Here is a 53,154-nt window from a genome sequence, read left to right on the forward strand (position 1 = left end):
TCCGACTGACCCTCGGACTGACCCTCGCTCTGGCCCTCCGACTGACCCTCGGACTGGCCTTCCGTCTGGCCTTCCGTCTGGCCCTCCGTGACACCGAGCGTGGCGCCCTCGGTCTGGCCTTCCGTCTGGCCCTCCGTGACACCGAGCGTGGCGCCCTCGGTGTCCTCGGCATCGAGGTTGACGCCGACACTGACCTCGGCCTCGCCGGCACTCAGGCCGATGTCCAGGCCGACGGCCTGGGCGGCGCCCGCGGCGGTCAGCGAGGCACCGCTCGCGATCACCGCGGCGGCGGCTATACGGGCCACTCGCAGCCGTGTGTTCTTCTTGCTCATCTGGCAACTACCCCCAGTAGCTTCTCGTCAATGGAGCAGCGTCACAGGGGGAGCGTCCTGCGGGGCGGTGCACGTTCAAGGCCGGGGCCTGAGCCACCGGCCGCGCTCGCCCCCGTTCGCTCGCGCCCCAGTCATACGCATGCCGCGCATCACGATTCCCAGATTTCACAGCGTCGTCAAGGGCGTTCCAAGCGCAATGCCGGGATTGGCCGACTATGCCACCCGGTTGCTTATGGGGCTGTGACCCAGAACGCACAACTGCCACCCATCGGGCGGCAGTTGTGAGGATCCGAAGGAGATGAGGAAGCGTCAGACGCCGGCGCCCTGCTCCTGCTGCTTGCGCCAGCGGATGCCCGCCTCGAGGAAGCCGTCGATGTCGCCGTCGAGGACGCCCTGGGGGTTGCCGACCTCGAATTCCGTCCGCAGGTCCTTGACCATCTGGTACGGGTGGAGCACGTAGGAACGCATCTGGTTGCCCCAGGAGTTGCCGCCGTCGCCCTTGAGGGCGTCCATCTTGGCCTGCTCCTCCTGGCGGCGCCGCTCCAGCAGCTTGGCCTGCAGGACGTTCATCGCGCTCGCCTTGTTCTGGATCTGGGAGCGCTCGTTCTGGCAGGAGACCACGATGCCGGTCGGGATGTGCGTGATCCGGACCGCGGAGTCGGTGGTGTTGACACCCTGGCCGCCGGGGCCCGAGGCGCGGTAGACGTCGATGCGCAGCTCGGTCTCGTCGATCTCGACGTGGTCGCTCTGCTCGACGACCGGCAGCACCTCGACGCCCGCGAAGGACGTCTGGCGCCGGCCCTGGTTGTCGAAGGGCGAGATGCGCACCAGGCGGTGGGTGCCCTGCTCGACGGAGAGGGTGCCGTAGGCGTAGGGCGCCTTCACCACGAAGGTCGTGGACTTGATGCCGGCCTCTTCCGCGAACGAGGTCTCGTAGATCTCGGTCGGGTAGCCGTGCCGCTCGGACCAGCGCAGGTACATCCGCTGCAGCTGCTCCGCGAAGTCGGCGGCGTCGACGCCGCCCGCCTCGGCGCGGATGTTGACCAGCGCCTCACGGGCGTCGTACTCGCCGGACAGGAGGGTGCGGACCTCCATCTCGTCCAGCGCCTTGCGCACCGACTCCAGCTCGGCCTCGGCCTCGGCGCGGGTGTCCGCGTCGTCCTCGGCCTCGGCGAGCTCGAAGAGCACCCCGAGGTCGTCGATGCGGCCGCGCAGCGCCTCGGCCTTGCGGACCTCGGCCTGCAGGTGCGACAGCTTGCTGGTGATCTTCTGCGCCGCCTCCGGGTCGTCCCACAGCGACGGCGCCGCCGCCTGCTCCTCGAGCACGGCGATGTCGGCCCTCAGCTTGTCGAGGTCCAGAACGGCCTCGATCGAGGCCATGGTCGACGAGAGGGACTTGAGCTCTTCGGATACATCCAGGACTGCCACGTCCCCCAGCGTACCGGCACGCCGCGCGTTGCCGCTCCGGTGAGCCGGGGCGGGCCGGCCGGCGGGCGTGAGCCCTCGGCGTTCAGGCGGGAACGGGGGCCGAGGCGTGGGCGAGCGTGCCGTCGGCACGCCGGAGGTAGAGGGTCAGGGTGTCGTCCGCCGTGGTCAGCCCGGGGTGGGAGGGGGTGCTGGCGGACAGCGGCACCGCCGCCCACGTGCCGCCGTCGGAGACGGCGGCGGCCAGGGCCCCGTCGTCGGCGGGGGCGAGGACGAAGAGCCGGCCGCCGGAGACGGCGGGTTCGGGGCGGCCCGTGGCGTCGAGCCCGGTGACGATCTCCGAGGGGCGCCAGGCGCCGTTCACGTACGGCAGGCGCAGCACGGCGCCGTCGGCCTTGCGGACGGCGAAGGCGTCGAGGGTGCCGGGCGCCGCCGAGACCAGGCCCGGGGCGGCGGTGACCCGGCCCGCCGTGGGGACCAGCGCCCAGGCGTTCCAGCGGCCGTCGGCCCAGGAGGAGGTGACGAGGTCGCCGCCGGAGCAGCCGACCAGGTCGATCCGGCCGGGCGCGGAGGACGCGGCGGCGGGGGTCGTGGTGAACCGGGCGGGCTGGTCGACCTGGTACCAGTCGCCCCAGGCGCCGCCGCTCAGGGTCCGCCGGTACACCCGGTGGTCGGTGCCGAGGGCGAAGACGTCCAGCTGCCCGGCGCGCGAGGAGACGACCGAGGGGTCGTCGGCGACGCTTATCCCGGTGAGCCGGTGCCAGGTGCCGGAGGCCAGGTACCAGACGTTCTTGTCGCTGCCCCGGGTGAAGACGTGCGTCGTCCCGGACACGGAGATCGCGCGGGGGCCGCCGACCGGGTGGACGCCGCGGTCCGGGAAGCGGGGCAGCGCCGTGTAGCCGGACCAGCTCAGCGCGGCCTCCTCGGCGGCGGTGCCCGCCGGGGTGCTGACGGCGCCCTGCGGGGAGGCGGCGGCGCCGGTGGGCGCGGTCGGGGTGGTCGAGGCCTGTCCGGACGGCTTGTCCTCGCGGCTGTTGGAGCCGCCGTCGTCATCGGAGCCGGAGGCCGCGATCGCCCAGCCGCCGAGCCCGACGACCAGTGCGGCGGCCGCCGCGGCGCCGATCTTGACGCGGCGGCGCTGCAGCGCGTCGGGGACGGCGCGGTGGCGGTGCCGGGCGTGCTGGCCGGGCACCGCGGCGGGCCGGCCGCCGGCCAGTTCCTCCGCGGTGGGCAGCTTGATGCTGGTGTGGGTGTCGCGCGTCGAGTCGGGTGCGGAGCCGCGGACCAGGGGCACGGCACCGCGTGGCTGGTCGGCCGGCGGGTCGTAGGGCTCGGCGAGGGAGCCGGACTCCCGGTCGTACACCTCCTCGCCGTGGTGGTCCCCGGGCGCGTCCACCTCCAGCGGGGGCAGCCCGGCGAGGGCGGGCAGCAGCTCGCGCAGCCGCGTGCCGACCTCGGCCGCCCTCAGCCGCGAGGCGGGGGCCTTGGCGAGGCACTGGGAGAGCAGCTGCCACAGCTCGTCGGGCAGGTCGGGCAGCGGCGCGACCGACTCGGTGACGTGCCGGCGCAGCACCGCGCCCGGGTGGCCGCCGCCGAACGGTGTGAAGCCGGCGAGCAGCTCGTACAGGACGGTGGCGAGGGCGTAGATGTCGACGGACGCGCGCGGCGGCAGGCCCTCGATGATCTCCGGGGCCAGATAGTCGGGGGTTCCGATGATGCGGGTGGCCCGGGTGCGGCGCGGGGAGTCGACCAGCCGCGCGATGCCGAAGTCGGTGAGGAGCGCCGGGGGCGCGCCGCCCGGTCCGGGCGGGGCGGCGGAGTCCAGCAGGACGTTCTCCGGCTTGACGTCGCGGTGGACGACGCCCGCGGCGTGGGCCGCGGCCAGGCCGTCGGCGACGTCCGCGGTGATGGAGACGGCCGCCTCGGGGGTGAGCCTGCGTTCGCGCTCCAGCCGGGAGCGCAGGTCGGTGCCGCGGACGAGGTCCATGACGAGCGCGAGGTCGGAGCCGTCGACCACCAGGTCGCGGATGCCGACGATGTGCGGGTGATGGAGCGCCAGCAGCGCCGTGCGCTCCTGCACGAAGCGGCCGACGAGGTCCTGGTCGGAGGCGAGGTCCTCGCGCAGCAGCTTGATGGCGACCGGGCCCTCGGGGCCCTCGCCCAGCCACACGGTGCCGGCGGAGCCCCGCCCCAGCACCTGGTGCGCGGTGTACCGGCTGCCGATCTTCCGTCCCAAGGCTGCTCCGACTCCTCCGACGTGCCGTCGTGTTGGCGACAAAGCTACGCGGATGCGAGCCGGTTGGGGGAACCTGTCGGGGGTGAGTGCGGCTTCTCCGGGAGAAATCACCCTCCAGAAGTCGACAAATCACCAACACCGGCCCCACGGGGAGGTGACGGTGGGCCAGTTGACGTTGACGGAACCGGCGCGGCGGGGCGGTACGGCGCGGGCGGTGCCCGGCGCCGTACCCGGCCCCGAAGGGGTGCGCGGCGGTGCTACGGAGTGCCGCCGGAGGTCCCCGAGCCGCCCGAGGAGCCGCCGAGGCCCGAGACCCAGTCCCAGAAGTCGCCGACGCCGTCGCTCACGGTGCCCCACAGGCTCTTGCCGGTGTCCAGCCACTCCGGGACGGGGGTGAGGTACCAGACGAGCAGGACGATCACGATCAGCACGATGATCATCGTGAAACAGCCCTTGAGACACCCGAGGCCCGGGATCTTCATCGGGTTCGCGCTGCGCTGCCGCGGCTCGCGATACGGGGCGGGCTCCGGCGCGGACGGGCGCTGGGGCTCGTACCGCTGGTGCTGCGGCTGCTCGTAGCGCGGCGCGGGCTGCTGCTGCGGCCGCGGCGCGTACTGCTGGGGCTGGGGCTGCGGGGGCCGCTGGGCGTACTGCTGCGGATGCGGCTGCGGCGCGTAGCCGGGCTGCGCCGGCTGCCGGTACTGGGGCTGCTGCGGCCGCTGCTGTTGGTACCCCTGCGGGGACTGCGGCGGCTGCTGCGACTGCGGCTGCTGGGAGGCCTGCCGGCGCGGCCTGCGGCGCAGCGGGTCCTGCTCCGGGTCCAGGTACTGGATCTCGGTCTGCTCGGCGCGCGCACGGGCGCGGTTGAGCTGCGACTCCCACGGGTGCGGGCCCTGCGGGGCACCGGAGTCCGGCGGCCCGCCCGGCACGGGCGGCATCACGCGGGTGCCGTCGCCGGCCCCGGCCGATGCCGAGCCGCCCGGGATCACCCGGGTCGCGTCGGCCGCGCCCGCCGCGGAGGCGGGCAGGACGCTGGTGGCGGCGTTGGGGTCGTAGGGGTCGTACCCGCCGACGGGCGACCGGTTGGGCAGCACCTGCGTGGGGTCGGCGGCGTCCGGCGGGACGAGCGGGGTGTCCGGGACGGTGGCCGGGGACGGGTCCGGCGCGAGCAGCGCGGCGACGCCGAGCGCCGCCTCGGACTGCGCCGGGGAGGAGTGCACGCCGACGCCCGCCGCGACGACGCGCAGGGCGCGCGCCAGGTTCTCCGCGCTGGGCCGCTCCCCGGGCTCCTTGCGCAGGCAGCGCTCGATGACCGTCCACAGCGGCTCGGGCACGGTGGAGGGCCGGCGCGGCTCCTCGCTCAGGTGCTGGTGCAGCACCTCGAGCGCGCTCTCGCCCCTGAACGGCGGGCGCCCGGTGACCAGTTCGTACAGGAGGATGCCGGCGCCGTAGATGTCCACGGCCGAGGTCTGCGGACGGCCCTGGGCCGACTCCGGCGCTATGTAGGCGGGCGTGCCGACGAACTCGTGGGTGCGGGTGACGCCGGGTGAGTCCGCAAGCCGCGCGATGCCGAAGTCGGTCAGCATCGGGTGCATCTGCTGGGTGCCGTCCGGGCCCGCGACGGTGGCCAGCAGGACGTTGGCGGGCTTCAGGTCGCGGTGCACCACGCCGTCGGCGTGGCTGGCGGCCAGCGCGTCGGCCACGGCGGCGGTCAGCAGGGCGGCGCCGACCGGCGTGAACGGGCCGTTCTCGCGCAGATGGCGGTAGAGGTCGGGGCCCTCGATCAGGTCCATCACCAGGGCGAGCAGTTCACCCTCCACGACCAGGTCGCGGACCCGGACGATGTGCGGATGGCGCAGCCGCAGCAGGACCGAGCGCTCCCGCAGGAAGCGCATGACGATGTCGGGGTCGCTCGCCAGCTCTTCCTTGAGCACCTTGATCGCGACGGTCTCGCCGGTGTCCCGTACCTGGGACCGCCACACGGTGCCCGTGGCTCCGCGCCCGAGCGGCTCCACCAGTTCGTATCTGCTGCCTACCGGCCGCACGTTCGCGCTCCCTGGGATCTTGGCCTGGTCCGTGGCCTGTTTCGCCCACTGTAGTGCCGCCACGTGGGAGCGGGGCTGCGTTCCGGTACGGGGCGTGTGTGGGGTTAGGACGCGGGGTACGGTCGTTTGGTTGCTTTTTCTGCCCAATGCTGACCATTCAAGATCGCAAAGGTGGGCACCGGCGGCGAGCTGTCGGCGGCGAGTGGGAGGATGCGTGTCGCGGATCGCGTATCGCCGAGCAAGCTGGTCCAGCTGAGCAAGGGGAGCCCACCGGTCCGCTCTTGTACGTGTCGACGTCCCGGGCAGGGCGGGGTGGGGTCGGGGGCCCGCGCCGCGGTGTATCCGGGCAGAAGGGACCGTGGACGGAGATGCAGATCCGGCTGACCGTTCTCGGGCCGCGCGGCGGCCGCGCGGCGCGCTCCTGCGACGTGCTGGTCACCGCACCCGCGGGCACACCCCTCGGTGCGGTGGCGGGCGCCCTGGCGTCCGGCTCGGGTGGCTCCGGCCAGCCCGCGCGGGCCGGGAAGTCCACGCCCCCGCTCTACGCGGGCGCCGAGCGACTGGACCCGGCGACCGCCGTCCTCGGGGTGCCGCCGCTGCTCGACGGCGCGGTCCTGTCGCTGCACGCGCCCGCCGACGGGCACGACGGCGGCCGCCCGACGGCCGCCGCCCGGCTGCACGTCGTCGGCGGGCCCGACGCGGGCGGCGTCCACCTGCTGCAGGGCGGCCGGATCCGGGTCGGCCGGTCCGTGGACGCGGACGTGCCGCTGGACGACCCCGACGTCTCCCGGCTGCACTGCGCCATCACGGTCGACGGCGAGGGCCGGGTCACCGTCGCCGACCTCGGCTCCACCAACGGCACCGCCCTGGACGGCGCTCCCGTGGGCGAGCGCGCGGTCCCCTTCCCCGCCGGCGCGCTGCTGCGTATCGGCGAGTCGACCCTCCGGCTGGAGCCGGCGCCCCCGGGCTCGACCGTCCCTCCGCCGCCCGCCTCCATCCCGGCCATCCCCGACGCCGAGGGGCACCTCCAGGTGACCCTCCCCCCGACCTCCTGGCCGGACACCGGCCGCGTGGCGACCTGGCAGCCCGCCCGCCCCTCCGACGGCCCGACGACCACCGGCACCGGGTCCGGGAACGTCGGCGCGGACGCCCCCGCCGCGACCGCGCCCGGGGAGGACCGGCCGGGGGCCGCGCCCGGCGGCCCGGTCCGGCGGGACACCCCGCAGCGCGGGCTGTCCGAGCAGACCCGCGCCGTCGAGCTGCCCCAGAACCGCCGCGGCGGCGGGCGGGCCGCGGAGGCCGGCAGCCGGATGGCCGGGGCGATAGGGAGCTGGGCCAGGCGCCTGGCCGCCGGCCGCGGCGCCCCGGGCGCCGACGGCCACGAGGGCGGCGGGACGACGTACGACCTGGCCGACGCCGCGGCGCTGCGCGAGCGCTGGCCCGATCCGGCGGCCGTGCTGCTCACCGCGCTCGGGCCGGGACCGCGGCTGTGGGAGCGCGCCCTCGGCCATCCCGACCTGCTCACGGTCCGGCTCGGCACCGCGGACCTGACCGCCGAGGACGGCTTCCGGACGCTGCCCGCCGTGCCGTTCACCGTCGACCTGCGCGACCCGCACACCCATGTGCTGGGCCTCGCCGGACCGCGCCCCCGGCTGTCCGGGCTGGCCCGCTCCGTGATCGCCCAGTTGTGCGCCCTGCATCCGCCCGGCGCGCTGGAGGTCGTCCTGATCAGCGCCGACCGCTCCCGTCCCGCAGAACAGCGGGCCGAGGAGTGGGGCTGGCTGTACTGGCTGCCGCATCTGCGCCCGGCGCACGGCCAGGACTGCCGGCTGCTCACGGCGTCGGACCGGGAGCAGGCCGAGGCCCGCGTCGCCGAGGTCGTCCGGCGCATCGAGGAGGGCCCGCTCGGCTCGGGCTGGGCGACGGCCACTCCCGAGGAGGTCGCCGAGGCCGCGGCGCGCCGCGAAGGCCCGTACACACTGCTGGTGATCGACGGCGACCCGGGCTCGGCCTATCTGCGCGAGGCCGCCGGCCGTATCGCGGCCGGCGGCCCGTCGGTCGGGGTGCACCTGCTGTGCCTGGCCGAGAGCCCGGAGCGGCTGGCCGCCCGCTGCGGCGCCGTCGCCGTGCTGGAGGGCGACGTCGCGACGACGCTGCGGATGGAGCCGCACGGCCCCGGGCACATGACGATGGAGGCGGTGTCGGCGGCCTGGGCCGAGCGTTTCGCCCGGGCCCTCGCCCCGCTGCGCGAGGGCGACGCCGCACCGCGGCGGACACGTTCCGCGCTGCCGCCCACGGCCCGGCTCCTGGACGAGCTGGACCTGGCGCTCGCCACCCCCGCGAAGATCACCACCCGCTGGGCCGGGCCCGCCCCCTCCGGCGGCTCCGCCGCGGCCGTCCTGGGCGCCGGGCCGGAGGGCCGGGTCCTGGTCGACCTGGTCGCCGAGGGACCGCATCTGCTGGTCGGCGGCGCGGCGGGCTCCGGCAAGACCGAGCTGCTGCGTTCGGTGGCCGCCGCCCTGTCCGCCGGCGAGCGGCCGGACCGGCTGGCCCTCGTCCTCGTCGACGGCGCCGGGACGGAGCGCGGCGAGGGGCTGCGCAGCTGCACCGACCTGCCGCACGTCTCCACCTACCTGTCCGCCTGCGACCCGGTGCGGATGCGCGAGTTCGCACAGGCGCTCACGGCGGAGCTGAAGCGCCGTGACGAGCTGCTGGACGGCGCCGACTTCGGGCAGTGGCACGAGCGCCGCCGGCTGCCCGTGGTGCCGCGCCAGGCGGAGCCGGGCCACGCCCCGGCCGCCGCGGCGGACCCCCAGGTGCGCGGCGCGGTGCGGGTGCGGACCCGCACCACCGAGCCGCTGCCCCGGCTGGTCGTCGTGGTGGACGACTTCGACGTGCTGGTCGCCCCGGCCCTCGGCAGTCCCGGACGGCCCGCCGCGGGCTCGGTGGTCCGTGCCCTGGAGAGCGTGGCACGCGACGGCGAGCGGCTCGGCGTCCACCTGGTCGCCGCGACCGGCCGCCCCGAGCGCACCGCGGGCACCCACACCGACGACGCGGCGCGGCTGCGGATCGCGCTGCGCACCGAGGAGCCGGAGTCGGCCGCGCTGCTGGTCGCCGTCGAGGAGCCGGCGACCGTCGACGACGCCCTGCCGGGCCGCGGTTACCTGCGCCGGCCGGACGGTGCCGTCACCGCCTTCCAGGCAGGCCGGGTCAGTGGCCGGATCCCGCGGACGGCGACCCTGCGGCCCACGGTGGTCCCGCTGGAGTGGGACCGCATGGGCGATCCGCCGACCCGGCGCCCGGTCCGCGAGCTGGGCAACGGCCCCACCGACCTCGCCCTGCTGGCCAGTGCCCTGCAGCGGGCCGCGGAGTCCGCGGCGGCCGATCCGGCGCCGCCGCTGCTCTGACCCGCCCCGGCCCCGCCCCGGTCCGGTACCCCGTTCGCACGCCCGGTCACATGACGGTCACGATCCAACCGCCGTGCGCTGAGGCGCTATTGCGGCGGTTATCAGACAGGGCGTAGGACTGAAAGCGGAACAGCCGATGACGCGGGGACGGGACGCCCGGCGCAGCTGCCACGGCCATGCGGCGGGCTGCCACCGCGGCGCGGGTCCGCGCTGAGGGGATGGGCAGGCAGATGCGGACATCCAGCAGGCGCACGCGAGGTACACGCCGGACGGTCATCGCCGTCGTGGCGACGGCCGCCCTGGCGCTGACGGCCGCCGGGTGCGGCGGAGGCGACGACGACAAGGGCACCCCCGACGGCGGCGGGAGCAGTTCCGGCGGGAGCGGGAGCGTCTCGCTGCCGGACCTCAAGGGCCAGAAGCTCGAGGTCGCGGCGGTGTGGACCGGGCCGGAGCAGAAGAACTTCCAGAAGGTGCTGGACGAGTTCACCCAGCGCACCGGGGCCGAGGTCGGCTTCGTGCCCACCGGCGACAACGTCTCCACCTTCCTCGGCACGAAGATCGAGGGCGGTCAGCCGCCGGACGTGGCGTTCCTGCCGCAGGTCGGCGTGTTGCGGCAGTTCGCGCAGAAGGGCTGGCTGAAGCCGCTCTCCTCCGACGTCCAGGCGCAGCTCGACAAGAACTTCAGCACGGGCTGGAAGGACCTCGGCGCGTACGAGGGCAAGCAGTACGGCGTCTACGCCAAGGCCGCCAACAAGTCGCTGGTCTGGTACAACACCGCGGCCTTCGAGAACGCCGGGATCTCCGAACCGCCGGGGACCTGGGAGGACTTCCTCCAGACCGCCGAGACGCTCTTCGAGTCGGGCACTCCCCCGGTATCGGTCGGCGGCGCGGACGGCTGGACCCTCACCGACTGGTTCGAGAACGTCTACCTCTCCCAGGCCGGTCCGGAGAAGTACGACCAGCTGGCCGCGCACAAGATCAAGTGGACCGACCCCTCGGTGAAGGACGCGCTCACCACCCTCGCCCAGCTCTTCGGCAAGAAGGACCTGATCGCGGGCGGGCAGAGCGGCGCGCTCAAGACCGACTTCCCGAAGTCCGTGACGCAGACCTTCACCGGCAACCCGCCGAAGGCCGCCATGGTCTACGAGGGGGACTTCGTCGGCGCGTTCATCGGCGACAACACCAAGGCGAAGGTCGGCGAGGACGCCAAGGTCTTCCCCTTCCCCGCGGTGGGCTCCGGCAAGGCGCCGGTGGTCAGCGGCGGTGACGTCGGCGTGGCGCTGAAGGACACCAAGGGCGCGCAGGCGCTGCTGACCTTCCTCGCCTCCACCGACGCGGCGAAGGTGTGGGCCTCCTCGGGCGGCTTCGTCTCGCCGAACAAGTCGCTGGACCTGTCGGCCTACCCGAACGAGGTCTCCCGCTCGATCGCGGAGGGCCTGGTCGCGGCGGGCGACGACTTCCGCTTCGACATGTCCGACCAGGCCCCGGCGGCCTTCGGCGGCACCGCGGGCAAGGGCGAGTGGAAGGACCTGCAGGACTTCCTGCGGAACCCCTCCGACGTCGCCGGCGCGCAGGCCAAGCTGGAAGCGGACGCCGCCAAGGCGTACGCCGGCTAGGCGGCGGCCGCGATGGCGACGGCGGCCACGGCGAAGGGGCCGGCCGCTTCCGGCGGCGCGCCCTCCGCCCGGCGCAGGAGCGTCATGGGCACCCGGCGCTGGGTGGCGGGACTGTTCCTGCTGCCCGCGCTGGTGCTGCTGGGCGCGCTGGTGGTGTACCCGATCGGGTACACCACCTGGCGCAGCCTGTTCGACAAGGCGGGCTCGGGTTTCGTGGGCCTGCACAACTACGCCTCGGTCTTCAGCGACGACAGCACCCTGACGGCGCTGCGGAACACCGCGGTCTGGGTGGTCGTGGCGCCGGTGCTGGCCACGGCCCTCGGGCTGGTCTTCGCGGTGCTGACCGAGCGGGTGAGCTGGGGCACCGCCTTCAAGCTGGTCGTCTTCATGCCGATGGCGATCTCGATGCTGGCGGCCGGGATCATCTTCCGGCTGGTGTACGAGCAGGACCCGGCGCGCGGCGCGGCCAACGCCGTCGTGGTCGGCGTGCACGACACCTTCGCCGAGTCCTCGGCGTACCCGGGGGCCCGGCCGCGGCCGAACGGCTCGCTGGCGGCCTCGGGCGGCGGCTCGTACACCACCCGGGACGCCGCCGGGGAGGGGACGGCGGTCGGGCTGCCGCTGATCGGCGTCCCCGCCGCGAAGCTGCCCGCGGGCACCGCGGACGCCCGGCAGGCCACTGCGGGGCCCGGGGTGACCGGCACCGTGTGGCTGGACTTCAAGCCGGGCGGGGGCGGCGAGCCCGGGGTGATCGACGCCGGTGAGAAGGCGCTGGAGGGGGTGAAGGTCGAGGCCGTGCGGGACGGCCGGGTGGTGGCCTCCGCCACCTCCGGCACGGACGGCACCTTCTCGCTGCCCGCCTCGGCTGCCGGCGCCCAACTGCGCTTGCCGGCCTCGAATTTCGCGGAGCCGTACAACGGTGTCGACTGGCTCGGCCCCACCCTGGTGACGCCCGCCATCATCGGGGCCTATCTGTGGATGTGGGCGGGCTTCGCCATGGTGCTCATCGCGGCGGGCCTGGCCGGGGTGCCGCGGGAGCTGATGGAGGCGGCACGCATCGACGGCGCCAACGAGTGGCAGGTCTTCCGCAGGATCACCGTGCCGCTGCTGGCTCCCGTGCTGGTCGTGGTCGTCGTGACACTGATGATCAACGTGATGAAGATCTTCGACCTGGTCTACATCGTCGCTCCCGACACCTCGAAGGACGAGGCCAACGTACTGGCCCTGCAGCTGTACCTGTCCTCCTTCGGGGCCGGCAACGACCAGGGCGTGGGCAGCGCGATCGGTGTGATCCTGCTGCTGCTGGTCGTCCCGGTCATGGTCTTCAACATCCGCCGACTGCGCAGGGAGGCCCGACGATGACGACCGTCGCAGGCACAGCGGAACCGGCGGAACCGGCGGGCCCGGCCGAGGCGCGGGCCGTCCCGGCCGCCGCCGCCCGGCAGTCCCTCGCCTCGCGGGTCGTGGCCCGTACCGGCGGCGGGGTGCTGAGGGTCCTCCTCGTGCTGGTGGCCCTGTTCTGGCTGATGCCGACCGTGGGGCTGCTGATCTCCTCCTTCCGGGGACCGGTGGACATCGCCGACTCCGGCTGGTGGAAGGTGTTCACCGCGCCCTCGCAGCTGACCGTCACCAACTACCGGGAGCTGCTGGGCAACGACGCCGTCACCTCCTCGCTGGTCAACACCGCGCTGATCACGGTGCCGGCCACGTTGCTGGTGGTGGTGATCGGGGCGCTGGCGGGCTACGCCTTCGCCTGGATGGAGTTCCCGGGCCGGGACTGGCTGTTCCTCCTGGTGGTGGGGCTGCTGGTGGTGCCGGTGCAGATCGCGCTCATCCCGGTGGCCAAGCTGTTCGGGGAGATCGGGATCTTCGGCGACATCATCGGCGTGGTGCTCTTCCACGTCGGCTTCGGCCTGCCGTTCGCCGTCTTCCTGCTGCGCAACTTCTTCGCGGAGATCCCGCGGGAGCTGCTGGAGGCGGCCCGGCTGGACGGCGCGGGCGAGCTGCGGCTGTTCGCCCGCGTGATCATGCCCCTGGGCGGCCCGGCGATCGCCTCGCTGGGCATCTTCCAGTTCCTGTGGGTGTGGAACGACATGCTGGTGGCGCTGATCTTCTCCAACACCGGCTCGCAGCCGGTCACGGTCGCGCTGCAGCAGCAGGTCCGGCAGTTCGGCAACAACATCGACGTCCTGGCGCCGGGGGCCTTCGTGTCGATGGTGGTCCCGCTGGTCGTCTTCTTCGCCTTCCAGCGCCAGTTCGTCTCCGGCGTCATGGCGGGCGCCGTGAAGTAGCCCCGCACAGCACCGCAGGTCAGGGGGCAACACTCCGTCGCCGGACGGGTCGCCGTACGCGGCGCATGCCCGGGATATAACGGGCATACGCCGCGTAAGCCGACATTACGGATGTGCTGCCTTGCCCCGGTTCAGCGTCATCGTGCCCGCCCACAAGGTGCAGGCCTACCTGCACGAGTGCCTGGAGTCCGTGCTCGGGCAGAGCTTCTCGGACTTCGAGGTCATCGCCGTCGACGACCGCTCCCCCGACGCCAGCGGCGCCATCCTCGACGCCTTCGCTGCCCGGGACCGCCGGGTGACCGTCCTGCACCTGAAGGAGAACGTGGGCCTCGGCCCGGCCCGCAACGCCGGAACGGCCCGGGCCACCGGGGACTACCTGCTCTTCCTCGACAGCGACGACACCCTCGCCCCCGGCTCCCTGCAGGCCCTCGCCGACCGCCTGAAGGAGACCGCCGAGCCGGACGTGCTGGTCTACGACTACGCCCGCACCTACTGGGACGGCCGCGTCGTACGCAACCAGCGCGCCGCGCTGCTCGCCCAGGACGGCCGCCCCGCCGGGCCCCTCGACGACCGCCCCGAGCTGCTGCGGCTGCTGCCGGTCGCCTGGAACAAGGCCTACCGGCGGGAGTTCGTCCAGCGCTGTGACGCCGCCTTCCCGCCCGGCTGGTACGAGGACGTCGCCTGGACCTACCCCCTGCTGCTCGCCGCCCGCAGCATCGCGGTGCTCGACCGGGTCTGCGTGCACTACCGGCAGCGCCGCCGGGGCAGCATCCTGCGCACCACCAGCAGCCGGCACTTCGACGTCTTCGACCAGTACGACCGGGTCTTCGCCTTCCTCGACCGCAACCCCTCCCTCGACGGCTGGCGCCCCGCCCTCTTCGGCCGGATGACCGACCACCTGCTGGCGGTCTACAACACACCGGGCCGGCTGCCCCGCTCGTCCCGCGGCCTGTACTTCCAGCGCTGCAGCCTCCACTTCCGCCGCTACCAGCCCCAGGAGCCCGGCCCCCGCCCGCAAGGCGTCCCCGGCGTCACCCGGCGGCTGCTCGTGCGGCTCGGCGCGCGGCAGGTCTTCGACGCCGTGCGCGCCGCCAACGCGCTGCGCAGGAGACTGCGGCGACTGGTGAAGGACACCTCCCGGGCGGCGAGGGAGGCGGGTCTGCGGCTGCACTACCGGATCCAGCGGCACCGCCCCCTCGACCCGGACCTCGCGGTCTTCGCGGCCTGCCGCTACGGAGGCTACGGAGGCGACCCCGCCGCCCTGGAGGCCGCCGTCCGCGACCTGGCACCGCACCTGCGCACCGCGTGGATCACGACCCCGGCGTACGCGCACACCCTGCCGCGCGGCGTACGCCGGCTCCAGCCCGGCTCGCCCGCCTACTGGACGGCCCTGGCACGCGCCGCCTACCTGGTCAACGACGTCAACTTCCCGCACGCGTACCGCAAGCGGCGCGGCCAGGTGAACCTCCACACCCACCAGGGCACCCCGCTCGGCCGCACGGGTCTGGACCTCCAGGGGCACCCGGCCGCCTCGGCGGGCCGGGACTTCGCCCGGATGCTCGCCCACACCGACCGCTGGGACTTCTGCCTGTCCGCCAACCGGCACTCGACGGTGGTCTGGGAACGGGCCTACCCGGCCGGCTACACCACCCTGGAGCACGGCCGGCCCGGCAACGACGTCCTGCTGCGCGCCGACGCCGACGACGTACGGCGGATCCGCGCCGGCCTCGGCATCCCGGCGGAGTCCACCGCGATCCTGTACGCCCCGGCCCACCGCGACTACCGGCGCGGCTTCCACCCGCCCGTCGACCTGGTCCGCCTCGCCCGCGAACTCGGCCCCGGCCACGTCGTGCTGTACCGCGCGCCGGACAGCCACGCCGGCACGGCCACGCTGCCCGAGGGGCTGCCGGACACCGTGCTGGACGTCTCCGCCCACCCCTCGGTGCAGGAGCTGTGCCTGGCCGCGGACGCCCTGGTGACCGACTACTCCCCCCTGATGTTCGACTACGCCGGCCTCGACCGCCCCATCGTGGTCCACGCGGGGGACTGGACGGCCTACCGGGCCGCCCGCGGCACCTACTTCGACATCACCACCGAAGCCCCCGGTCCGGTCGCCCGCAGCGAGGACGAGCTCCTGTCCATCCTCACCACCGACACCTGGCGCGGCCCCCGCTCCGCCCAGTTGCGGGCGGCGTTCCGGGCCCACTTCTGCCCGTACGACGACGGCCACGCCGCCGAGCGGGTCGTACGCCGCGTCTTCCTCGGCGAGGACGGAGGGGAACCCGCCGTCCTCCCCCCGGAGCGCCGCACCCCGGCCCCGCCGGCCCGCCCCTGAGGCCTCACCCCGGCGGCGGGGCGGGGGTGCGCTCGTCCGCCTTGAGGACGGGCAGCAGCTCGGGTTCGCCCAGCAGCACCCGCCGCACGACGCGTTCGGCCGCGCGGCCGTCGTCCCAGGGGCAGAAGCGGGCCCGGAAGGCCGCCCGCAGCTCGGCGGCCCCGGGCGAGGACCACGCGCCGGAGCGGAAGGCGGTGGCGATGGCGGCCTCGTCGCGGGCGACGACGCCCGGGGTGTCGCCGGGGCGGCCGGAGACCAGGTCGAAGTAGACCCCGCGGGCGGCCCGGTAGACCTCCCAGTCGGCGGAGTGCACCACGATCGGGCGGTCCAGGCCCGCGTAGTCGAACATCAGTGACGAGTAGTCGGTGAGCAGGGCGTCGGAGGCCAGGCACAGCTCCTCCAGCGGGGTGTGCGCGGAGACGTCCAGCGCCCCCTCCGGCAGCGCCGCCGGGCCGGCCCCGGAGTGGAAGTAGTGCGCGCGGACCAGCACCAGGTACTCCCGCCCCAGCGCCCGGCACAGCCGGGCGAGGTCCAGCTGCGGGACGAACTCCCGCTGGTAGTCGCGGTGCGTGGGGGCGTACAGGATCGCCCTGACCCCGTCCGGGATGCCCAGCCGGGCCCGGATCCGCCGCACGTCCTCGGCGCCGGCCGTGAAGTAGGCGTCGTTGCGGGGGTATCCGGTGGGCAGCGTCAGATAGCCGCCGGGGTAGACCCGCTCCCAGACCTCGCTGGAGTGGGGGTTGGCGGACAGCGAGTAGTCCCACTGGTCGGCGTGGTCCAGCAGGCGGCGAAAACTCATGCCCTTGGCCACCGCCGGGTGGGCGCGCAGGTCCATGCCCATGTGCTTGAGCGGGGTGCCGTGGTGGGTCTGCAGGTAGACCTGGCCGGGCCGCTTGACGACCTCCCCGGTGAAGTTGGCGTTGTTCACCAGGAAGCGGGCGCGGGCCAGCAGCTCCCAGTAGCGGCGGGAGTTCACCTCCACCCGGTCGACGCCCTCGGGGACCGCGTCCCGCTCCCCCCGGCGGACCACCCACACGCCGTGCAGATGCGGGGCCAGCTCGCGGGCCTTGCGGTAGATCGCGGCGGGGCTGCACAGCACCCCCCGGTTCCAGTACGCCGCGTACACCACCAGGTCGTCGTCGAGCGGGCGGCGGCGCTCCAGGGCGTACCAGCGGCGGTACACCTCGCGGGCGGCGGCGTTGCGGCGGGCGCGCAGCCGCCGCGCGGCGTGGGCGCGCATTTCCGCGGCGCGGTGGGCGGCGAAGGTGCCGGGCAGCCCGGCGCGGCGGAAGAAGGCGGCGCGGTCCTGCGGGCGCAGCCGCCCGGGGTCGTCCAGGACGGCCGTGAGCCGCCGGTCCCGCTCGGCGCGCAGCACCGGCAGGTCGTGGCGGGCCAGCAGGGTGTCGTACCGGTCGGCCAGGGCGAGGTGCTGCGGGCCCGGCGTACTGGAGAAGCTGCCGTGGCGGCGTCTGCGCCAGGTGACGCAGACCCGGTCCAGGCAGGCGATGCGCGGGGCCGCGAGCAGCATCTCGTACGCCACCGGGACGTCCTCGTACGGCCCGGCGCCGAACCCGAAGCCGGCCCAGTAGTCGCGCCGCACCACCCGGTTCCAGGCGGCGGGCAGGACCGTCAGGCACTCGGGGCGCTCGGTGGCCCGGAAGACGGCGTGCCCGGCGAGGGCGGCGGCGTGCAGGAAGGGGCCGTCCCCGCTCTCCGTACGGTGCTCCCACACGTCGAGCCGGTCGTGGTCGAAGAGCAGGACCTCCGGGTCGCCGGTGGACCGCAGCCGTGCGTCAAGGGCGGCCAGGGCGCCGGGTGCGAGGAGGTCGTCCGCGTCGAGGAAGAGCAGGTAGTCGCCGCTGGCGCGGGCCGCGCCAGCGTTCCGGGCCGGGCCCGCGCCGGCGTTGCGGGGCTGCCGCAGCGGGAGCACCCTGGGGTCGGCGGCGGCGACCTCCTCGACGACGGCGGCCGATCCGTCGGGCGAGCAGTCGTCGACCGCGATGAGTTCCAGGTCCGCGTACCGCTGCCCGAGCACCGACTCCAGACACGCACGGACGTAGCCCTGCGCCTTCCATACCGGGACGATCACGCTGAACCGAGGCATAGGGCCGAGGGTAAGCAGGAGCGGCCCCCCGCGCCCGGTGGATCACCCGAAAGGCGCAGGCGAGGTGACCGAGGAGGCGGTCGCGAGTTGAACCCCTCGTCCCCTGTCGCCCTCGTCCGGAAAGGGCCACGTCACCATGGTGTCGCGCACGCCCCGCCTCACGGTCGTCGTTCCGGTCCACAACGTCGAGAACTGGCTGGAGGAGTGCCTGCGCTCGGTGGCCGCCCAGACCTTCGACGCGCTCGACGTGGTCATGGTCGACGACGGCTCCACCGACTCCGGTCCGCAGATCGCCCAGGGCTTCGCCGACCGGGACCCCCGCTTCCGCCTCGTCCGGCAGGACAACGGCGGACTGGGCCACGCCCGCAACACCGGCACCCGGCACGCCGATCCGCGCACCGAGTACCTGTGCTTCCTGGACAGCGACGACATCGTGCCGCCGCGCGCCTACGAGAACCTGGTGGGGCTGCTGGACGGCTCGGGTTCGGACTTCGCGACGGGCAACGTGTGGCGGCTGACCGCCGACGGCCGCAGCCAGGCCTGGCAGCACCGGGACATGACCCGCACCGTCACCGGCACCCACATCACCCGGGACCTGAGCCTGCTGTCGGACCGGGTCGCCTGGAACAAGGTCTTCCGCCGCTCCTTCTGGGAGCGCCACCGCCTCGCCTTCCCCGAGGGCGTGCTCTACGAGGACACCCCGCTCACCATCCCCGCGCACTTCCTGGCCGACGCCGTCGACGTCGCCCACGAGCACGTCTACTACTGGCGGATCCGCGAGGGCTCCATCACCCGGCGCCGCACCGACGTCAAGGGCGTACGCGACCGGATCGCCGCCGTCGACCACGTCAGCCGCTTCCTCGGCGACCCGGCCCGCACCCGCTGGACCTCCTTCAAGCGGGCCTACGACCGCTCGGTCCTCACCGACGACCTGCTCTACTTCATCGACGCCCTGCCGATGGCCGGCCCCGAGTACCGGCGGGTCTTCATGGACCGCTGCCGGGACTGGCTCACCCGGGTCGACCCCGCCCTCTTCCCGGAACTGCCCGCCGGGCTGCGCATCAAGTGGCACCTGATCCTCAAGGACCGCCTCGACGACCTGCTGGCGGTGCTCGACCACGAGCAGCGCAACTCCGCCGGCTTCGGCGTCGCCGGCCCGCCGCTGCGCAAGCGGGCGGTGCTGCGCGGCGCGGACGGCGGCCGGATCGCCCTGCCGGCCGCGGCGGCCCGGCTGCGGCGCGCGGACTTCCCGGTGCGGGCGCGGGTGCGCGAGGTCGTGCGGGAGAACGGCCGGCTCGTCCTGCGCGGCTACGCCTACCTGCGCAACATCGACGCCGACCGCAAGGGTGCCGCGCACATCACCGCCGTCGCCGTCCACGGCCACGGCCGCCGGGCCAAGGTGGTGCTGCTGCCGGTCAGGATCCGGCAGGAGCCCGCCGCGACCCTCAACTCGCGCCAGGAGGAACACTGCTACGACTGGTCGGGCTTCGAGATCACCATCGACCCGGCGCGGCTGACCACCGGCCGCCGCCAGGGCGAACCCCGGGCCGGCCGCTGGCGGCTCGGGGTGGTCGTCGCGGCGAAAGGGGTCATCCGCAGGGCGGGACTGCGGGCCGTGGACGCGGGCTCGGGGGCGTCCCCGCCCTCGTACGCGGCCGGCGGCGGCATGCGGCTCGTGCCGTACTACCGGCAGGGCCGGCTGCACCTGTCGGTGGAGCCGGAGGTGCGGCGGCTGACCGCGCACCGGCCGTCCGCCAACGGCACCTCGGTGGAGCTGGACTTCACGGGCGCGCCGCAGGCGACGGCGGTACGGCTGACGCACTCCGCGACACCCGCCGTGCTGGAGTACCCGCTGGAGTCACCGGCCTCCGGGGAGGCGGACGACGGCGTCCGCCGGGCCCGCGTGCCCCTCGCCGACCTGGCGGCCGCCCGGCCCGCGCTGGACGCCGGGCCCAAGGAGATCCGCCCCGAGGACACCGACAGCTGGGACGTCGCACTGCTGCGGCCCGGCCACGCCGACCCCGTCCACCTCGACGGGGCGCTGCCTGCAGGCCACTACGACCTGGGCACCGACCCCCGCCTCGGGGGGACGCCGCGGCGGCTGCTCGTCGAGGCGAAGGCGTCGGGGAGGCTGGTGCTGCGCGACCGCACCCCGCAGCCGGTGGCCGACGCCATCGGCTGGACCGCCGAGGGCGCCCTGGTCGTGGCGGGCCGCCTCGCCCCCGGCTCGGCCCCCGGCCCGGCCGAACTGGTGCTGCGGCACGGCACCCACCGCGTGGAGCACGCCGTCCCCGTCCAGGCCGACGGCGTACCGGGACGGCGGCCCGGCCTCCCGCCGCCGTCCAGCGCCATCCCGCCGCTGCCGCATGCGCCCGGGGAGGGGCCGGTCCCGAACGAGGGACGCCGGTTCACCGCCACCCTGCGCCCCGGCGCGCTGGAGTCCCTCGCCGGCACCGTCCCGCTGCCCGCCGGCCGCTGGTACCTGCTCCTGCGCGACGGGGCCGGCACGGAAGCGGCGGTACGGGTCGCGCCCGGGGTGTTCGAGGCGCTGCCGATGGCGGCGGAGGCGGGCGGCAAGTCCTTCTCCGTCGACCGCCGCTTCCACGACCGGCTGTTCCTCGACGCCCGCCCCACCGTGCCGGAGCCACAGCGCGGCCCGTACCGGCAGCGGGTGCTGCGCGAGAGCCACCACCCCCGCACCCGCGGCCTGCCGCGCCGCGAGGCGGTGCTGTACAGCGCCTTCGACGGGCGGGCGTACGGGGACTCGCCGCGCGCCGTCCACGAGGAACTCCTGCGCCGCCGCGCGGCGGACGGCCTGGAGCACCTGTGGGTGGTCAGGGACGGGCAGGCTCCCCCGCCGGCGACCGCGCGGCCCGTCGTGCTGCACAGCGCCGCCTGGTACGAGGCGCTCGCCCGCAGCCGCTACGTCGTCACCAACACGCACCTGCCGCCGTGGTTCGTGCGCCGCCCGGACCAGACCGTGCTGCAGACCTGGCACGGCACCCCCCTCAAGCGGACCGGCCGGGACCTCGCCGGGACCCTGTGCGCGGACCTGGTGCACCTGCCCCGACCGCCCCGCGACCCGGGCGCCCAGTGGAGCCTGCTGCTCTCGCCGAACGCCCAGAGCACCCCGCTGCTGCGCGCCGCGCTCGGCTACGACGGCCCGGTGGCCGAGACGGGACTGCCCCGCACGGACGTGCTCTTCGCCGACGACCGCGACAAGGTCGCCGCCGCGCTGCGCGACCGGCTGCGGATCCCCGGTGACCGCACCGTCGTGCTGTACGCGCCGACGCGCCGCGACGACCTGGCGTACGACGCCGAGCACTACCGCATGTCGCCGCACCTGGACCTGGCGGAGGCCGAACGCGCCCTGGGCGCCGACCATGTGCTGCTCTTCCGCTCCCACCCCCTGGTCGCCGACCGCGTCAGCACCCCGCGCTCCGGGTTCGTGCGCGACGTGTCCTCCCACCCGGACGTGGCGGAGCTGCTGCTGGCCGCCGACGTCCTGGTCACCGACTACGCGTCACCGGCGGCCGACTTCGCCAACACCGGCCGCCCGATGCTCTTCCTCGTCCCCGACCTGGAGCACTTCCGCGACACCCTGCGCGGCTTCTACCCCGACTTCGAGGCCCAGGCCCCCGGCCCGCTGCTGCAGTCGACCGCCGAACTGGCGGGCGCACTGCGCGACCTCGGCACGGTGGCACGGCACAGCGCCGACGCGTACGCCCACTTCCGCGCGACCTTCTGCCACCTCGACGACGGCAATGCGGCGGCCCGCGCCGTCGACCGGCTGCTCGAACCCGACCGTCACCGACCCTGAGGGAACCCAGGATCCACATGCCCCGCTTCTCCGTCATCGTCCCGGTCCACCAGGTGCAGGGCTATCTGCGTGCCTGCCTCGACTCGGTGCTGTCGCAGTCACTGCCCGACCTCGAGGTGATCGCGGTCGACGACCGCTCGCCGGACCACTGCGGCCGCATCCTCGACGAGTACGCGGCCCGCGACTCACGGGTGATCGCGCTGCACCACGAGGAGAACCGGGGCGTGGGGCGGGCCCGCAACACCGGCGCGGAGCGCGCCACCGGCGACTATCTGCTCTTCCTCGACGGCGACGACACCCTGGCCCCCGGCTCCCTGGAGGCGGTCGCCGAGCGGCTGAAGCAGGACGGCGACCCGGACATCCTCTACTTCGACCATGTGCGCACCTACTGGTGGGAGGCGGCCGAGAAGAGCGTCTTCGGGGGACTGCTCGCCTCCGCCGGCACCGACGTCTTCCGGATCACCGAACGCCCCGAGTTCCTGAGGCTGTTCGCGATGACCTCCAACCGCGTCTACCGCCGCGCCTTCTACGGGGAGCACGGCTTCTCCTTCAGCGACGGCATCTACGAGGACGCCCTCGTCTCCTACAAGACGATGCTCAGCGCCGAGCGGATCTCCTGCCTGGCCCGGGTCGTCCTGGAGTACCGGCAGCGGCGCAGCGGTGCCAGCACGCGCAGCCCGGGCCGCAACCACTTCGTCGTCCTCGACCAGTACACCCGGCTCTTCGACTTCCTCGACGCGCCCGGCCGCGAGCACCTCGCGCCGCTGCGGCCGATGCTGTTCGAACGGGCCGTCAGCCACTTCCTGTTCTGCCTCGGCAACCCCGACCGGATCCCGCGGCGGCTGCGCGGCGAGTTCTTCCGGCTCGCTGCCCGCTGGTACGCCCGCCACCTCCCGGAGGGCTTCGCACCGCCCGCCGACAAGGCCCTCGGCTACGCGCGGCTGGCCCGCGGCAGCTGGCTGCTGGCCCGGCTGGGAGACGTACCGCGCTGGGCCCGCAAGGAACTGACCCGGCGCAGGCGGCGGCTGCGCCGGCAGGTCGCGCAGCGGGCCAAGGCCGCCCTGTACGCCTACCACCTGCGGCGGCCGCTCGACCCCAACCTCGCGGTGTACTCGGCGTACTGGGACCGCGGGGTGTTCTGCAACCCGGCCGCGATCTACCACAAGGCGCGGGAGATCGCCCCGGGCGTCCACGGGGTGTGGCTGGTGCGCAAGTCCGACGTACCGCGGGTGCCCAAGGGCGTGGACTACGTCGTGCCGCGCACCCGCCGCTACTGGCGGCTGATGGCCCGGGCCACGTACCTGATCAGCAACGTCAACTTCCCCAACGACGTCCGCAAGCGGCCCGGCAGCGTCCACCTGCAGACCCACCACGGCACCCCGCTGAAGAAGATGGGCATCGACCAGCAGCGCTACCCCGCCTCGGCCAAGGGCATGAGCTTCCGCCGGCTGCTGGAACGGGTGGACCGCTGGGACTACAGCCTGTCCTCCAACCCGCACTCCAGCGAGATCTGGGAACGCGTCTACCCCTCCTCCTGGCAGCACCTGGAGACCGGCTACCCGCGCAACGACGTCTTCCTGACGGCCGGCGCCGCCGAGGTCGCCCACGCCCGCGCGGCCCTGGGCATCGCCCCCGGCCGCACCGCGGTCCTGTACGCGCCGACGACCCGCGACTACCAGCGGAACTTCGTGCCGCGGCTGGACGTGGAGCGGGTGTGCCGGGCGCTCGGCGAGGACTTCGTCCTGCTGACCCGCATCCACTACTTCCACGGCGAGGACGCCCGGCTGAAGGCGCTGCACGAGGAGGGGCTGCTGGTCGACGTGTCCCGGCACCCGTCGGTCGAGCAGCTGTGCCTGGCCGCCGACGCCCTCGTCACCGACTACTCGTCGATCATGTTCGACTACGCGCTCCTCGACCGTCCCATCGTCGTCCACGCCGACGACTGGCCGGTCTACCGGGCCAGCCGCGGCGTCTACTTCGACCTGCTCTCCGGCGCCCCCGGCGAGACCCCCGGCGCGGTCTCCACCAGCGACGACGAACTGATCGCGGCCTTCCGCGACGGCGCCTGGAACGGCCCGGAGGCGGCCCGGCTGCGGGCCGCGTTCCGCCGCCGCTTCTGCGCCTTCGACGACGGCCGGGCCGCCGAGCGGGTCGTACGGCGGGTCTTCCTCGGCGAGACCGAGCCGCTGCCCCTCGCTCCCCTGGAGGCCCGCACCCCCGCACCCGCGCCGGCGCTCCTGGCCGCCGCCGTGCCGGAGGAGCCGCGCTCCGGGCCGCAGGAGGCCGCCGCCAAGCCGTAGCGACGCCCCGTACGGGCCCCGCCGGGATGCAGCGGCGCCCCTCACGATCAAGCATCGAGGGGACGAGTGACGAGCGGACGACGGCCGGGAGGGCTGCGGTGACCGGCGTGCTGACCCAGCGGGACTGGCGGACCCAAGCGTACGAGCTGCGGGACGCGCGCCGGCCCACGCCGTACCTGATCCTCGGCACCCTCTTCTGGGCGGTGGTGGCCTACCGCACCTGGCAGTCCCCCCTCGCCTCCGACTTCGGGCAGCACGCCGCCGCGATCGAGCGGATCGCCGCCGACTGGCTGCACCCGGCCAACCCGCTGCTCGACGTGCCGGGCACCGGCAGCCCCTACTTCACCCCGTACACCGTGGTGCTGGGGCTGCTGTCGAAGGTGACCGGCGTACCGGGCTGGCAGCTGCTCAAGGGGTGCGGCCCGGTCAACCTGGCGCTGATCGTCACCGGCATCGGCGCCTTCACCCGGGTGCTGAGCCGCCGGCGCTGGGCGCCGGTGCTGGCGCTGGCCGCGTTCGTCCTGCTGTGGGGGCCGCAGCACAAGGAGTGGAGCGGCTTCCTCGGCCTGCAGTCGATGATCAGGGGGCTGACCTACCCCAGCGCCTTCGCCGTCGGCGTGACGTTCTGGGTGTGGGCGCTCACCGCGCGGGCGGCCCGGCGCGGCGTCGCCGGGGCCTGGCTGCACGCCTGGCTCGGGCTGCTCATCGGGACCGTGCTGCTGGTGCACCCCTTCACGGCGATGGGCACCGTCATCGGCGTGCTCGCCATCGTCATCGGCATGCAGCGCATGCCGGTCGCCGCCGGAGTCCTCGGCCGCTGGGCGCTGACCGGCGCGGTCGCCTTCGCCGTCGCCGCCTGGTGGCCCTACTTCAGCCTCTCCGCACTGCTCGGCGACCCCACCGTCGACGACGTCCACCGGCGGCTGTACGCCAACCTGTGGCAGTGGTACGGCCTGGCCCTGGCCGGGCTGCCGGCACTGCTGTGCCGGCTGCGGGCGAACCGCTTCGACCCGCTGGTGCTGATGTTCGCCGCGGACTGCGCCGTCGCCGCGTACGGCTGGCTCAGCGGCTCCTACTCCTTCGGGCGGATCTTCGGGCTGCTGCTGGTGCCGCTGCAGTTCGCGCTGGCGATCGAGCTGGCCGAGGCCCCGCCGTGGACCGGGCTGCGCCGCGTACTGGCGCCGCTGGCGGCGGTCGCGGCCTGCGCGGGACTGCTGGCGCAGGCGGGCGCGGTCGTCCCGGCGCGCTACGTGCCGCCCGCGCTGCACCTGCAGCGGCTGAGCAACTGGCCCGGCTACCTGTGGGCGCGGGAGCACATCGCCGTCGGCGACGTGCTCCTGACCGACGGGTACAACCCCAAGCACGTCATGCCCGCCTACGGCGCGTTCCTCGTCTCACCGACCTGGCCCGACCCGTCGACCACGGCCGCCGACCGCGAGCGCCGCGAGGCCGACGTACGCGCCTACCTGGCCCCCGCGACGCCCGTGGAGCAGCGCCTGGACATCGCCCGCCGCTACCACGTGAAGTGGGTGATGACCGAGCCCGGCGAGCCGTCCCCGCCGGGGGGCGTCCAGGTCGCCCAGGGACCGCGCACCGGTGAGCGGCTGTACCGGGTCGGCTGAGCCCTTCCACGCGGCAGGGGCCGGGGAGCGGTGCTCCCCGGCCCCTGCCGTCGTCCTGCCGCGGTCGTACGCGTCAGCGGCGGGCGCGCAGCAGCGAGCGGATCGTCCGCATCGCCACCGACAGGTTCGCCAGGTCGAAGCTCTCCGAGCCCTGGATCTCGTCCAGGGTCGTCCTGGCACGCCCGATCAGCGCGCTGTTGGACTCCTCCCACGCCTGGTAGCGCTGCTCCGGGGTGGAGGAGCCGTTGCCGACGGACAGCACGTCCTGGGTGAGCGCCGCGTGCGCCGCGAACAGGTCCTCGCGGATCGACGCACGGGCCATGGAGTGCCAGCGGTCGGCGCGCGGCAGCTCGATGATCCGGTCGAGCAGCTGCGTGATCTGCAGCCGGTCGGCGAGGTCGTAGTAGACCTCGGCGACCGACAGCGGGTCCTTGCCGGTCCGGTCGGCGACGTCGACGATGTCGAGCGTCGGGAAGGCCGAGGAGAGCCCGGCGACCCTCGTCGCCAGCTCCTCCGGCACGCCCGCGCCGGTCAGCTCGTCGTGGATCGACTCGTACCACTCCAGATCCGCGCCGCGCAGCAGCTTCGGCAGCACCGCCCACACCGTGGCGACGCCCTCGCGGAAGAAGTCGATCGTCTCGGCGATCGCCAGCGGCTGCGGCCGGTTGTTCAGCAGCCAGCGGGTGCCCCGCTCGACCAGCCGCCGCGAGTGCAGCCGGATCCGGGTCTGGACGTCGGCCGGGACGACCGTGTCCAGCGCCTCCACCTCGTCCCAGATGCCGCCCAGGGCGAAGATGGCGCGCGCCGCGGTGTGCGCCCGCACGATCTCCTCGGTGGTGGCCCCGATCTCCTCCTTGAAGCGGTGCAGGAAGGTGGTGCCGCCGGTGTTGACGGTGTCGTTGACCAGCACCGTCGTCACGATCTCGCGCCGCAGCGCGTGCCCGTCGATCTGCCCCTGGAACCGCTCGTGCAGCGCCTTGGGGAAGTACGCGTCGAGCAGCTGCCGCAGGTACGGGTCGTCGGGCAGGCCGGTGCCGAGCAGCTCCTCCGCCACGGTGATCTTCGTGTAGGCGAGGAGGACCGCCATCTCCGGCAGGGTCAGGCCGTGACCGGCGTTCAGCCGCTCGCGGATCTGCCGGTCGGAGGGCAGGAACTCCAGGGCCCGGTCCAGCTTGCCCTCGCGGACCAGCTTGCGCAGGTAGCGCTGGTGGGCGTGGAGCAGGCTGGCGGACTGGGCCATGCCGTTGGCCAGGGCCACGTTCTGCGCGTAGTTGTTGCGCAGCACCAGGGAGCCGACCTCGTCGGTCATCTCGGCCAGCAGCGAGTTGCGCTGCTTGACCGTCAGGTCGCCCTCGGCGACGACGGCGTTGACCAGGATCTTGATGTTGACCTCGTGGTCGGAGGCGTCCACACCGGCGCTGTTGTCGATCGCGTCGGTGTTGACCCGGCCGCCGGACTGGGCGAACTCGATCCGGCCGAGCTGGGTCAGGCCCAGGTTGCCGCCCTCGCCGACGACCTTGGCGCGCAGTTCGCCGCCGTCCACGCGGATCGCGTCGTTGGCCTTGTCGCCGACGTCCGGGTGGGTCTCGGTGGCGGCCTTCACATAGGTGCCGATGCCGCCGTTCCACAGCAGGTCCACCGGGGCCTTGAGGATCGCCTTCATCAGGTCGGCCGGGGTCATCTTCGCCACCGGCTGATCGATGCCGAGCGCCTTGCGGATCTGCGGGGTGAGCGCGATCGCCTTGGCGCTGCGCGGGAAGACCCCGCCGCCGTGCGAGATCAGCTTGGTGTCGTAGTCCGCCCACGAGGAGCGCGGCAGCTCGAACATCCGGCGGCGCTCGGCGTACGAGGTCGCCGCGTCCGGCACGGGGTCGATGAAGATGTGCCGGTGGTCGAAGGCGGCCACCAGCCGGATGTGCTCGCTGAGCAGCATGCCGTTGCCGAAGACGTCACCGGACATGTCGCCGACGCCGACGACGGTGAAGTCCTCGCTCTGGGTGTCGTGGCCCATCTCGCGGAAGTGCCGCTTGACCGACTCCCACGCGCCGCGGGCGGTGATCCCCATCTTCTTGTGGTCGTAGCCGACCGAGCCGCCGGAGGCGAAGGCGTCGCCGAGCCAGAAGCCGTAGGAGGTGGCGACCTCGTTGGCGATGTCCGAGAAGGACGCGGTGCCCTTGTCCGCGGCGACCACCAGGTAGGTGTCGTCGCCGTCGTGGCGGACCACGTCGGCCGGCGGCACGACCTGCCCGCCGACCAGGTTGTCGGTGACGTCGAGCAGCCCGGAGATGAACGTCTTGTAGGACGCGATGCCCTCCGCCAGCCACGCCTCGCGGTCGGCCGACGGGTCCGGCAGCTGCTTGGCGACGAAGCCGCCCTTGGCGCCGACCGGCACGATGACGGTGTTCTTCACCATCTGCGCCTTGACCAGGCCGAGGATCTCGGTGCGGAAGTCCTCGCGCCGGTCGGACCAGCGCAGCCCGCCGCGGGCGACCTTGCCGAAGCGCAGGTGCACGCCCTCCACGCGCGGCGAGTACACCCAGATCTCGTACGCCGGGCGCGGCGCGGGCAGGTCCGGGATCGCCTGCGGGTCGAACTTCATCGACACGTAGGAGTGCGGCTTGCCGCCGCCGGCGCGCTGGAAGTAGTTGGTGCGCAGCGTCGCCTTGATCAGGGTCAGGAAGGAGCGCAGGATGCGGTCCTCGTCCAGGCTGGCCACCTGCTCCAGGGCGGCGTCCACCTCCTCCAGCAGGGCGTCGGTCAGCTCGCTGCCGGCCCGCTGGTGGTCCGGGGAGAGCCGGGCCTGGAAGAGGTTGACCAGCAGCCGGGTGGTGTGGACGTTGTTGCGGAGGGTGTCCTCCATGTAGTCCTGGGAGAAGGCCGTGCCGGCCTGCCGCAGGTACTTGGCGTACGCCCGCAGCACCATCGCCTGGCGCCAGGTCAGCCCGGCGCGCAGCACCAGGGAGTTGAAGCCGTCGTTCTCGGCCTGCCCGGTCCAGGTCGCGGTGAAGGCGTCCTGGAAGCGCTCACGGGCGTCGTCGCCGAGGTCGCCCAGCGAGGGGTCGATGCGCAGCCCGAAGTCGTAGATCCAGGCGCGGGTGCCGTCGGCGCGGCGCATCTCGTACGGGCGCTCGTCGATGACCTCGACACCCAGGCGCTGCAGCACGGGCAGCACCGCGGACAGCGAGACGGGGGCGCCGGTGCGGTAGATCTTGAAGCGGCGCTCGTCGGGGGCGGCGCCGACCGGCTCGTACAGGCTGAGGCAGAAGTCCTCGCCGTTGAGCCGCTCCAGGTGCTGCAGGTCCGCGACGGCCGCGCGGGGCGTGAAGTCGGCGCGGTAGCCGTCGGGGAAGGCGTGCGTGTAGCGGCGGGTCAGCTCGGCCGCGCGCTCCTCGCCGCACTCGGAGGTCAGCGCCTCGGCGAAGCCGTCCGCCCAGGAGCGGGCGGCGTCGGCGAGCCGGTTCTCGACCCGCTCGATGTCGCGCTCGGTCAGGTGCGGCAGCGCGGTGCCGGACGCGACGCGGACCACGAAGTGCAGCCGGGAGAGCACCGACTCGGTGTTCCAGGCGGTGAAGTCGGCGGTGACGCCGTTCAGCTCCTCCTTGAGGATGTCCGTCAGCCGCAGCCGCACGCCCGTGGTGTAGCGGTCGCGGGGCAGGTAGACCAGCGCCGAGAAGTAGCGGCCGTACTCGTCCTGGCGCAGGAACAGCCGCAGCCGGCGGCGCTCCTGCAGGTAGAGCACGCTGGTGACGATCTCGCGCAGCTCGTCCGGCCCGGTCTGGAACAGCTCGTCGCGCGGGTAGGTCTCCAGGATCTGCAGCAGGTCGCGGCCGTCGTGGCTGTCCGGCGAGAAGCCCGCGCCGTCCAGCACCTCCTGCACCTTGCGGCGGATCACCGGCACGCGGCGCACGGACTCGGTGTAGGCGGCCGAGGAGAACAGGCCCAGGAAGCGGCGCTCGCCGACGACGTTGCCGTCGGCGTCGAACTTCTTCACCCCGATGTAGTCGAGGTAGGACGGGCGGTGCACGGTGGCACGGCTGTTGGCCTTGGTGAGGATCAGCAGTTTGTGCTCGCGGGCCTTCTTGCGGGCGTCCGCGGGCAGCCGGTTGAAGGACGGCGAGACCGCGTGGCCGCTCTCGGACTCCTCCACATTGTGCTGCGGGTCGGAGCGCAGGATGCCGAGCCCGGTGCCGGGGACGGCGGTGAGCACGTCCTCCTCGCCCTCGGGGGTGGTCTCCGTGGTCAGCGCGTACTCACGGTAGCCGAGGAAGGTGAAGTGGTCCTCGGAGAGCCAGCGCAGCAGCTCCCAGGCCTCGCCGACCTCCTGCTCGGGCAGCGCGGGCGGGGTCGCGGCGAGCTCGTCGGCGATGCGCAGCGCGGCGTCGCGCATCTTCTGCCAGTCCTCGACGGTCTCCCGGACGTCCGACAGGACCCGGCGCAGGTCCGTGGTGATCTGCTTCAGGTCCTCGCGGTCGGTCTCGCGGTCGATCTCCACGTGGATCCAGGACTCGACGAGCACGTCGTGCGGCACACCGGAGGTGTCGCCGGGCGCGGCGTCCAGCACCTCCAGCAGCTTCCCGGTCACGTCACGGCGCACCAGCATCTGCGGGTGGACGACGACGTGGATCGCGCGGTCCTGCCGGGACAGCTCGTTGGTGACGGAGTCGACCAGGAACGGCATGTCGTCGGTGACCACCTCGACGACAGTGTGGCTGCACGTCCAGCCGTTCTCCTCCACCGAGGGGGTGTGCACGCGGACGTTGGCCGTCCCCTGCGGGCGCACCTCGGCGAGACGGTGGTGGGACACGGCGGCGCCGAAGACGTCCACCGGGTCGCGGTCGAGCAGGTCCTCCGGGGCGCTGTGCAGGTAGTAGCGCTGAAGGAAGGCTCCCAGCGCCTCCTTCTCGAGGCCCTGGCCAGGTTGTCCCCCCGCCGGGCTGTTCTCAGCTACCCGGGCCGCCCGTGCGAGCAGCTCGGCCTTTGCTTCGTCCAGCTTGGTCTGCATGTCCTCATGCTCCTGTCGCGCGCCATTGCGTGACGTAGGTGATGGTGATCGATGGATCAGCGCTGATCACGCTGTAAGGCTATCGCTACGGCCGGGGGGGCTGTCAGGGGCTCTTTGTGTACAAAACCACGAACCAATCTTTGACGAACTGGACAGTCCGGCCGGGCGGGTGCAGGTTGAGGAGGGGAACGTCACGGAGATGTACCGGGACGTTCACACGACATCGGCGCGGGACGGCAGGGCAGCAGACCACAGGGCAGCGGGAGAGCACAGCACGCAGCGGACGGACAGCAGACGGCGAGAGGCGGGACACCCAGCCATGGCCACCAAGATCCTGATCGTGACCGGCGACGCGGCGGAATCGCTGGAAGTCATGTACCCGTACCAACGGCTCCTCGAAGAGGGGTACGAGGTGCACATCGCGGCCCCCAGCCGCAAGAAGCTCAGGTTCGTCGTCCACGACTTCGAGGAGGGCTTCGACACCTACACCGAGAAGCCCGGCTACACCTGGCAGGCCGACCTGTCCTTCGCGGACGTCGAACCGGGCGAGTACGCGGCCGTGGTCATCCCCGGCGGGCGCGCCCCGGAGTACCTGCGCAACGACCCGGAGCTGCGCAAGGTCCTCAAGGCGTTCTTCGACGCCGACAAGCCGGTCGCGCAGATCTGCCACGGCCCCCTGCTGACGGCCGCCGTAGGCGCCCTCAGCGGGCGCCGCGTCACCGCCTATCCGGCGCTGGAGATGGACATGGAGGCGGCAGGCGCGAGCTTCCAGGACTCCGAGGCCGTCGTCGACGGCGTCGTGGTCTCCGCGCGGGCCTGGCCGGACCACCCGGCGTGGATGCGCGAGTTCCTCACCGTGCTGCGCTCCAAGGCGCCGGTGACGTAACGGCCCTCCGCCCGGGTCCCCCGCCGGGGCCCGGGCAGCCGCGCGCCGGGGATCGGGGCGGGGATCGGGGCGGGGAGCCGGGGCCGTGGGCCGTGGGGCCGGGCTCAGGCGGCGACGAGGGCCTCGGCGGTCTCCACGGCCTGCTCCAGGGTGTCCACCACGGGCACTCCCGCGGTCTCCAGACTGGCCCGGCTGTGCGAGCCGCCGGTGTAGAGCACCGCCATGGCCCCGACGTGGCGGGCGGCCACGGCGTCGTCGACGGCGTCACCGATGACCACCATGCGGTCCGCCGCTATGCCCTCCATCGCCGCGACGTGCCGCGCCATCTGCTCGGACTTGCCGCTGTGGCTGCCCTGGGTGCGGCCGTCCACCCGAAGGAAGTGGTTCTCGATGCCGTGCGTGCGCAGGATCGGTATCAGCTGATCGTGGGGCGCAAGGGAGCACAGCGACTGCGTCAGCCCCTCGTAGCGGCGCCGCGCCAGGATCTCCGCCGCCCCCTCGGCGAGACCGCACGTACCGGCGAGGGTCCAGTAGTGGCGATGGAAGATGTCGTCCATCACCTCCCACTCCTCCTCGGTGGGCAGCCGGCCCATGAGCCGTTCGTAGAACAGGGGGACCGGCACGCAGTACAGCTCGCGGTAGCGCTCCAGCGTGATCCGCGGCAGCCCGATCTCGGCGAAGGAGGCGTTGGTCGCCTCGATCACCGCGTCGATGTCATGGAGCAGCGTGCCGTTCCAGTCCCACACGAGATGCGCGTTCACACCCGAAACCGTACCCAGACCCCATGTCCCCAAGGCAAGTGCCCAGGTCAAATCCGCTCGGGGCGTGTTCGCGCGGTCACCTCACGCGATGAGCGAGGTGATCTCCTGAGTGGCGTACCAGAGCAGCTCGTGGTCCTCGGCTCCGTCGACGGTGAAGCGGGCGTCGTCGTCGCCCGCGTCGGCCGCGCCAAGGGCGTCGGCGGCCGCCGTGACGTCCTGCTCGGCATCGTCGGCGTCGGCGTGGACGGCCGCCGCCCTCGTCATCGGCACGGGTGCGGCCAGCCGCACCGCGCCCAGCGCCGAGGGGTCCAGGCCGCGGTCGGGGTCGAAGGCGACGGCGCCGTCGGCGACGTCCACCGCGACCACCACGCGGCGCCTGGGCGCGTCCGGGGTGGCGGCCAGCTGGCGCAGGGAGGCCTGGGCGGCGCGCGTCAGCGCGGCGTACTCCAGTTCCTCGATGTCGTCGGAGACGTACCACTCGCGCAGGCTCGGGGTGACGGCGAAGGCGTCCAGCGGGGCGGGGCCCAGCTCACCCGCCTTGTGCGCCTCGGCCAGGCCTGGGAGGGTCGTGGGGATGTAGACGCGCATGGCGTCAGCATAAGGGCGGACCACCCCTGATAGGTGAATCCCGCACCGCCTCCCGGACATCGCGGGCCCGGCTTCCCCCGGCCGCACCCGTCCCCGTAGAACCCGGTTACCAGTCGGTAGACCACGGGGGTCCACACCATGCCTGTCCTCACAACCATGCCCGCGTCCGCTCCGGCGCCCTCATCGGCGCGGCACGTCACCGCCCTGCCACCGCACGTCTGGTTCGCCGGGCGGCTGCTGGAGGTCCTCACCGGACGGCGGCCCATCACCAGCCTCGCCGGACGGATGCGGCCCGAGGCCTACGACCGGCTCTGGGACCTGGCGGGAGCCCGCGCCGACTGGCGCTACGTCTCCCGCGGCCACCTGCCGCGGCTGCTGGGGCCGCCGCGTGTCTCCCCGGTCCTCGACGGCACGGCCGTCGAGGTCAGCGCCGTCGTCCTGCTCACCCCGCACGTCGCACGGGCCCTCGCCTTCCGGCTGGAGCGCGCGAGCCGCGGAGCCCCGGCAACGGCCCCGGCACCGGCACCGGCACCGGGACGTGAGGGGCTGGTACGCGCCGGCACCGGCACCGGCTGGCGCTGCACCGCCGTCGAGGCACACTGACCCCGTCGCAACCCGAGCCGGGAAGCGCGCGGAATACGCGCCGGGACACGCGTCGGGGCCGGACCCCATCAGGAATCCGGCCCCGGAACGCGTGAACGCTACTTCTTGCGGCGCCGGCCGCCCTTGGCCGCGCGGCGGCGCTCCGCCCGCGTCAAGCCGTCCGACTCCGCGCCCGCGTCGCTCTCGAAGTCGCCCTCGACGACACCGCCCTCGCCGTCCACCGTGGGGGCGGAGAAGTGCAGCCGGTCGGCCCGCTTCGGGGCCTCCAGGCCCTTGGCCCGGATCTCCGGACGGGCGTCCTGCTTGACCAGCGTCGGAGCCGCGTCCTGCGGGCCGCCGGCGTCCACCGGCACCTCCTCGACCTGCTGCTCGACCTGGACCTCCAGGTTGAACAGGTAGCCGACGGACTCCTCCTTGATGCCGTCCATCATGGCCTTGAACATGTCGTAGCCCTCGCGCTGGTACTCCACCAGCGGGTCGCGCTGCGCCATCGCCCGCAGGCCGATGCCCTCCTGCAGGTAGTCCATCTCGTACAGGTGCTCACGCCACTTGCGGTCCAGCACCGACAGCACCACGCGCCGCTCCAGCTCGCGCATGATCTCCGAGCCGAGCTGCTGCTCACGCCCGTCGTACTGCTCGTGGATGTCGTCCTTGGCCATCTCCGCGATGAAGTCCGCGGTGATGCCCGCCCGGTCGCCCGCGGCGTCCTCCAGGTCCTCCACGGTCACCGTGACCGGGTAGAGCTGCTTGAAGGCACCCCACAGCCGGTCCAGGTCCCAGTCCTCGGCGAAGCCCTCGGCCGTCTCGATCGCGATGTAGTCGTCGATCGTGTCGTCCATGAAGTGCTGCACCTGCTCGTGCAGGTCCTCGCCCTCCAGGACGCGGCGGCGCTCGCCGTAGATGACCTCGCGCTGCCGGTTGAGCACCTCGTCGTACTTCAGGACGTTCTTGCGGATCTCGAAGTTCTGCTGCTCGACCTGCGACTGGGCGGAGGCGATGGCGCGGGTCACCATCTTGTTCTCGATCGGCACGTCGTCGGGCACGTTGGCCATCGCCATCACGCGCTCCACCATCTGCGCCTTGAACAGGCGCATCAGGTCGTCCCCGAGGGAGAGGTAGAAGCGGGACTCGCCCGGGTCGCCCTGACGGCCGCTGCGGCCGCGCAGCTGGTTGTCGATGCGCCGCGACTCGTGACGCTCGGTGCCCAGCACGTAGAGGCCGCCGAGCTCCTTGACCTCCTCGAACTCGGCCTTGACCGCCGCCTCGGCGCGCTCCAGCGCCGCCGGCAGGGCCGCCGCCCACTCCTCGACGTGCTCCACCGGGTCCAGGCCGCGCTGCCGCAGCTCCGCCTCGGCCAGGTCGTCCGGGTTGCCGCCCAGCTTGATGTCCGTACCGCGGCCGGCCATGTTGGTGGCCACCGTGACGGCGCCCTTGCGGCCGGCCTGCGCGACGATCGAGGCCTCGCGCTCGTGCTGCTTGGCGTTCAGCACCTCGTGCGGGACGCCGCGCTTGTTCAGCTGCTGCGACAGGTACTCGGACTTCTCGACCGAGGTGGTGCCGACCAGGACCGGCTGGCCCTTCTCGTGCTTCTCGACGATGTCGTCGACGACCGCGGCGAACTTCGCCTCCTCGGTGCGGTAGATCAGGTCCGCCCGGTCCTTGCGCTGCACGGACCGGTTGGTCGGGATCGGGACCACGCCGAGCTTGTAGATCTGGTGGAACTCCGCGGCCTCGGTCATCGCCGTACCGGTCATGCCCGAGAGCTTGGAGTACAGGCGGAAGAAGTTCTGGAGGGTGATCGTGGCGAGCGTCTGGTTCTCGTCCTTGATGTCCACCCCCTCCTTCGCCTCGATCGCCTGGTGCATGCCCTCGTTGTAGCGGCGGCCGGCCAGGATACGGCCGGTGTGCTCGTCGACGATCATGACTTCGCCGTCCATGACGACGTAGTCCTTGTCCTTCTTGTAGAGCTCCTTGGCCTTGATGGCGTTGTTCAGGTAGCCCACCAGCGGGGTGTTCACCGACTCGTAGAGGTTGTCGATGCCCAGCCAGTCCTCGACCTTGGACACGCCGGCCTCGTGGATGGCGACGGTGCGCTTCTTCTCGTCGAAGTCGTAGTCACCGGTCTCGGCCTTGCCCATGCTGCCGGCCTCGCCCGCCTTCAGGCGAGTCACCAGGCGGGCGAAGTCCGAGTACCACTTCGTGGCCTGGTCCGCCGGTCCCGAGATGATCAGCGGGGTGCGGGCCTCGTCGATGAGGATCGAGTCCACCTCGTCCACAACCGCGAAGTTGTGGCCGCGCTGCACCAGTTCTTCCTTCGACCACGCCATGTTGTCGCGCAGGTAGTCGAAGCCGAACTCGTTGTTGGTGCCGTAGGTGATGTCGCAGGCGTACTGCTCGCGGCGCTGCGCCGGGGTCATGTTCGCCAGGATGCAACCGACGTCCAGGCCCAGGAAGCGGTGCACCCGGCCCATCCACTCCGAGTCGCGCTCGGCGAGGTAGTCGTTGGTGGTGATCAGGTGCACGCCCTTGCCGGACAGCGCGTTCAGATAGGTCGGCAGCGTACCGACCAGGGTCTTGCCCTCGCCGGTGCGCATCTCGGCGACATAACCGAGGTGCAGTGCCGCACCACCCATGATCTGGACGTCGTAGTGCCGCTGACCCAGGACGCGCTTGGCTGCCTCGCGGACGGTGGCGAACGCCTCGGGGAGCAGGTCGTCCAGGCTCTCGCCGTCGGCGTAGCGCTCCTTGTACTCGTCCGTGAGGGCCCTCAGCTCGGCGTCCGTCAGATTGACGAAGTCCTCTTCAATGGAATTGACCTGGTCCGCGATGCGGTGCAGCTTGCGCAGGATCTTGCCTTCGCCTGCACGCAGGATCTTGTTGAGGACGGACACGTAGGCTGGCTCCTTGCCGGTCGGGCCTGGCACGGTTTCTCGCGCTGGCACAGCAGGTCACACCCCGCTGCAACGGCCATCGTAAGCGAGGACCCCAGCGGGCCGGGAGGTCCGTCGCCAAGCCGGGCGGTTCTCCCTGTCGATCGCGGCCCCGATCCGGTCTTTTCCGGTCGAGACCGCACCCCCCGCTCGGGGATACTCCGACCCATGGAGCCGATAACCCTCACCACCGACCGCCTCGTCCTGCGCCCCTTCGGGCCGGACGACGCCGAGGCCGTCCGCGTCGCCTGCCAGGACCCGGAGATCCCCCGCTGGACCCCCGTGCCCTCCCCGTACACCCACGAACACGCGCAGGAGTTTGTCGCCCGGACCTGCCCCGACGGCTGGCGCGACGACACCGTCTACAACTTCGCCGTCACCACACGTGACGAGGGACGCCTGGTGGGCGCCATGGGGCTGGTGCGGCTCGCCCAGCTGAACACCGCCGAACGGCAGGCCGAACTCGGCTACTGGACCGCCAAGGAACAGCGCGGCCGCGGCCTCACCGCCGAGGCCGCCCGCGCCGTCGCCCACTGGGCCTTCGAGGAACTCGGCGTGGAGCGCCTGGAGTGGTACGCCGAGGCCGGCAACGCCGGCTCCCGCGCCGTCGCCCTCAAGACCGGATTCCGGATGGAGGGCACCATGCGCGGCAAGATCGTCCACCAGGGCACCCGCCGCGACGCGTGGATCGGCTCCCTGCTCCCCTCCGACCTCGGCCTGACCGGCGGGGCCGCCTACCTCCCGTACCAGGGCGAGTGACCGTGCCGGGTCCGCGGGCCCCCGGGACGGGGCCCGCAAACCCGGCCCGGACCGGATTGTCGGTGGCGCCTTCTAGGGTGGGCCCATGACGAAGCCCGTGGCCCTCTCCGCCGACGACGCCCGCCGGACCGCCCTGCGCGCCCAGGGCTTCCTCGGCGCCCCCGACCGCCGCGGCGGCGTCCGCGGCGTCCTGCGGCGGCTGGGCGCGGTGCAACTGGACACCATCTCCGTGCTCGCCCGCTCCCACGAGCTCATCCCGTACGCCCGCCTCGGCGCCGTCGGCCGCGCCGCCGTCGAGGACGCGTACTGGACGGAGAACCACGCCTTCGAGTACTGGTCGCACGCCGCCTGCATCCTCCCCATCGAGGAATGGCCGCACTTCTCCTTCCGCCGCCGCGCCCGGCGGGCCCGCGGCCACCGCTGGCACGTACTGCAGGACGCCGACCGCTCCACCGCCGCCGTCCTGGACCGGCTCAAGACCGACGGCCCCCTGACCTCGACCGAACTCGGCGGCGCCAAGAACGGCGGCCCCTGGTGGGACTGGTCCGAGACGAAGATCGCGGTGGAGTGGCTGCTCGACACCGGCGAGGTCGTCTGCACCCGGCGGCGCGGCTGGAAGCGCGTCTACGACCTCGCCGAGCGGGCCGTACCCGACACCCTCTTCCACGACGACATCGACGACACCGAATGCCTGCGCCGCCTGGTCGCCCAGGCCGGCGCCGCACTCGGCGTCGCCACCCGGGCCGACCTCGCCGACTACCACCGGCTCAAGGGCGAGCAGGTCGACTCGGTCATCGCCGACACCGGCCTCGTCCCCGTCCAGGTCGAGGGCTGGGGCGGCAAGCCCGCCTGGGCCGACCCCACCGCCCTGGCCGACGCCTCCCGCGGCGGCCGGCACCGCACGACCCTGCTCTCCCCCTTCGACTCCCTGATCTGGGACCGGCCCCGCACCGAGCGCGTCTTCGGCTTCACCCACCGCCTGGAGGCGTACGTCCCCAAGCCCCAGCGCATACACGGCTACTTCGCGATGCCGCTGCTGGCCGGCGGCCGGCTGGTCGGCCGCGCCGACCCGGCCCGCGAGGGAACCACTCTGATCGCCCGTCAGGTCTCACTGGAGTCCGCGCGCGCCGTCGAGCCCATGGCGCAGGCGCTGCGCGAGGCCGCCGCATGGGTCGGCTGCGAGGAGGTCCGCGTCGAACGGCTCGACGACGGCAAGCTCGCCGTAGCCCTGACCGAAGCCCTCGCAGCCTCCTGAGCGGCCGGCCCCGGCTCACGCCCCGGCTCAGCGGATCTCGAGGATCTTCTCCCGCATCGCGTACACCACGGCTTCCATCCGCGAGTGCAGCTGCAGCTTCTCCAGGATGTTCCGCACGTGGTTCTTCACCGTGTTCTCGCTGATGAAGAGTTCCTTGGCGATGTCCCGGTTGTTCATGCCCGTGGCGACCAGCTTCAGCACCTCCAGCTCACGGTCCGTCAGCCGGGGGGCGGGCACGAGCCGGCGCTCGTCCGTGCGCTGGATCATCGACTTGAACTCGGTGAGCAGCTTCGACGCCATCGACGGGCTGATCTGCGACTGGCCGTCCGCCACCGCGCGGATCGCCGTGGCCACCTCGTCCGTGGAGATCTCCTTGAGGAGGTAGCCGGTCGCCCCGGCCTTGATGGCCTCGTAGAGGTCCGCCTCCTCGTCGCTCATCGTCAGCATGATGATCTTCGCGCTGGGAGCCACCTCCTTGATGGAGGTGCACGCCTCGATACCGCCCCGCCGCGGCATCCGCACGTCCATCAGCACGATGTCCGGCAGCAGGTCCGCGGCCTTCTCCGTCGCCTCCGCGCCGTCCCCCGCCTCGCCGACGACCTGGATGTCCTCCTCCTGCGCGAGCACGATCTCCAGACCCCGGCGGAACAGGGCGTGATCGTCCACCACGAGCACCCTGATCGGCTCCTTGCGCGGCGCGCCGGCGACGCCCGTGTCCCCCGCGGCGCCCGTACCGGGCTCCGCGCCACCGGCCGGCGCGGGCTCGAAGCTGTCCGCCATCGGTTCCTCCCCCTCGGGCCGGCGCCCGTGGTAGTCACACTTTCCGTGCCAGTCCAACCGGGCGGTACCGCCCGCACATTGGCTGCCCGCCCATGATTTCATGCCCGAGCACGGCGACGCTCCCAGGCGATGGTCGTTTCCCGCCCGGGAGCGCCGCAACTGACCCCTAGTTCACCGGCTGGTTCACCGGCGGAGCGCTCCACCCGCGCCGGCCGGCGCATCCTCGACGGAGGGGTCCTCCTTGAGGTGGATGACGCCGTAGTCGTAGCCGTGCCGCCGGTAGACGACACTCGGTTGTTCCGTGTCGGAGTCGATGAACAGATAGAAGTCGTGCCCGATCAGTTCCATCTCGTAGAGGGCCTGGTCGAGCGTCATCGGTGCTGCCGCGTGCGTCTTCTCGCGAACCACCAGCGGTCCTTCACCCTGGACCTCGAGACGACCGCCGATCTTGGTGGTGGGCACGCCCGTGGAGGTCTCCCCGCCGGTCGGGGTGCCGTTGAACTCGGTCGTGGCCAGTCCGGCCGTCGCCTCCGCCACGCTCATGGGTGTCCGGCTGCCGCCGCGATGCACCCGGCGCTTGTCGGCCGCCTTGCGCAGCCGCGCCTCGAGCTTGTTCGCCGCGACGTCGAGCGCCGCGTACGGGTCGGTCGCGGCGGCCTCGGCCCGGATCACCGGGCCACGGGTGCGCAGCGTGATCTCCACCCGGTCGGAACGGTCTGCCTGCCGGGGGTTCGGTTCCTTGGACACCTCGACCTCGAGGCTCATCACCTTGCCGTCGAGCTTCTGGATCTTCTCCAGCTTCTCGTTCGCGTGCTTCCGGAACCGCTCGGGCACCTCGGTCTTGCGGCCCTTGACGACGATGTCCACGCAGAACTCCGTTCCCGGATCGCCGCGGTCTCACGGGGCGATCCCTTGCGCTGAGGCCGGCGGGCACCAGGTCCCGCCCGGCGTCGACGTTCGTTGCCGCTCCGCACGCTCGGAGGCTCCCGGGCGGCGAAGCCGCGACTCTCACCTCCTCCTCCCCCGCAAGACGGAACTTCACCCACTGAACCATGGGTGAACCACGTCTCGCGGTCCGTGAAACGGCGGCCCACAACGGGCACCGCCGCCCCTCACCACCGAACATAGACCCGCGGACCCGGGGTCGGCACCCCCAGAAGCGCTATACCTCCCTTCGGGTGAAATGCCCGTTGCGCCACCTGCGAGATCGCTCCTGACCTTCGGATTCCGTTTCCCGTTCGAGCGTCCGTTCGGGTCCGGGGTGCGGGCCTCCCCTTCCCCGGCTCACCCGGGGCGGGGCCGCCGCCCCGGGTGCCCGGCCTCGTCGGCCGTCCGGCGTGTTCCGGCCGCCCCGGACGCCCAGGCCGCCCAGGCCGCCCCGGTCCGCCGTGGGGTGGCGCAGCGGCGCCGGGCCGCCGACGACCGCCGCGGCCAGGACCCGGCCTCCGGCTTCCTCGACGGCGCGGGCCGCGGCGGCGAGCGAGGCGCCGGTGGTCATCAGGTCGTCCACCAGCACCACTGGGGCGGTGCTCAGGAGGCGATCGGCGCCGCGGACGGCGGTGAGTGCGCCGGAGAGGTTCGCGGGCCTGTCGCGGGCGCCGAGGCCCGACTGGTCGGACACCACGCGGCGCTGCCGCAGCACCGCGGCCGCCCGGACGGTCAGCCCGTCGCGCCGCAGGTCCGTGGCGGCGGCGAGGGCGAGGCGGCGGGTCGCGTCGTGGCCGCGGGCGGCGACCGCCCGCCGGGAGGAGGGGACGGGGACGAGGAGGAACGGGGGGAGGGTGGGCGGGGTGAGGGTGAGGCCGGCTTCCCGGGGCCGCGTCTCGGGGGCCCCACCCCCTCCCCCTCCCCGCACCGCGGCGTAGACCGCGCCCGCCAGGGCCTCGCCCAGCGGCCGGGCCAGGCCCAGCGCGCCGCGCTCCTTGTGCGCCAAGAGCACCGCGCGCGGCTGGTCCGCGTAGACGGTCGCCGCCCACACGGCGGGCAGCCCTTCGGGCGGCGCGTCCGGCCGGACTTCGCGCGCCCCCGGCTCGTGCAGCGCCGCGCCGCACTCCTCGCACAGCACGGTCCGCGGCGCTCCGCACCCCGCGCACTCGGCCGGCAGCAGCAGCCCCGACACCTCCCGCCACCATGACCGCACTGCGCGGCCGCCCCGTAGGCCCCGCTGTCCCCGTGCTCCCCGCATGACTCAACGATGCCGGGAGCGGGCGATCGCCACCAGCCCCGTCCCCAGCCTGTGGATAACTTTCCCCGCCCCACGATCGCAGCCACGCTCGCCCCCGCGATCGTCCTCGGGTTCGGCGCGCGATCGCCCCACGCCACGAGAAAGCGCGTGAAGGACCGAAGGGGGGCCGTCAGCCCGGGTAGACGGGCGAGCCGGCCTTCGGCGCGACTTCCTTCCAGTTGGAGTCGGACGGCAGCCGGAAGACGCCGCCGTCGAGCTCCGCGAGCAGCGGTTTGTCCTGCCGCTCCGAGGCCGCCACCGACACCACGCCGCTGATGCCCGGCAGGCTCGACGAGGACGTGCCGGAGCCGTCCGCGTCCACGTACTGGATCTGCGGCACTCCCCCGGCCTCGCGTCCCACCACGGCCAGCCGGCTGAACCCGGCCCAGGACGCCGCTATGACGTCCTCGAGTTGCGGTGCGACGCTCCGCAGCTCCGCCACCGTGATCTTCTGGTCGGCGGCCGTCCCGGTGCGCTCGATCCGCCCGAGCCGCAGGGTGGTGTGGTCGCCGTCGCGGACCAGCAGGGCGATGCGCACGCCGTCGGCCGCGACCCGCAGCGATTCGATGCGCCCGTCACCGAGATCCGGCACGTCGACGGACACCGGGCTGCCGGCGCCGTCGGGGAGCATCAGCAGCCGCGGCCGGTTGGGGTCGCGGTCGGCGATCCAGAGGTCGCCGTAGCCGTCCCAGCTGGGGGTCGTGAGGCGGTTCTTCGGGTCGGCGGCCTGGCTGCGCAGGATGACGGGGCCGAGTTGGGCGCCGGCGCTCAGGCCGGTCACGTAGAGGCTCGCGTCGTCCTCGGTGAGGGCGGCGGCGTACTGCTCGTCGCGCCGTACGGCGGCCGAGCCCACCTTGAACGTTCCCGTCCCGAGCGGGCCCGCGACCGCGGCGGGCTGGGCGGTGTTGTCCGTACCCCGGAGGCTGACGAGGTGGTGCTCCGCGTCGATGAAGTACTGCCCGTTGCTCTCCCCGACGAGCTTGTCCGGCGCGTAGTCACGGGCGTCGTCCCGCTGCAGCGTGCACAGGGTACGGCCGGAGGAGCCCTGGAGTTCGACGGAGGGCACGGGCGTGGACGACATGCCCTGGATGGTCTGGATCAGCTGGGCGGCCATCCGCTTGCATTGCGCGCCGGCGCTCCCGGGCATCCCCTTGAGCTTCACCGTCACGCGCTGGGAGTCGTCGAGTTCGACGGCCTCGGCCCGGATGCCCGGCGGGAACTCCGATCTGACGACGGGCTTCAGCCAGTCGGTGGGCCCGGCGAGCAGGGCGTTGACGGCGTTGCTCAGCGCGTTGATGCGCTTGCGCAGGTAGATCGGGTCGGCGACGAGGGCGTCACGGCTGGCGGCCGCGTCCTTGGCGCCCGGCCCGGGGGCGGCGAAGTAGAAGGTGTCCACGGAGCGGTAGAAGCGCTGGAAGTCGGCCTCGCTCAGCACCAGGCCGTCGGCGACGCCGGCGATGCGCCATTCGCCGTCCTCTTTGGTGAGGCGTATGCCGCTGCTGAAGGTGCCGTTCTCGGCGTGGTAGGCGTGCCGGTCGTCGACGGTGGCGACCTTGGCGCCGGTGAGGGTTATCTGGGTGCTGTCGCCGTCCTTGCCGTCGGCCGTCGTGCCCGGCTCCTGCAACTGGGAGAGTGCACCGGACAGGACGGTGATCCCCGATCCGGGTTTCCAGCGCTTGCCCTGGTCCTCGGTCAGGTAGAGCTTGGCGGTGGCGTAGTCGGCCTCGTCGCTGGTGGTGGCCTCGAGGAAGCCGCTGACGATCTCGCTGGGGGTCTCGCCGCCCTGCGGTTTGACGCCGAAGACCCGGACCTGGGGGTCGGTGTCGGCGTGCTTCTCACCGCCGACCTTGTGCACCTCGCCGCCGCTGGGCATGGAGGCGCAGCCCGTGAGCAGCACGAGTCCGCTCAGGAGCACGCCCGTAACGGCCGGCCTCCGGAGGCCGCCCCCCTTCGCGCGCATCAGTCGTCGTCCTCCCGCGCTTCGTCCTCTGTCGTGGGGTGGGTGACCGTGCCGCCGCCCGCGCGGTGCCCGACGACCCGTGCGCCGTTGCCGGGCAGGGCGGCGGGGTCGGCGGCAGGCGGCCGCGGCGGCGTGAACGGCATGGAGGGGATGGCGGGCGCGGCGAAGCGCGGCGCCGGGAACCCGTGGTGCGCGGGTGCCGGGGGCGTGACGGCGTCGAGCGCGGTGGCGCCCGCGGGCATGCCGCGGTGGGAGAGCGCGGTGGCGAGGTCGCGGTTGCGGCGGGAGTCCTCGGGTTCGAGGGCGATCGGTGATCCGCGCAGGCTGTCGGCGCCGGTACGGGGCAGGGTCAGCCGGAACTGGGAGCCGCCGCCGGGTTCGCCCCAGGCCTGGAGCCAGCCGCCGTGTAGGCGGGCGTCCTCCAGGGCGATGGACAGTCCGAGGCCGGTGCCGCCGGTGGTGCGGGCGCGGGCGGGGTCGGCGCGCCAGAAGCGGTTGAAGACGCGGGTGGCCTCGCCGGGCTTGAGGCCGACGCCGTAGTCGCGTACGGCGACGGCGACGGCGCCTCCGGCGGATGCCATGCGGACGTGGACGTCGTGGCCCTCGCCGTGTTCGACGGCGTTGACCACGAGGTTGCGCAGGACGCGTTCGACGCGGCGGGCGTCGGCCTCGACGGTGACGGGCTGCTCGTCGCCGTGGACGACGATGCGGCTGCCCTTGCGTTCCGCTATCGGCTCGGCGCCGTCGACGACGCGTCGTACGACGTCGCGCAGGTCGATGGGCTCGGCTTCGAGGGCGGCGGCGCCCGCGTCGAAGCGGCTGATCTCCAGGAGGTCGGAGAGCATCGACTCGAAGCGGTCGAGCTGGTTCTGCAGCAGTTCGGCGGAGCGGGACGTCGCGGGGTCGAAGTCCTCGCGGGCCTCGTGGATGACGTCGGCGGCCATGCGGACGGTGGTCAGCGGGGTGCGCAGCTCGTGCGAGACGTCCGAGACGAATCGGCGCTGCATCCGCGACAGGTCCTCCAGCTGCTGGATCTTGACCTGGAGGGTGTGGGCCATCTTGTTGAAGGACTCGCCGAGGCGGGCGATGTCGTCCTCGCCGGTGACCTTCATGCGTTCCTGGAGGTGTCCGGCGGCGAGGCGCTCGGAGATCCGGGCGGCCATGCGGACGGGTGTGACGACCTGGCGGACGACGAGCCAGGCGATGGCGCCGAGCAGGACGACGACGAAGATCCCGGCGGTGGCCAGGGTGCCCTTGACCAGGCCGAGGGTCTTCTCCTCCTGGTCGAAGGGGAAGAGGTAGTACAGCTGGAAGGGCTTGCCGTTGGGGTCGCTGAGGCGCTGGCCGACGATGAGGGCGGGCTCTCCGTCGGGGACGCTGTCGCTCTTCATCGAGGTGTAGCGCTCGAAGACGTCGGATTCCTCGTCGAGTGCCTTGCGCAGGTCCGCGGGGACGCTCTCCTCGGGCCGGACGCCGCCGGAGCCGCGGGGCGCGTGGGTGCCGGGGCTGTCGACGCCGACGCTGGTGGGCTGCTCCTGCGCGGAGCTGAGGGCGACGACGGAGTAGACGCCCTGGCCGCTGCTGGCGAGGTTCTCGACGAGGTTGTTGAGCCAGGTGGCGGTGTCGGTCTGGCTGTGCCCGTCGGCACCGGCGTCGGTGTCGCTGTTGCCGGTGACGTTGCGGGCGTTCTCCTTGGCGACGGCGAAGCCGCCGACGGCCTGGCTCTGGGCGGTCTGCCGCTTGGCGTCGAGCAGTCCGTTCTTGACCTGCCCGATGACGACGACACCGAGGAGCAGGACGACACCGAGGGACATCAGCAGGGTGGTGGCGACCACGCGCAGCTGGATGTTGCGGCGCCAGAGCCGTACGGCGGGCTGCAGGGGCCGCCGGGCCCAGCGCACGAACGAGCGGAGCACCGGCAGCAGACCCGTCAGGGGGTCCGCGTGCCGGCTCTCCATCCGCTCACGCTCGTACGCGGTGGCCACGTCAGCCTGGCCCGGCCTTGTAGCCGACGCCGCGGACGGTCACCACGATCTCGGGGCGCTCGGGGTCCCGCTCGACCTTGGAGCGCAGGCGCTGGACGTGCACGTTGACCAGGCGGGTGTCGGCCGCGTGCCGGTAACCCCAGACCTGCTCGAGCAGCACCTCGCGGGTGAAGACCTGCCAGGGCTTGCGGGCGAGGGCGACCAGCAGGTCGAACTCGAGGGGGGTCAGCGCGATGGGCTGACCGTCCCGCTTGACGGAGTGGCCGGCCACGTCGATGACCAGGTCACCGATGGTGAGCTGCTCGGGGGTGGGCTCTTCGGCCCGGCGCAGCCGGGCCCGCACGCGGGCGACGAGCTCCTTGGGCTTGAACGGCTTGATGACGTAGTCGTCGGCGCCGGATTCCAGGCCCACGACGACGTCGACCGTGTCGCTCTTCGCCGTGAGCATGACGATAGGGACCCCGGACTCGGCCCGGATCTGGCGGCATACGTCGATGCCGTCCCGTCCGGGGAGCATGAGGTCAAGGAGAACCAGATCAGGCTTGGTCTCTCGGAAGGCGGCGAGGGCCTTGTCACCGTCGGCCACGAACGACGGCTCAAAACCTTCTCCGCGCAGCACGATGCCGAGCATCTCTGCCAGTGCGGTGTCGTCGTCGACGACCAGGACGCGTCCCTTCATAGCGACCATCATCCCATTACCTGATCGTGACCTGGAGCACGAGACGGGCACAAAGCTGCCAGGGCATCGGGGGTGACCGGCGAAACCACGCCGTTTTCGGTGACTATTGCCGTTATCAGAGCCGCGGGTGTGATGTCGAACGCAGGGTTGTACGCCTGGGTACCGAGCGGCGCCACAGGGTTTCCGGTCGATTCGGTCACTTCGTGCCCGGGACGCTGCTCGATCTCGATGGACGAGCCGTCGGCGGTGCCCTGGTCGACGGTGGTGGTGGGGGCGACGACGATGAAGGGCACGTTGTGGTAGCGGGCGAGCACGGCGAGCGGATAGCTGCCGACCTTGTTGGCGACGGAGCCGTCCGCGGCGATGCGGTCGGCGCCGATGATCACGGCGTGGACGTTGCCGGCGGCGAAGAGTGAGCCGGCGGCGTTGTCGGTGAGCAGGGTGTACGCCATGCCGGAACGGGCGGCCTCGTAGGCGGTGAGGCGGGCGCCCTGGAGCAGGGGGCGCGTCTCGTCGACCCACAGGCGGCGCAGCTGGCCCTGGCGGTGGGCGGCGAGGGCGACGGCGAACGCGGTGCCTTCGCCGCCGGACACGAGCGCACCGGTGTTGCAGTGGGTGAGGATCTGGTAGCCGCCGCCGGGGAGGAGCTCGGCGAGCAGCTGGAGGCCGTGCCGGGCCATGGCGGCACTGGCCTCCTTGTCCTCGGCGTGGAGGCTGCGGGCCTCGGCCAGTGCCGCCGACGCGGCGCGTTCGGGGTCGCCGCCGGCGCTGCCGGCGAGGGCGGCCCGGTAGGCGGCGAGGGCCCGCCGTACGCCGTAGGCGAGGTTGACGGCGGTGGGCCGGGCGTGGGCGAGGGATTCGGCGGCCTCGTCCACGTCGTAGCCGCGGACGGCGGCGAGCGCGACGCCGTAGGCGCCCGCTATGCCGAGCAGCGGAGCGCCGCGCACGGCGAGGCCGCGGATGGCCTCGACGAGGGCGGGGACGTCGGTGCAGACCAGCTCCACTTCCTCGCCGGGAAGCCTGGTCTGGTCGAGGAGGACGAGGACGGGGCCCTCCGGCGGCTCCTCCCAGCGCAGCGCCGGCAGGGGCTCGTCGGGATTGCCCTTGGAATCGTTGGCCAGAGTTACCACGTGCTGATCACCCATCTGCTCAGTCTGCCGTGAACGGCAGCACGTTTTGAACGGTTGCGGTACTCCGCATCCGCAGGTACAAGCCCACTGCGCCCATGGCACGATGGCCACCGTCCCGCCGTTGGACGAGTAGGTATGCGCAGTAGCGAAGGAGCGACGATGAACGACTCTCCGGGCTGGGCCTCGCCCGGATCCTCACCCTCCGGCGAACCGGGCCGCACCGACGGTCCCGGCGCGCCGCAGGACGCTGCGCCGCAGAACTGGTCCGAGCAGCAGCCGCCCGCCGGGCAGTGGCAGGCCACCGGCGGCTGGGGCGCCCCGCCCCCGCCCACCGGCCCGGTCTGGGGCGGCCCGGCGCCCTCCGGCTGGCAGCAGCCGCACTGGGGTGCCCCGCCGTCGCCCAAGCCCGGGGTCATCCCGCTGCGGCCGCTGGGCGTGGGTGAGATCCTCGACGGCGCGGTCTCCACGATGCGCGCGCACTGGCGCACCGTGCTCACCATCTCCTTCGCGGTCTCGCTGCTGACCCAGGGCGCCATGCTGCTGGTCCAGGGGTTCATGCTCGACGACAGCGCGACGCTCAACTCCCTCGACGAAGGTGCCGCCCCCTCGTTCGACGACGTCATGAACGCCGTCGGCGGCACGCTGGCCGCCGGGGGGCTCGCCCTCGTCATCACCCTGCTCGGGTCGGTGATCGCCACGGCGATGCTCACCATGGTCATCAGCCGGGCCGTGCTCGGCCACCGGGTGACCCTGGCCGAGGCATGGTCCGACGCCCGCCACCAGTTGCCGCGTCTGCTCGGGCTGACGCTGCTGCTCAGCCTGATCGGCGGCGGGATCATCGCCATCGGCATCGTCCCCGGCATTCTCGTGGCGGTCGGCGGCGCCACGGCCGCGGGTGCGGGCCTGGCGTTCCTCGGTGGCGCGGTCGCCCTCGGCGTGGTCGTCTGGCTGATGATCCGCCTCAGCCTCGCGTCGCCCGCCCTCATGCTGGAGAAGCAGGGCGTCCTCAAGTCCATGGCCCGCTCGGTCAAATTGGTCCGGGGCTCGTGGTGGCGCATTCTGGGCATCCAGTTGCTCACCATGATCCTCGTCTACATCGTCTCGTCGATCATCCAGATTCCCTTCGCGGTGGTGGGAATGGCCGCCGGGAACGACGGCCTGTCGGCCTTCGCCTCGGGCAACCAGGCGGGTCTCGGCTGGACGTATCTGATCGTCGTCGGAATCGGCGCCGTCATCGGATCCACCATCACCTTCCCCATCCAGGCCGGCGTTACCGCCCTGCTCTACATGGATCAGCGGATCCGCCGCGAGGCCCTGGACATCGAACTCGCGCGGGCCGCGGGCATCCCCGGCCACTCCGACGCCCTCGGCGGGGCCGGCGCACCCGGCAACAGCTCAGCCACCGGCGGCTGATGCCGGTGTCGGGGGAGGACGTGCCGGTCACCATTCCCCGCGGCCCCGCCCGCGAGGCCGCCGAGGACGAACTGTCCAAGGGGATCTACCACCGCGACGACCCGAGCCTGCTCGAACGCGCCCTGAACTGGCTCTGGGAGAAGTTCGACCACCTGATGGACACCGCCTCCGGGGCCACCCCCGGAGGCACCGCCGGCCTGGTGACGATCGTCGTCGTGGTCGTGCTGCTGGTCATCGCCCTGCGACTGCGGCTCGGCAAGCTGCGCGCCCAGCCCACCACGGGCACGGGGCTGTTCGCCGACGCCCCACGGACCGCCGCCGAACACCGGGCCACCGCCGAGGAACACGCGCGCCACAGCCGGTGGAGCGAGGCCGTCCGGGAACGGATGCGCGCGATCGTGCGCTCCCTGGAGGAGCGGACCCTGCTCGACCCGCGCCCCGGCCGGACCGCGGACGAGGCCGCCGCCGAAGCGGGCCGCGCCCTCCCCGGCCTCGCCGCCCGCCTCGCGGACGCCGCCCGCACCTTCGACGACGTCACCTACGGGGACCGCCCGGGCACCCCGGGGGCCTACGCAGCCCTGCGCGAACTCGACACCGAAGTACAGCGCGCCAAGCCCCGGTTGACCGAGAGCGGCACGGCCGCCCCCGGAGGTTCCCGCCCGTGACCGACACCCTGTCCCCGGCGCAGGCGCCCGCCCCGGCCACGACCTCGGTCTCCCCGACCGCGGGCCAGCTGTGGACCCGCTCGCGCACCCTGCTCGCGGCTCTCCTCACCCTGATCGTCTTCGGCGTCCTCTACGCCGCCGCGCGCACCGGTGAGAACCATGACGCACTCGACCCCCGTTCTCCCGACCCCTCCGGCAGCCGGGCCGTCGCTCAACTCCTCCACAACCAAGGTGTGACCACCACGGTCGTCACCACGACCGACGCGGCCGTGGCCGCCGCCGGCCCCGGCACCACCGTCCTCGTCACTGCGCCCGACCTGTTGACGAAGCGTCAGCAGGACGCGGTGCACCAGGCGATGGAGCGCTCAAGCGGCCGCTTCGTCCTCCTCGCCCCCGGCGAGCCCTCCATCGGGCGCCTCGCTCCGGGCGTCCACTACACGGGGCCCGTCCCCGTCCGAGTCCTCGAACCCGGGTGCGGCCTGACCGCCGCCCGCACCGCCGACTCCGCCGAGACGGGAGGTGGCAGCTACGCGACATCCGCACGGGACGCCGACCGCTGCTACCCCGGCGCCCCGGGCGACTTCACCCTGCTGCGCCTCCCCGCAGCCAACGGCGGCGACACCGTCGTCCTCGGCACCCACACGCTTCTGCAGAACGAGAACCTCGCCGAGCAGGGCAATGCCTCGCTCGCGCTGCAGATCCTCGGCGCCCACCCGAAACTCGTCTGGTACCTCCCTTCACTCAGCGACGCCTCCGCCTTCGGCGGCGGCCAGGAAAGCTTCCTCGACCTCATCCCGGACGGCTGGAACTGGGCAGTGCTCCAGTTGTTCATCGCCGCCGCCCTCGCGGCTCTCTGGCGCGCCCGTCGCCTCGGCCCCGTCGTCGCCGAGCGGCTGCCCGCCACCGTCCGCGCCTCCGAGGCGACCGAGGGACGCGCCCGCCTCTACCGTCACGGCCGGGCCCGAGGCCGCGCCGCGGAGGTGTTGCGCACCGCCGCACGCGACCGACTGGCCCCGCTGCTCGGCGTCCCCCCGGCCCAGGCCCACGACCCGGACGTCCTGCCCGCCTCGGTGGCCGCCCGGCTCGACGACCCCACCGTCGACCCGCACAGCCTGCTCCACGGTCCACCTCCCCCCGACGACGCGGCCCTGCTGCGTCTCGCCGACGACCTCGACGCACTGGAACGCCGCGTCCTTCTCAACGAGAGGAAAGCCACCCCGTGAGCGCCGCCCCGACCGCCGACAGCGCCCGCGCCTCCTTGGAGGCCCTGCGCACCGAAATCGCCAAGGCCGTCGTCGGCCAGGACCCGGCCGTCACCGGCCTGGTCGTGGCCCTGCTCTGCCGGGGCCACGTCCTCCTCGAAGGCGTCCCCGGAGTCGCCAAAACCCTTCTCGTGCGCGCCCTGGCCGCATCCCTCCAGCTCGAGACCAAGCGGGTCCAGTTCACCCCTGACCTGATGCCCGGCGACATCACCGGTTCCCTCGTCTACGACGCCCGCACCGCCGAGTTCTCCTTCCAGGCGGGACCCGTCTTCACCAATCTGCTGCTCGCCGACGAGATCAACCGCACCCCGCCCAAGACCCAGGCATCCCTCCTGGAGGCCATGGAGGAGCGCCAGGTGTCCGTCGACGGTATCCCGCGGCCACTGCCCGAGCCGTTCCTTGTCGCGGCGACCCAGAACCCCGTCGAATACGAGGGCACCTACCCGCTCCCCGAGGCACAGCTGGACCGCTTCCTCCTGAAGCTCATCCTGCCGCTCCCCTCCCGTGAGACCGAGATCGACGTCCTCACCCGCCACGCCGACGGCTTCAACCCCCGGGACCTGGACTCCGCCGGTCTGCGACCGGTCGCCGGCCCCGCCGACCTCGACGCCGCCCGGGCCGCCGTCGCCAAGACGCAGGTCTCCGCCGACATCACGGCCTACATCGTCGATATCTGCCGAGCCACCCGTGAATCCCCCTCTCTCACCCTCGGTGTCTCCCCCCGGGGAGCCACCGCCCTTCTGGCCACCGCGCGCGCCTGGGCCTGGCTGACCGGCCGCGACTACGTCATCCCCGACGACGTCAAGGCCCTCGCCCTCCCCACGCTCCGGCACCGCATCCAGCTGCGGCCCGAAGCCGAGATGGAGGGCACCACACCCGACTCGGTCATCAACTCGGTCCTCGCCCGCGTCCCCGTACCGCGCTGAGACGGGCGACGACCGACCATGGCACTCACCGGACGTACCGCCCTGCTGGCCGCTCTCGGCGCCCTCGCCGTCGGTCTGCTGCTCCCCGGCTGGAACGGCATCCTGCTCGTCGAAGGCATCCTTCTGTTCGGAATTCTGTGCGACCTCGCACTCGCCGCGCCAGTACGAAAGCTCCATTTCACCCGATCCGGTGAGACATCAGTTCGACTCGGGGAGACGGCGGAGGTCGTCCTCACCGTGACCAACCCCGGCCCGCGCCCGCTGCGTGCCCACCTCCGCGACGCCTGGCCCCCCAGCAGCTGGTACCCGGGTACCGAGGTCGCCGCGTCGCGTCACCGGCTGGCCATCCCGCCAGCGGAGCGCCGCCGCATGACCACCACGCTGCATCCCACCCGCCGCGGCGACCGGCACGCCGAACGCGTCACCGTCCGCTCCTACGGCCCCCTCGGCCTGGCGGCCCGGCAGGGCTCCCACCGCGTCCCCTGGACGCTCCGGGTCCTCCCGCCCTTCCACAGCCGCAAACACCTGCCATCGCGCCTGGCACGTCTCCGCGAGCTCGACGGACGGACGTCCGTGCTCATCAGGGGCCAGGGAACCGAATTCGACTCGCTCCGCGAGTACATCCCGGGAGACGACACCCGCTCCATCGACTGGCGGGCGACCGCACGCCGGGCCACCGTCGCCGTCCGCACCTGGCGCCCCGAACGCGACCGCCACATCCTCATCGTCCTCGACACCGGCCGCACCGCCGCCGGCCGCGTCGGCGACGCACCCCGCCTCGACGCCGCCATGGACGCAGCCCTGCTGCTGGCCGTCCTCGCGGGCCGTGCGGGCGACCGCGTCGACCTCCTCGCCTACGACCGCCGCGTACGCACCTCCGTCCAGGGCCGGTCAGCCCGCGACATGCTCCCCGCACTGGTCAACGCCATGGCTCCGCTCGAGGCCGAGCTCGTCGAGTCCGACGCCCGCGGTCTGGTCGCCACAGTCCTCCAACGGGCCACGCAGCGCTCCCTCGTCGTCCTCCTCACCGGGCTCGACGCAGCGCCGATGGAACAGGGCCTGCTTCCCGTCCTCCCCCAGCTCACCCACCGCCACGAGGTCCTCATCGCCTCTGTGGCGGATCCCCGCATCGAAGAGATGGCCAGGGGCCGCGGCAGCGTGGACGCGGTGTACGCGGCCGCGGCCGCCGAGCAGGCACGAGTTGAACGCCGCCGCGTCGCCCAGCGCCTCTCCCGGCACAACATAACCGTCGTCGATGCCCGGCCCGCCGACATCGCCCCCGCACTGGCGGATGCCTACCTCGCCCTCAAGGCCGCCGGCCGGCTGTAGGGAACGACGCAAGAGGATCCTGAAAGCACACAGGGCGGGCAGAGGTCACTCTGCCCGCCCTGTGTGCCTGGCGGTCAACGCATAGTGGGCCAACGCAGAAAAGCCTCAGCCCCCGAGTCGAAACTCAGGGGCCGAGGCTCAATATTTGTTCGGCGGCGTCCTACTCTCCCACAGGGTCCCCCCTGCAGTACCATCGGCGCTGAAAGGCTTAGCTTCCGGGTTCGGAATGTAACCGGGCGTTTCCCTAACGCTATGACCACCGAAACACTATGAAACCACCGAACCGGCACCAGCCACCCCACAAACAGCAGGGGGCCGGGGTTCGTTGTTTCAGAACTACACAGTGGACGCGAGCAACCTATGGACAAGCCCTCGGCTTATTAGTACCGGTCAGCTCCACCCATTACTGGGCTTCCACATCCGGCCTATCAACCCAGTCGTCTACTGGGAGCCTTAACCCCTCAAGGGGGTGGGAGTCCTCATC

Annotated in this window: 31 protein-coding genes, 1 rRNA gene and 2 pseudogenes; 17 read left to right on the top strand and 17 right to left on the bottom strand. The window is 73.0% G+C overall.

The annotated features are described in order from the left end of the window. The 4 genes and pseudogenes from CHF15_RS44595 to CHF15_RS39635 all read right to left on the bottom strand — a co-directional run. Window positions 1–332 (bottom strand): annotated as a pseudogene (locus tag CHF15_RS44595) (hypothetical protein); the annotation flags it as partial. Window positions 333–641: 309 nt separating this feature from the next. Beyond that, window positions 642–1,760 carry a peptide chain release factor 2 gene (gene prfB, locus CHF15_RS39625; protein WP_089228795.1) on the bottom strand — a complete coding sequence of 373 codons (1,119 nt, stop codon included), beginning with the start codon at window positions 1,758–1,760 and terminating at the stop codon, window positions 642–644. Between the two features lie 988 nt (window positions 1,761–2,748). Next, a pseudogene (locus CHF15_RS46185) lies at window positions 2,749–3,993 on the bottom strand (serine/threonine-protein kinase); the annotation flags it as partial. Window positions 3,994–4,250: 257 nt separating this feature from the next. Continuing rightward, window positions 4,251–6,038 (bottom strand): serine/threonine-protein kinase, encoded by a 1,788-nt coding sequence (locus CHF15_RS39635; RefSeq protein WP_089228797.1) that lies wholly within the window; start codon window positions 6,036–6,038, stop codon window positions 4,251–4,253. Between the two features lie 368 nt (window positions 6,039–6,406). Between CHF15_RS39635 and CHF15_RS39640 the strand changes: the two genes are divergently transcribed. From CHF15_RS39640 to CHF15_RS39660, 5 genes are all read left to right on the top strand, one after another. Then, on the top strand, window positions 6,407–9,445 hold the full coding sequence (locus CHF15_RS39640) for an FtsK/SpoIIIE domain-containing protein (RefSeq protein ID WP_089228798.1): 3,039 nt from the start codon (window positions 6,407–6,409) through the stop codon (window positions 9,443–9,445). A 230-nt stretch (window positions 9,446–9,675) separates the two neighbouring features. Further along, complete coding sequence (locus tag CHF15_RS39645) at window positions 9,676–11,061, top strand: ABC transporter substrate-binding protein (protein WP_179280183.1); 1,386 nt, start codon at window positions 9,676–9,678, stop codon at window positions 11,059–11,061. An 84-nt stretch (window positions 11,062–11,145) separates the two neighbouring features. Next, window positions 11,146–12,423 (top strand): carbohydrate ABC transporter permease, encoded by a 1,278-nt coding sequence (locus CHF15_RS39650; RefSeq protein ID WP_245939310.1) that lies wholly within the window; start codon window positions 11,146–11,148, stop codon window positions 12,421–12,423. Further along, complete coding sequence (locus tag CHF15_RS39655) at window positions 12,420–13,352, top strand: carbohydrate ABC transporter permease (protein WP_089228801.1); 933 nt, start codon at window positions 12,420–12,422, stop codon at window positions 13,350–13,352. Before CHF15_RS39650 ends, CHF15_RS39655 begins: the two co-directional genes overlap by 4 nt. A 121-nt stretch (window positions 13,353–13,473) precedes the next feature. Next, entirely contained in the window at window positions 13,474–15,687 is a 2,214-nt protein-coding gene (locus CHF15_RS39660; RefSeq protein WP_089228802.1) for a bifunctional glycosyltransferase/CDP-glycerol:glycerophosphate glycerophosphotransferase, read from the top strand. 4 nt (window positions 15,688–15,691) lie between these two features. On the opposite strand, the gene CHF15_RS39665 is transcribed toward CHF15_RS39660, so the two are convergent. After that, window positions 15,692–17,791: a bifunctional glycosyltransferase/CDP-glycerol:glycerophosphate glycerophosphotransferase gene (locus tag CHF15_RS39665; RefSeq protein WP_179280184.1), complete on the bottom strand. Its 2,100-nt coding sequence runs from the start codon at window positions 17,789–17,791 to the stop codon at window positions 15,692–15,694. 136 nt (window positions 17,792–17,927) lie between these two features. On the opposite strand from CHF15_RS39665, the gene CHF15_RS39670 reads away from it, so the two are divergent. The 3 genes from CHF15_RS39670 to CHF15_RS39680 all read left to right on the top strand — a co-directional run bounded on the left by CHF15_RS39670 (window position 17,928) and on the right by CHF15_RS39680 (window position 25,533). Next, window positions 17,928–21,611, top strand: a complete 3,684-nt coding sequence (locus CHF15_RS39670; RefSeq protein WP_089228804.1) for a bifunctional glycosyltransferase/CDP-glycerol:glycerophosphate glycerophosphotransferase — start codon at window positions 17,928–17,930, stop codon at window positions 21,609–21,611. Between the two features lie 17 nt (window positions 21,612–21,628). Then, window positions 21,629–23,911, top strand: a complete 2,283-nt coding sequence (locus CHF15_RS39675; RefSeq protein ID WP_089228805.1) for a bifunctional glycosyltransferase/CDP-glycerol:glycerophosphate glycerophosphotransferase — start codon at window positions 21,629–21,631, stop codon at window positions 23,909–23,911. Between the two features lie 98 nt (window positions 23,912–24,009). Continuing rightward, on the top strand, window positions 24,010–25,533 hold the full coding sequence (locus tag CHF15_RS39680; protein WP_089228806.1) for a hypothetical protein: 1,524 nt from the start codon (window positions 24,010–24,012) through the stop codon (window positions 25,531–25,533). Window positions 25,534–25,606: 73 nt separating this feature from the next. Here the strand turns inward: CHF15_RS39680 and CHF15_RS39685 are convergent, their stop codons facing one another. Continuing rightward, window positions 25,607–30,535, bottom strand: coding sequence for an NAD-glutamate dehydrogenase (locus CHF15_RS39685; protein ID WP_089228807.1), 4,929 nt, complete (start codon window positions 30,533–30,535; stop codon window positions 25,607–25,609). Between the two features lie 319 nt (window positions 30,536–30,854). Between CHF15_RS39685 and CHF15_RS39690 the strand changes: the two genes are divergently transcribed. Further along, the gene (locus CHF15_RS39690; RefSeq protein ID WP_089228808.1) at window positions 30,855–31,421 is read left to right on the top strand and encodes a DJ-1/PfpI family protein; all 567 of its coding nucleotides are present in this window, start codon (window positions 30,855–30,857) and stop codon (window positions 31,419–31,421) included. A 104-nt stretch (window positions 31,422–31,525) separates the two neighbouring features. Here the strand turns inward: CHF15_RS39690 and CHF15_RS39695 are convergent, their stop codons facing one another. Together CHF15_RS39695 and CHF15_RS39700 are read right to left on the bottom strand one after the other, a co-directional pair. Next, window positions 31,526–32,182 (bottom strand): HAD family hydrolase, encoded by a 657-nt coding sequence (locus CHF15_RS39695; RefSeq protein ID WP_089228809.1) that lies wholly within the window; start codon window positions 32,180–32,182, stop codon window positions 31,526–31,528. An 81-nt stretch (window positions 32,183–32,263) separates the two neighbouring features. Further along, window positions 32,264–32,770, bottom strand: coding sequence for a DUF6912 family protein (locus CHF15_RS39700; RefSeq protein WP_089228810.1), 507 nt, complete (start codon window positions 32,768–32,770; stop codon window positions 32,264–32,266). 156 nt (window positions 32,771–32,926) lie between these two features. Here CHF15_RS39700 and CHF15_RS39705 point away from each other — a divergent pair, with 156 nt between their 5' ends. Further along, window positions 32,927–33,373, top strand: a complete 447-nt coding sequence (locus tag CHF15_RS39705; protein WP_089228811.1) for an Rv3235 family protein — start codon at window positions 32,927–32,929, stop codon at window positions 33,371–33,373. A 98-nt stretch (window positions 33,374–33,471) separates the two neighbouring features. Here the strand turns inward: CHF15_RS39705 and secA are convergent, their stop codons facing one another. Beyond that, the gene (secA, locus tag CHF15_RS39710) at window positions 33,472–36,264 is read right to left on the bottom strand and encodes a preprotein translocase subunit SecA (protein ID WP_089228812.1); all 2,793 of its coding nucleotides are present in this window, start codon (window positions 36,262–36,264) and stop codon (window positions 33,472–33,474) included. 207 nt (window positions 36,265–36,471) lie between these two features. Here secA and CHF15_RS39715 point away from each other — a divergent pair, with 207 nt between their 5' ends. Together CHF15_RS39715 and CHF15_RS39720 are read left to right on the top strand one after the other, a co-directional pair. Further along, on the top strand, window positions 36,472–37,062 hold the full coding sequence (locus tag CHF15_RS39715; protein WP_089228813.1) for a GNAT family N-acetyltransferase: 591 nt from the start codon (window positions 36,472–36,474) through the stop codon (window positions 37,060–37,062). A gap of 85 nt (window positions 37,063–37,147) precedes the next feature. Beyond that, a complete protein-coding gene (locus CHF15_RS39720) occupies window positions 37,148–38,317 on the top strand; it encodes a winged helix-turn-helix domain-containing protein (protein WP_089228814.1) in 1,170 nt (389 codons plus the stop codon). A gap of 27 nt (window positions 38,318–38,344) precedes the next feature. Here the strand turns inward: CHF15_RS39720 and CHF15_RS39725 are convergent, their stop codons facing one another. The 7 genes from CHF15_RS39725 to mtnA form a co-directional block, all read right to left on the bottom strand. Continuing rightward, window positions 38,345–39,097, bottom strand: coding sequence for a response regulator (locus tag CHF15_RS39725; RefSeq protein ID WP_018564114.1), 753 nt, complete (start codon window positions 39,095–39,097; stop codon window positions 38,345–38,347). Between the two features lie 183 nt (window positions 39,098–39,280). Continuing rightward, window positions 39,281–39,964, bottom strand: a complete 684-nt coding sequence (hpf, locus tag CHF15_RS39730) for a ribosome hibernation-promoting factor, HPF/YfiA family (RefSeq protein ID WP_089228815.1) — start codon at window positions 39,962–39,964, stop codon at window positions 39,281–39,283. A 295-nt stretch (window positions 39,965–40,259) separates the two neighbouring features. Beyond that, a complete protein-coding gene (locus tag CHF15_RS39735) occupies window positions 40,260–41,216 on the bottom strand; it encodes a ComF family protein (RefSeq protein WP_322975719.1) in 957 nt (318 codons plus the stop codon). Between the two features lie 235 nt (window positions 41,217–41,451). After that, entirely contained in the window at window positions 41,452–43,236 is a 1,785-nt protein-coding gene (locus CHF15_RS39740) for an LpqB family beta-propeller domain-containing protein (RefSeq protein ID WP_245939311.1), read from the bottom strand. Between the two features lie 44 nt (window positions 43,237–43,280). After that, entirely contained in the window at window positions 43,281–45,239 is a 1,959-nt protein-coding gene (gene mtrB / locus CHF15_RS39745; protein WP_179280185.1) for an MtrAB system histidine kinase MtrB, read from the bottom strand. A gap of 28 nt (window positions 45,240–45,267) precedes the next feature. Continuing rightward, the gene (mtrA, locus tag CHF15_RS39750; RefSeq protein WP_078620260.1) at window positions 45,268–45,957 is read right to left on the bottom strand and encodes a two-component system response regulator MtrA; all 690 of its coding nucleotides are present in this window, start codon (window positions 45,955–45,957) and stop codon (window positions 45,268–45,270) included. Next, window positions 45,954–47,090 carry an S-methyl-5-thioribose-1-phosphate isomerase gene (gene mtnA / locus CHF15_RS39755; protein ID WP_089228818.1) on the bottom strand — a complete coding sequence of 379 codons (1,137 nt, stop codon included), beginning with the start codon at window positions 47,088–47,090 and terminating at the stop codon, window positions 45,954–45,956. Before mtnA ends, mtrA begins: the two co-directional genes overlap by 4 nt. A gap of 144 nt (window positions 47,091–47,234) precedes the next feature. On the opposite strand from mtnA, the gene CHF15_RS39760 reads away from it, so the two are divergent. The 5 genes from CHF15_RS39760 to CHF15_RS39780 are packed head-to-tail and all read left to right on the top strand — an operon-like array spanning window position 47,235 to window position 52,670. Then, entirely contained in the window at window positions 47,235–48,488 is a 1,254-nt protein-coding gene (locus CHF15_RS39760) for a proline-rich domain-containing protein (RefSeq protein ID WP_089228819.1), read from the top strand. Continuing rightward, window positions 48,488–49,153 (top strand): DUF4129 domain-containing protein, encoded by a 666-nt coding sequence (locus CHF15_RS39765; protein ID WP_179280186.1) that lies wholly within the window; start codon window positions 48,488–48,490, stop codon window positions 49,151–49,153. The genes CHF15_RS39760 and CHF15_RS39765 overlap by 1 nt, the downstream gene beginning before the upstream one ends. Continuing rightward, a complete protein-coding gene (locus CHF15_RS39770) occupies window positions 49,150–50,376 on the top strand; it encodes a DUF4350 domain-containing protein (RefSeq protein WP_089228821.1) in 1,227 nt (408 codons plus the stop codon). The genes CHF15_RS39765 and CHF15_RS39770 overlap by 4 nt, the downstream gene beginning before the upstream one ends. Continuing rightward, window positions 50,373–51,341: an AAA family ATPase gene (locus CHF15_RS39775; protein ID WP_089228822.1), complete on the top strand. Its 969-nt coding sequence runs from the start codon at window positions 50,373–50,375 to the stop codon at window positions 51,339–51,341. The genes CHF15_RS39770 and CHF15_RS39775 overlap by 4 nt, the downstream gene beginning before the upstream one ends. An 18-nt stretch (window positions 51,342–51,359) precedes the next feature. Beyond that, entirely contained in the window at window positions 51,360–52,670 is a 1,311-nt protein-coding gene (locus CHF15_RS39780; protein ID WP_089228823.1) for a DUF58 domain-containing protein, read from the top strand. A 147-nt stretch (window positions 52,671–52,817) separates the two neighbouring features. Here the strand turns inward: CHF15_RS39780 and rrf are convergent. Beyond that, window positions 52,818–52,934: ribosomal RNA gene (gene rrf / locus CHF15_RS39785) — 5S ribosomal RNA — on the bottom strand. Window positions 52,935–53,154 lie beyond the last annotated feature (220 nt).

It is taken from the genome of Actinacidiphila glaucinigra (assembly GCF_900188405.1).
In the GTDB taxonomy this organism is placed as follows: Bacteria; Actinomycetota; Actinomycetes; order Streptomycetales; family Streptomycetaceae; genus Actinacidiphila; species Actinacidiphila glaucinigra.

Excerpts from the sequence above, each read along its gene's own strand:
- mtrA (WP_078620260.1), bottom strand. The coding sequence starts at position 45,957 with ATGATGGTCGCTATGAAGGGACGCGTCCTGGTCGTCGACGACGACACC.
- CHF15_RS39655 (WP_089228801.1), top strand. The coding sequence starts at position 12,420 with ATGACGACCGTCGCAGGCACAGCGGAACCGGCGGAACCGGCGGGCCCG.
- CHF15_RS39675 (WP_089228805.1), top strand. The coding sequence starts at position 21,629 with ATGCCCCGCTTCTCCGTCATCGTCCCGGTCCACCAGGTGCAGGGCTAT.
- CHF15_RS39690 (WP_089228808.1), top strand. The coding sequence starts at position 30,855 with ATGGCCACCAAGATCCTGATCGTGACCGGCGACGCGGCGGAATCGCTG.
- CHF15_RS39685 (WP_089228807.1), bottom strand. The coding sequence starts at position 30,535 with ATGCAGACCAAGCTGGACGAAGCAAAGGCCGAGCTGCTCGCACGGGCG.
- CHF15_RS39640 (WP_089228798.1), top strand. The coding sequence starts at position 6,407 with ATGCAGATCCGGCTGACCGTTCTCGGGCCGCGCGGCGGCCGCGCGGCG.
- CHF15_RS39645 (WP_179280183.1), top strand. The coding sequence starts at position 9,676 with ATGCGGACATCCAGCAGGCGCACGCGAGGTACACGCCGGACGGTCATC.
- CHF15_RS39715 (WP_089228813.1), top strand. The coding sequence starts at position 36,472 with ATGGAGCCGATAACCCTCACCACCGACCGCCTCGTCCTGCGCCCCTTC.
- CHF15_RS39650 (WP_245939310.1), top strand. The coding sequence starts at position 11,146 with ATGGGCACCCGGCGCTGGGTGGCGGGACTGTTCCTGCTGCCCGCGCTG.
- CHF15_RS39720 (WP_089228814.1), top strand. The coding sequence starts at position 37,148 with ATGACGAAGCCCGTGGCCCTCTCCGCCGACGACGCCCGCCGGACCGCC.
- CHF15_RS39765 (WP_179280186.1), top strand. The coding sequence starts at position 48,488 with ATGCCGGTGTCGGGGGAGGACGTGCCGGTCACCATTCCCCGCGGCCCC.
- CHF15_RS39780 (WP_089228823.1), top strand. The coding sequence starts at position 51,360 with ATGGCACTCACCGGACGTACCGCCCTGCTGGCCGCTCTCGGCGCCCTC.
- CHF15_RS39725 (WP_018564114.1), bottom strand. The coding sequence starts at position 39,097 with ATGGCGGACAGCTTCGAGCCCGCGCCGGCCGGTGGCGCGGAGCCCGGT.
- CHF15_RS39760 (WP_089228819.1), top strand. The coding sequence starts at position 47,235 with ATGAACGACTCTCCGGGCTGGGCCTCGCCCGGATCCTCACCCTCCGGC.
- mtnA (WP_089228818.1), bottom strand. The coding sequence starts at position 47,090 with ATGGGTGATCAGCACGTGGTAACTCTGGCCAACGATTCCAAGGGCAAT.
- CHF15_RS39700 (WP_089228810.1), bottom strand. The coding sequence starts at position 32,770 with ATGCGCGTCTACATCCCCACGACCCTCCCAGGCCTGGCCGAGGCGCAC.
- mtrB (WP_179280185.1), bottom strand. The coding sequence starts at position 45,239 with ATGGAGAGCCGGCACGCGGACCCCCTGACGGGTCTGCTGCCGGTGCTC.
- CHF15_RS39670 (WP_089228804.1), top strand. The coding sequence starts at position 17,928 with ATGGTGTCGCGCACGCCCCGCCTCACGGTCGTCGTTCCGGTCCACAAC.
- CHF15_RS39665 (WP_179280184.1), bottom strand. The coding sequence starts at position 17,791 with ATGCCTCGGTTCAGCGTGATCGTCCCGGTATGGAAGGCGCAGGGCTAC.
- CHF15_RS39705 (WP_089228811.1), top strand. The coding sequence starts at position 32,927 with ATGCCCGCGTCCGCTCCGGCGCCCTCATCGGCGCGGCACGTCACCGCC.